Raw genomic sequence first — 57671 nt, 5'->3', positions numbered from 1 at the left:
TGGTTTGACCTATGTAAATGCCTACCAAAATCGGGGAGCAATATTTGACTTGGGTAGTGGTTTTCCACTTGTCGGGACAGCTCAAGCCAATACTCCATTTGAGCGGACGATTACTAACTCCTACGGAGTCGAAGCTTTCTATAAATTTAATCCTCGATTTGCAGTCAATGGGTTCTTTGGCTACACTAACGCCAAAAATCTGGCAGGTAGTGGTAGTGCAGATATTTGGTACTATGCTCTGGGATTGGCATTTCCAGATTTAGGTAAACAAGGCAACCTTGGTGGTGTTCTTGTGGGTGCAGAACCTTATCGGGGTGGTAATCCTGCACCTGCAAACGATTTATCCTTACATATTGAAGGCTTTTACAAGTATCAGCTTACAGATAACATTGCCATCACCCCTGGCGTAATTTGGATTACAGCTCCTGCTCAAAACAATGACAATGAGGATGCGGTAATTGGCACTGTGAGAACAACCTTCACCTTTTAAATAATCAGCAAAGGTGCAAAGAATAATTCATCGAAAGTTGGCGAGTTTTTTATCCTCCTAATCAGCAATGCAGATATAAAAGCTAAAAAACTCTCCCGCTGCTAAGAGGATAGAGGGAGCAGAGATGAATGGCACTAAGTTAAGACATAGCCCTTGCCCTAACATAGTTAAGAGCCGCTGGGAACTCATCCTGGGAGGCGGAGCGTCCTCTTTCTTGACCAGAGGCAGAGCCTCTTAGAATACATTCCCAGTCCAGAGACTGGGAACGAGGTGACACAAGACTTTGGGCTTATCTTAGTGCCATTAGGAGCAGAGACAACATCACAACTATTAACTAATTACTAATTCGTAATTCGTAATTGAATTCTTAACTACGAATTACGTTATACCAATTCTTTGTGAAACTGCACAAAATCAGGCTTGGTAAGACTTGGGGTAAAATCTCCTTGTTCTATGCAACCTCATAGATAATTGGTATTAGGGACTTCCAGTTAAAAAAACATCCCATCGTAGGGGCGCAAGGCCTTGCGCCCCTACAAATGTACAAATAATTTTGGATAATTTATTTTTGTCATTGTCAGTCCCTTAACGAGTCCGCGTACTCCTGCAAAGAAGCAAGCTAGCAAGAGTGTCTCGTAGAGAGCGTCATTATCAATTAGGAATTATTCTAACGCCCTTCACTATTCAAGCTCAGGGGTTGCTGTTCTTCAACTAGTGGCGGTACATCCTGCCAAAGGCTAATTCCATCGTATAATCCTGGAGCCATTAAGAATACTTGAACCCAAAGGATATTGAACCACCAGTAAAGCCCTTGGATAATATTTTCCTGACCTACTAGAGATACTGTCACCAGGTACAAGAAGACCGAAATTATTAAACTAGCAATAGATGCAACTATACCTTTTGTGGGCTGTGATAGCTCTGTGAAAGGCCACATATTGAATTGCCAAACAAATCCTAAACCAACAGTTGTCCAAATAGCTGCAAACGTTGGCCCTGCCGTTGTTGTAAACAAATCCATTCCTAGCTGTTTGAGGAATAATTCTGTAATCAGAGTGAGTAACAAAATAATACCTGTATGCAGTAACCCCAAACGTGGCATTTCTAGTTCCAATTTGTTCAAAGGCCAACGTTCAAAGAAACTGCCGAACACAGTTGAACAAGGATACCAGTACCAAGGGATGTAAAAAGGTTGAAGTCCCCACATTTGTGGCAAAAAGGTAAGGGCAGGGGCAATAAAGAAGATGGCAAAAAAGATATTGAGAAAGCCGCTCACTGGATGCCAGTTGCGTAGTTCCTCAGTGGTAACAATCGTGTTGTCAAAGAAGAATAAACTGGCGGCGGCTGTAATAATTGCTGTTTGTCCCCACAAGCCAACAGGTGTATCAGTGAGAATTGCTTTTGCAGAGATGAACTTCCAAGCTTCTCCAGTAATGTAAACTAGCGCCAACAGCACTACTAAATTCACTGTTCCTCGTCTAAATCGGGTAGAAGAAAAGCGAGAACCTGGATAGCCGTTGAGGGAAAAACCTAGATGCCACCACCAGACGAAGCATATAGTAATGTAGGTCAACTTTGTTCCTACATTCAGCTGAATAATTTGACCAAAGATGAGTTCAAAAATATAGCTAATAACAGCAATTACAGCAATAAAAAGCAGTCCCTTAAATGGCTGACTTTTCCAAATGCTCCGCCTCTGGGTTGGGTTTGCAACACTCATAGGATCAACTTCAATAATGTTAGATTTATCAGGGGCAAAGCATTCTGCTAAATATTCCCTCCAAATGCCTCAGCGAATTTTAGATTTTAGATTTGCAATTTTGGATTGAAAAAATTTCCTAATCCAAAATCTGTCTTGAAAAGTTTGCTCAAGTCGGGGAACCCGCCCACGCAACTTTTGTCTCCGACACGCTAGGCGATCGCAAAATCCAAAATCCAAAATTGAGTCACTCCAATAGAGAATGGGACAATTACAGCCAAGGATGGCGTGGGGGGTAGACACCATTGAGGAAGTAGTTGCCAACAGCGTAGTACTTCCAGCGCACGGGATCGTGGAGTGTGTGAGCACGGGCATTTCGCCAGTGACGATTGTAGTTGAATTGCTCCAATGTGGACTTAGTGCCTGCTAGTTCAAACAACTTGTTGGTAGCTAGTAGTGATGCTTCGGTGGCTAAGGCTTTGGCTTCAGCAACTGCTATCGATGCTTCAACTACCTTGGGTTCTTCTAAACCTGACTCGTTGGCGATGTCGATAAACTCACCCGCACGTCGCAGCAATGCTTCAGCAGCGTGAACCTGAATTTGTACATTGCCTAAGTTATAAAGCGTCAGCGGGTCTTCATATCCTTTTTCTAAATTGCTGTCAACCCAAGGGCGGGTATGGTTGCGGACAAAGTAGATGGTGTCACGGACTGCGGCTTTGGCAATCCCCACGTCTACAGCAGCTTGGATGATTTGCGCGATCGCACCCATTGGTGTTGCCCTCTCAAAGGCTAAGTAGTGCGGAATCACGTGTTCTGCTTTAACTTTCACATTTTCAATAATGGTAGTGCCGCTAGCAGTGGTACGCTGTCCGAAGCTCGTCCAGTCATCAAGTAAGGTCAATCCTGGAGCATCCCGTTCAACAAATGCCACCACTGTTTTCCCATCTGGATTGCTGGCAATGACGGGAACCCAATGTGCTAGTAGTGCCCCAGCAGAGTAGTATTTGCGTCCGTTAAGTACGAAGTCAGAACCATCTGGTTCTAATTTTGTCTGGACATCAGTAACAGACTTAGTGCCAATTTCTGAGAAAGCGTTACCGAACCGCTTGCCTTGTAGAGCCAAATCAAAGAAGAACTTCTTCTGCTCATCTGTGCCATCTAGGCGAACTGCTTCCACCATATAGAGGTGGTTTTGGGGAATTTGACCGAGGCTAGAGTCGGCTTCGGCGATGATTTTAATTACTTCTGCCAGGGTGGCACTTGATACAAAAGCACCGCCATACTCTTTAGGGACTGTAATCCCCCACAATCCACTCTGGGAGAACTTTTCTACTTCCTCAGCAGGGAGACGCCGATTTTGGTCGCGCTCTGAGTCTCCCTTGGCAAACTCAGCTGCTAGTTCGTGAGCGATCGCGATCGCTTCTTGGTCATTCTGAATAATATGTGCCTTCTGTTCTGTATTAATTATTGATGTCATGGTAAAACTCCTTGATGTGATTGAGTGACTCATAATCGCCACTACTATGAGACAATCCGAAATATTTGTATTTGATCAGCACATCCCATTTGAGGGATGGACATCTTGCCCATCTAATGTTATTAATGAACAAGATAGGCGCTGGTATTTACGATCGCTAATTACTGTTGCTGTAGGAGTGGGTTTAGCCGTTATCTAGAACAGCTTCAATCCAGAAAACCCGCCTCTACAAAGTATGTTCCTATTAATCTACACCACAACCAACTGATCAGATGTTCGACGATTAGCTTGTAGTTCGCGCACAATCGGAATTACTGTCTTACCAAATGCAGGCAAATCATCCGAGTAGTGTAAGAAGCCACCGAGAATTAGATCAACTCCCACTTCATACAACTGGCGAATCTTTTCAGCAACTTGATCAGCCGTGCCAATCAAGCCCGACTTGAAGCCATCGTTATACTGCACCAAGTCTTCAAAATTGGAATTTGCCCACATCCCCTGATGCTCACGAGTCGATGCCCCCGCCTGTTTCACGGCTTCGCCAAATCCCTTAACCGCCTCGACATCCGCTTGGGCAATAATTTCGCGCAATACTTCATGGGCTTCTGCTTCCGTATCACGCACAATGATAAAGGAATTCAAACCAAACTTGATTTTGCGTCCTTCTTGACGAGCTAATGCAGACACTTCTTCAATCTGCTCTCGCACCCCTTCTATGGTGTTGCCATTCATGAAATACCAATCAGAGACGCGGCCAGCCATGCGCCGAGCCGCTTTCGAGTTACCACCTTGGAATATCTCCGGGTGTGGATTCTGATTAATTGGTTTAGGCTTCACCCAACCGCCGTTAATGCGGTAAAAGTCGCCTTTAAAGTGAAACTCATCCTCAGTCCACAAACCTTTGAGAACGCGGATAAATTCCTCTGAACGACGATAGCGTTCGTCATGGTCTAACCAATGTTCACCATATATAGTGAATTCATCTTTGAACCAGCCGCTAACTACATTTAGTGCAAACCGTCCGTTAGAGAGAAAATCAATGCTAGAACCCATTTTGGCAACTACTCCCGGATGCCACAATCCAGGGTGAACTGCTGCAATTAGCTTCAATTTCTTGGTGACTGGGGCTAGAGCTGAGACGATTGTTAATGCCTCTAACTGGTACTCAGCGCCATAGCTGGCGATAAATCTAGCTTGTGCTAGAGCATATTCAAATCCAACTTCTTCAGCCGTCTGAGCTAGTTGAGCATTATATTCATAAGTCCAATCTGTCCGTTGGGGGATTTTACTTACCACTAACCCCCCGCTGACGTTGGGAATCCAGTATGCGAACTTAATATCTACCATAATTGTGCGTTTGTAATTGAAACTGCTTGGTTATTTGTCTAAGTTTGCTTATGATCCAACAAAGCCTAATTTGTCATCACGAACAAATCAGCTAAAATTTGAGCCGACAAAATTTTAGTCAAAATTTAAAGCTTGAGAGCGTCTGGAAACTACTCTGAGTTTACAAGTAGACAATCTCAGGTTCTTATGGTCGTAATATACCATAACTCGACTGAAGTACCGTAGTTTTTAATGGATCAGACTATATCACGACAATTTCTCCGATGTCGTAACTCGATATACTTAAATTCCATTTCCCTATTCCATTTTGGAATACTGCCCAATTTTGCTGAGTATTTAATTATTATTTGATATTTGCTGGTTATTAGCCTGATTTAGACAGAGTAACCAGATATCAGGACTCAACAAAGTATCGATACTATTCCATATCGTGATAAGTAAATGCTTTTCATGTGTCATCTGCAACTATACACAGCAGAAATAAATGTGGTAGTGTGAACTCTTAAACTACGGCAATAAAATGTAATTACCGTATTTTAGTTGATGTCTCGTAGAAGAAGGCACAGGAAAAAATTTATGCCACTTCAGTTTGGAATTTGGTCGCCGGTCTGTGGTGGATGGTTGCGAGTTGTCAACCATGAGGCTAATTTATCCACGCAAGATTTGGTAAAGCTGGCAGTTCAGGCAGACGAGTTAGGTTATCACTTCTATTACATTCCTGAACATTACTTGAATGCTGTTCATGGTCCTAATTATAATGTGACTGACGCCTGGATTACAGCAGCTTTAACAAGTTTGAATACCAAGAATATCAAGATTGTTGCGGCTGTACAACCTGGTTTTAAACTACCTGCGGTCGTTGCCAAGCTGAGTGCAGACATTCAAAATCAACTCAGTAATGGTAGATTTGCTCTGAGTGGTATTGCAGGTTGGTGGAAATTAGAAGTAGAAAGCTATGGAGATATCTGGTTACCGCACAGCGATCGCTACGCGCGATTAGAAGAGTATATTGATGTAATCAAGGGGCTGTGGACAGTTGAAGCTTTTAATTACGTTGGTAAATACTACACGATCGCAGGCGGTATTCTTTCAGATAAGCCTACACCAACACCACCGATTTTCATTGCTGGTGAATCAGACCGGGCGATTGACCTAGCGGCTCGTCAGGGAGATTATTTATTTATCAATGCTGATGATCCTGAAAAAACAGCAGCATTGGTGCAGAAAGTGAAAAGATTGGCTAGCGATCGCTACCAGCGCCAGATTAAAGTAGCAATGAGTGCGTTTGCGATCGTTCGTGAACATACCGCCCAAGCCGAAGCCAGATTATCAGCAATTTATCGTTCTGCGGATCAGCAGCAGATCAAATACTTTCAAGAGCAAATCGATCCTAACGTAGTTGCCCACAACAAACTCGATATCAGTCAAACCATTGAAGCCAATCTAGGTTTATCTGCTCAACTCGTTGGCGATCGCTATACTGTTATTCAACGTCTGAAAGAATACGAAGCCGTTGGCGTTGACTTAATAGTACTGAAATTTGAATCTATGTTGGAAGACACTATTCGCTTCCATAAACTAGTGATTTCCGAATATACACAGCAGAACAGCTTAATTGCGTTGTAATTAAAAATCTTGCCTTACCTAGTATGAATAAGATTAAACTCGAAGACATTACCTTAAACCACATCAAAATTTTAAAAGCAGTAGATGACTGTGGTAGCTTCTCTAAAGCAGGACAAAAACTAGGGTATAGCCAGGCATTAATTAGTAAAAAAGTAAAGCAAATAGAGGATTATTTCGGAGTAGTTCTTTTAAATCGCTCTCCTGGCTCTATATGCTTGACTAATAAAGGCAAAAAATTGATTTCCCAGACACTTAATGTAGTAGAAACTGTAGAAAATCTGCAAGAAGAATTTCAAGCAACATTTAGCACTGAGGGCGAAGATTTGATATTGGGGGCTACTAATTTAATTTTAGAAGTCTGGCTAAAACAATATTTACAGCGATTTCAGCTTTGTTTTCCAGGGAGAAATATTAAAGAGATTGCGGTTCAGAATAGCATATTTTTCTCAAATTCTCAACTTATAGAGATGGATCTCTTGCTCAATAGTTGCTCTGGATATAAGGAGGAACACCACTGCACTAGATTAACAACTCATAAAATGCTGCTTGTTTCCTTTGGGGCAAATAAGCATCTCAATGAGCATAGCTTAATTAAAATCAATGATATTGAGCTAGCTGATGTTGTGCTTTTAGATGCGGTTCATCATGAACTATCTAAAAACGAATTTTTGATAAATAAATTAAGTAATACAAAGGTGCTATATAGTTATCAAGATGTCCTCAAATATGCTTCAGAAAATCAAATTTTAACGATTGTACCTGACTTTTGTCAAGCTGATATAATATCTAAATACAAAGCATTAACTTTGACTATTCAAGATGTTAACGAATATGGCATTTATCTTCATGTTCCTCGCTTTAGTGAATTGTTAATATCCGCAGAAAGTTTGGTGAGAAGTTTTAGACTCGATCGGGATAACTTGGAAAGTTTGCCTAATGTGAATCTAATTTTAGGTAGCTGTTCTTCCAAAGAAGAAAATGTTCTGAGGATAGGTATTCAAAGGGATTCTATAGGACAGTTTATTGCTGGGTATGGGACTAAATATATTTCTGATTTACAAAGAGCATCGTCATCACTTGAACAACCTATTTTCAAAAATATTGAAATTAATCGAGATTTCGAGTTACAAATTCTGCCGTTTGCCTCTGGGGAACAAATGAATCGACAGATGAAACGGGGAGAACTGGATATTTGTATTTTAGATGACATCTCTCTCTTGAATAATGGGAGCCAATTTTTTGATGATTTAAGTTTTGGTTCTAAATTAATTGGGATTGCTTCGTATAATCTTTTGGGTGAGGATATTAACATTATTCTCCCTAAAGATTCTTCTATAAACACTATTCAAGAGCTTCAAGGGAAACGAATTTCCACCTTATTTGGTTCAAATGCTCACAGGTTTATCATTACTCTATTTGACCTCTATGATATGGATGTCAGTAAAGATTGCAGATTAGTGAATGAAGATCCTCGGAAAGCAAGTAAGAGTTTAGCAAATAAAACTATAGATGCTTACGTGTGTTGTCACACTTTTGCCTCAATTTTAGAAGGATATGCTTTTGTCAGAAAGCTGCCTTTATCTCAGACGGTTAGTTTAAGAATTCCATCAATCAGAGGAATTGTCTGTCGCTCACAGTTCATTAAAGAAAACCCTAAAATTGTCGTTGCTTATTTACATGATTTAGTAGTTGCTAACTATTGGTTTAATTCATCTCCAATAAATGCAGCAGATTTATTAACTAAAGTGACTGATATTAGAAAAACTCAAGTAAATCAGTTTTTTAATCCTGTCTTTGGTAACCGCATCGATCCGACCCTCAAACCTCAATGGTCTTGGTTGCTGAAAACTTTAAATCGCAGGTTGGAAGGAAAATATGGCATTTCCCTGTTTGATGTAGATTTTTGGATAGATGATTATTTCTTGAGACTTGTCTACAATCTGCTGAATCTAGATTATCATTTTCATCAAGTTTCTTTTGCCAGTGAATTTTCTAGCAGCTATTTTGTCGAGGAACAGTTTAGCCGACACATGAAAGTTCTCTATAATAAATACGATCTGTTGCTCCAAGATTCAATGGCGATCGCTCTCCAGTCAAAGCCAAACCAGTAATTTTGGTTGGTGATGTATGCGATCGCAGTAATTGAACTCACGTTATATTAACAAGGGTAAAAGAAAAACTTTTCCCTTTACCCCTCCAAAACTTTACATACTTTGGTTTAATCGCGCCTATTTACTTCGGCAAAACCACACTTTGACGCACAGTACGCTTGCGATCGCTTTTACGAATACCTCCAGCCATCTGATATTCATGGCTATTGTTACCATACTTATAAGCAATACCACGCAAAATTTTCTCAGAATAGTCTGCCAAATCTTGTTCATTTTCGGTGATCTGGGTTAGTAAGACATCAATAGTCGAGAGGGTGGTATTGTATGCTTCTAGAGATTTTCGGTGTGGAGGGATAATAAAGTTGGAAAACTTTTTGACCTTAAAATATTAATATTACGTTAAGTCCAATCGCAATGACAAAAATAAAGTTGGAAAATTTAGAGTAGCCTAAATGTAATTTGTAAATAAAAAAGTTGGAAAATTTTTCAAAGCCATATACCACAACCTTTTAGCAGCAAGAAGAAACCTGATAATAGGACATTTTGAGTTCCACAAACGCGATCGCAAGTTTTAGCCCCCAATAACTGCAAGATTGTTTCCTTAACAGAACAATAGTGCCTCCTGAAGTGAAAGCCTACATTTATCCACATTTGGAATCAGAGGTACGTGGCGCGTTAGCCCAGGTAAAAAATCTTCTCAGCCAAGGAACGCCAGCAAATGAAATTGTGCTTGTAGCTAGGGATGATACTCTTTATGGGCCAACAGTTTTAGATGTAGCTTACGAGTACAAATTACCAGTACGCGCTCTGTATGGAGTCCCCTTGAACGCCACTAGGTTGGGAGCTTGGGTACAGTTGCTATTGGAGGTTATCCAAGAAAAATTTCCCTTTGAGTCAACTGCCAGATTGCTAAGGCATCCTTTGTGTTCTGCTATATCTGCTCCAGTTTGGCAAGAAGCCCGTAAACAGCATCCATCTGACCTTTTGGCATGGCAAAATTTGGGCGTTAACCTGTCCCTGCTTGATTCGCCGCACGAAGATAGTCGCGCTAATTGGGTAGAGCGGATACAAGATGTATTGAATAAATTTAACTTGCGCCAAGGTGCAGGACGTTGGGCTAGGGAGATTGTTGCTTATTATGAATTTCAAGAAGTGCTGGTGGACTTGTCGAAACCTGAAGAGGAAGTCATCAGTTTAGGAGAATTTGCTGCGGATGTGATAGGCAGTTTAGCACTGATAACTGTGCCTGCCCAACCCGGTAGAGGGGGAGTGGAATTACATACACCCCTGTCATTATTTGGAGCCAAATTTCAGCACGTTTTTGTTTTGGGTACAGTTGAAGGCATTTTACCAGTACCAGTACAAGATGACCCAGTATTGGATTTCTTTGAACGTAAGCTACTGCGCCAACAGGGGTTTGAGTTTGAGGATGCGGCACAAGCAGCGCGAAGAGAGGTAATTTCATTCTACGCTTTACTACAAACTCCTACCCTAAGCTTGACTTTTTCTTACCCGCAGATGGTTGGTAAAGAAGTCACTTTACCCAGTCCTTACCTGTCACGATTAAAACTGGAAGTTGTGCAACCGCTACCTTTACCGATTGCTAGTTTGGAAGAGGCACGACAAATTTATCTCCGACGTGAGACTTTACCAGACGATGATGTTTTACCACAGGCAGTTCATGCTTGGAATGTGGAAAAACGAAGATAAGGAGCAAACCCTTATGATGAGTACGATGGAGTCATTGGTTTGCCATTAGACCCGGATAGACGAGTATTTAGTGCATCTCAGCTAACTGCTTTAGGTCAATGTCCCTTTAAATGGTTTGCTAATAAAGTTTTAAAATTGGCAGAGTTGGAAGAAGCAGAAGAAGAATTAAGTGCAGGATTAAGAGGTTCTCTCTATCACCGTAGCTTGGAACTAGCTTTATTAAATACTTCAGATTTAACCAAAATTACAGAGAATTTACAAAATGCTTTTGTGCAAGCAGAACAAGACTTACAGTTACCTGTATTGTCAGCCTGGGAAGCTCGGAGAGTAGAACATTTAAAAGTTTTAGAACGTGCCTGTGTGCAACCTGATTTTCGTCAACCAGAGGCAGAGTTTTTCCATGTAGAAAAAGAGTTTACTGGAGAATGGTATGGCTTAAATATTAAAGGTATAATTGATAGAATAGACCGCAGCCCTCAAGGTTTAGTTTTATTAGATTACAAAACCAGTTCCCAAGCACCACCAGGTATCAAAGATGAATCTGGTAAAACTAATGTAGATATTCAACTCCCTGTATATATTCACTTTGCTAGTACAACTTTGTTTCCTGGGGAAACAGTACATGAAGCTTATTATTACTCTGTAACCAAGGGCAAAAAGCTTTCTAAGAAACAACCCAGCCAAGAAACACTAGAAGCGATCGCCCAAAAAATCAAAACTTACTTGCAAACAGGATATTACCCTGTTGCACCAGATGTTGATCAAAATGCCTGCCAGTATTGCCCTTACGACTTAGTTTGTCGTAAAGGTTCTCGCCAAAGCCGCAAAGGAATTAACCTATGAGTTTGACTGAACAACAGCAAAAAGCAGCCTATGCCAATGGTAGTGTTGCAGTCATAGCAGGTGCGGGAACTGGTAAAACCTATATGCTTGCCGAACGCTACTTGTATCATCTGCGGGTGCGTGAGTTTTCACCTTTAGAGATAGTTGCAGTCACATATACAGAGAAAGCGGCTGCGGAGTTGCGATCGCGCATTCGTCTTTTGGTTAGTCAGGAATTACCAGAACGTTCTGACTTATTGGCAGAACTTGAGGCGGCTCAAATTAGTACTATCCACGCTTTAGCAATGCGAATCTGTCGGGAACATCCTCAAGCTGCGGATGTGCCACCTGACTTTACAGTTTTAGATAAACTGGAGGGAATTCTTTGGGTTAGCCAGTGGTTAGATGAAGCATTGGATTCTTTACCTGTAGAGCTTTACGAAAAAATTCCTTATTCTTTGATGTCCCAAACTTTGCAGACATTGCTGAAAGACCCAATTGGTGCTGAGAAAGCTCTAGCACAGGGTACTGAAAAATGGCAGCAGTTGGCAGAGGAGTTACAAGAAAAAGCTCTTCGTGAGTTGTTGCAGCATCCAACTTGGAAACAAGCACGCATCACTTTACAAACTTATGTGGGACAAGCAAGTGATCGCTTGGAAGTGGAAAGCCGTCAACCAGCTTTACAAGCAATAGATACTGTAGAGTCGGGAGAAAATATTACAGAATCACTATCAGTAATAGCTGGACTAAAAATTAATGTTGGCAGCAAAAAAAATTGGACAGAGGGAGCCTTAGAAATTGTTAAGAAAACTATCGATGAAGTACGAGAGTTAGTCAAGAAAGCTCTTAAAGATGGTTTAGTAACTCTAGAATTTGGTGTGGCTGATGAGCAGTTAAAGACTATGTTACCAGCACTGCAAGAAGCGTTTAGTTTAGTACAAAAACATATTAATCAAGAGAAACACCGTTCTCGTGTTTTGGACTTTGCAGATTTAGAAGTTGGCGCACTGCGAGCTTTACAAGATGAGCAAGTACAGTTTTATTATGCTCAACGATGGCAGGCTTTCTTAGTCGATGAATTTCAAGATACTAACCCTGTTCAGTCGGAGATATTACAATTACTCACGCAAAATACTTTACTGACTATAGTCGGGGATGCTAAACAATCAATTTATGGCTTTCGCCGTGCTGATGTTGAAGTATTTCATAGTTGGCGCGATCGCATTACAAGTTGTGGTGGAAATGAGGAGACTTTAACTACTAGCTTCCGCACTCATAAACTACTGGTGGATGATATCAACAATATATTTGCCCCATTGTTAGGGAATATACACCAAAATTTAGACGCTCATCGCGCAGACTGCCCTAATTCTCAGCCACCAGTACAAGTTTATACAGTACAAGCCGAGTCAGACATCAATAAACCTCAGCGTTTAAGAGTAGAAGCTTGTCATCTAGCAGAACTCCTCAAACAAATGCTAGATGACAAAATCCCGGTTTACGATAAAAAAACTCAGATGCTGCGTCCAATACTGCCTGGAGATATTGCAATATTGTCTCGCACTTGGCAACCGTTGGAAGTTTACGGCGAAGCTTTGGAAAGTGTGGGAATTCCCGTTGCTTTGGCTGGCGGTGGTAATTTACTAGCGACACGGGAAGCTAAAGATGGTTGGGCGTTGTTGCGTTTTTTGGCTGATCCCAGTGACGATTTAGCTTTAGTGGCAGTCCTGCGTAGTCCGTTTTTTGCAGTTAGCGATCGGGTTCTGTTTACTTTTATTCAAAGCCAAGAAGAAAATGAGACTACAGAATTATATGAACAATCGAAAACTAACTGGTGGCAGAAACTAAAATCATCCGATATTCCTGAATTGCAGCGACCATTACAAGTATTAGGTCAACTGTTGCGCGATCGCAATTTAGAACCCCCAACTCGCCTTCTACAAATAGCAAATTATCTAACTGGTTATACTGCTGTCATTACTAACTTACCTGGTGCAGCACGGCGAGAAGCTGACTGGCGAGGTTTTGTAGAATTATTACAACAGTTAGAATATGGCAGTAGTGATGTGTTTGCCGCAGTACGTCGTCTCAAGCGGTTAGCAGCAGCAGAAATAGAAATACCCCGTTTACCTTTATCAGCTAATGATGCAGTAGCTTTAATGACTATCCATGCTGCTAAAGGCTTGGAGTGGTCAATAGTCGTTATTCCTGATTTAGCTCGTTCCCAACATCATCCCAGCGAAACAGTTTACTTTGACCCTGGATACGGTGTTGCTTTGAAGCTAGAGGATGAGCAAGGTGAAACTCAAAAGCCTGTGCTTTACGTTTGTTTGGAGCATTTGCGGAAACAGAGGGAAGAAGCAGAGGCTTTGCGGGTACTGTATGTAGCTTTAACCCGTGCGCGAGATCAACTAATTCTGACTGCAACCCATGAATCTAAAGGTAGTTTAAATAAGCTAGAACTTGGTTTAGCTGCTGCGGGAATTTCGATAAATACTATTCCTTTTGATTCAGAATTAGCACAACCCCCAGTTCCACCAGAACCACCTTTACCAGCAGAACCTCATAGTTTACTAATTAATTCTGTAGGATCAGGTTTATTTGAATTGCCTGTCACTGCTTTAAGTGAGTATGCCCTATGTCCCAAACGGTTTGCATATCGGTTTATACAAGGCCATCCAGGGATTGGCTCAGGTATTGGAAGGGCAAGGCGAGTGGGAACTTTGGCACACTTGGCTTTGGAACGGGATATCCGCGACTTAGAAACATTAGCAGGATTTGACATTAGTCTGGCAAAAGAATATGTTGATGAGGCTTTGCAGCTAGCACAACGATTTGATCGGGTGGCAAATTTTGCCCAATTTCAACAAGGGCGGTGGGAGTTGCCTGTAAATTTGAATGTTGGACGCTTGACTTTTAACGGTATTGTTGATTTGTTGGGAGATGATTGGGTTCTAGATTTCAAAACTGACCAAGAGATAGACCCACAACATCACCGCTTTCAGCTTTGGGCTTATGCACAAGCAACAGGAAGTACTAATGCCCATATAGCTTACCTGCGGCATGATTATTTGCACACGTTTAGCACTGAAGAATTACAAACCACTGGTCAAGAGGCAGAAATTTTAGTTCAACAGATTTTGGATGGAAATTTCCTGGCTAATTCTTCCCACACTAATTGCGGCTTTTGTGCTTATGGAGAAATTTGTGACCAACGTTTTCAAGAAACAGGAGAGGCAGCAGAGTTAACAACCTTTGAATTGGCAAATACAGAAACCCAGGATAAGCAAGACAGTGAAAATGAAAATTCCTCTTCATCAACAAAGTTATCGTTTGAGGTGAAGAAGCAGCCTGAACAACCAAATATTTCTGAATATGAATTAATAGCCACTAAAATTAGCAGCTACTTTCCCCAAGTAGCAGAACTGTACTATCGGCTGATTATAGTTCCATGCGATCGCACTCAAAAAATCAACTTTCAACAAATTGCTAATGTTAGTAACAATAGATACATCAATGTCAACTTAGAATTGAGTCGAGAGTTACTAGAGTTAACACAACAGCAGCGTTCTTTAAAAGCAGAAGAGTTATTAAGAAAAATAATTGGGAATCCTGATAATAGGGTTATTTTTTTAGAACACTGGGAGATTCTGTTTGATACTTCTCTCAAACTTGATCCATTACGCTGTCTCCAGAAATTAGCCCGCGATCGCATCATTGTTGCCGTATGGAGCGGTATAATTGAAAACAGTCAACTAATATATGCCGAACCAGATCATCCTGAGTACCGCCGTTATCCTACAGCGGATTTTTTAGTGGTTAACCTAGAATAGGCAGAAGCTGACCTCAGCTAGTAACTAGATAGAAGATGGTGCTATGAAATACGGTGAGTTAATTCAATTTGAGCCTATTGAAACTGTAATTCAGTTACAGAATGCTAGCGAATTGGCTGAGGCACAGCGACTAGTTACTACTTATGTAATTTCTGAGGAAATGGGGGAACGGCTTGCAACTGTGGTTTTTCCTAATTTGCAGTTTGAGCAGCCTGCGGACAATAAAGGTATTCTTATTGTAGGAAACTACGGTACTGGCAAGTCGCACTTAATGTCAGTATTGAGTGCGATCGCAGAACATACAGAACTTTCTAGCTATCTCCAAAATCCTCAAGTTGCTGAAAGTGCGCGTCCCATTGCTGGTAAGTTCAAGGTGATTCGCATAGAACTGGGTTCCACAACAATGGATTTGCGAGAGGTTGTCTGTTCCCAGTTAGAAGCAGCACTCTTAGATTGGGGGATTGAATTTCAGTTTCCCTCAAGGGATACAATCCCTAACCACAAGGGTGTATTTGAAGATATAATGGTGCTTTTTCACACACAGTTTTCTGACCAAGGTTTGCTGTTTGTAGTGGATGAACTGCTGGACTATTTACGCAGTCGCAAAGACCAAGCGTTAATTCTCGACCTCGGTTTTTTGCGGGAATTGGGCGAAGTTTGCAAAGATTTGAGGTTCCGCATTATTGCAGGTTTGCAAGAAACTTTATTTGATAATCCTCGTTTTGCATTTGTAGCTGATGCAATTCGTCGAGTCAAAGACCGTTTTGAGCAAATTCTAATTGCTCGTAGAGATATTAAATATGTAGTTGCAGAACGTCTGTTAAAAAAAACCGCAGACCAACTCACAAAAATTCGAGAACATTTAACTCCTTTCGCAAAGTTCTACGGCAATATGAACGAGCGGATGGATGAATTTGTCAGGCTGTTTCCCATTCACCCGGATTATATTGATACATTTGAGCTAATTACTGTTGCTGAAAAACGGGAAGTGCTGAAAACTCTGTCTCTGACGATGCGGAAATTGGTCAGCCAAAATATGCCGGAAGATGCACCGGGTTTAATTGCTTACGATAGCTACTGGGATACCCTCAAAGAAAACCCTTCCTTCCGCGCAGTTCCTGATATTCGCGCAGTAATTGATTGTTCCCAGGTGCTAGAAGGACGCATTCGCCAAGCTTTGACTCGTCCTATTTATAAGCCAATAGCATTGCGAATTATCGCCGCGCTATCAGTACATCGTTTAACTGTAGGAGATATTTACTCACCTTTGGGTGCAACACCAGATGAGTTAAGAGATAGTTTATGTCTCTATGACCCGGTAGTAGCAGAGTTAGGGGGTGAGCCTGCGGATGATTTGCTCTCCCAAATTGAAACGGTATTGCGGGAAATTTATAAAACGATTAGTGGGCAGTTTATTTCCTCTAACACTAATAATCGTCAATATTATATTGATTTAAAGAAAACAGATGATTACGATGCTTTAATTGAGAAGCGAGCCGAGAGTCTCGATAGTTCACAGTTAGATAAATATTATTTTTTAGCGCTCCAGCAGGTGCTAGAATGCACAGACCAAACTTATGTCACTGGTTATCGCATTTGGTTACATGAGTTAGAGTGGACGACCAAAAAAGTTACTCGCCAAGGCTATTTGTTTTTTGGTGCGCCAAATGAACGTTCTACCGCAGCTCCATCAAGAGATTTTTATCTGTACTTTATTCCACCTTTTGACCCGCCACCTTATAAAAAAGAAAAAAATCCTGATGAGGTTTTCTTTGAATTAGCAAAGCTTGATGATATCTTTCGGCAGAATTTGAATAAGTACGCTGCTGCATTAGACTTAGGTTCAACTTCATCAGGACAAGCTAAGAGAAGTTATGACGATAAAGCAAAAGGCTTTCTACGTAATTTGGTTAATTGGCTGCAAGAACACATGACAACAGCCTTTGAAGTAACTCATCAAGGGAAAACTAAACCCTTTTTGGAATGGATGAAGGGCGTGAAAGCAGCGAGTGGTGTGCGTGCGAATGTGCGCGATATTCTCAACACAATTAGTTCTGGCTGTTTGGCTAGCCATTTTACCGATCAAGCACCAGAATATCCTACTTTTAATGTGCTGATTACCAGTGCGAACAGAAGCCAAGCTGCACAGGACGCATTGCGTTTTATTAAGGGTAGCAGCAAAACCCAGCAAGCGATCGCAGTTCTTGATGCTCTAGAATTACTTGATGGCGATAAGCTTGATGTTCATCACTCTAGATACGCTAACTATATTTTGTCTCTTTTACAGCAAAAGGGTTCTGGTCAAGTTCTCAACCGTACAGAAATTATTCAGGATGTCTTGGGTGTGGAGTATATGGCTCCCGGTCAATATCGCCTAGAACGGGAGTGGGTTGTAGTTTTGTCGGCAACATTAGTTTATAACGGGGATATAGTATTAGCTGTTCCAGGTAACAAGTTTGATGCTAATAATTTGGATGCTTTGGTAACTACTTCTGTTGAGGAATTAATTAACTTTAAGCACCTTGAACAACCGAAAGATTGGAATTTACCTGCACTGAGGGCATTATTTGAACTATTAGGACTGACACCAGGAATGGCTCAGTTAATAACTCAGGGTCAAGCTGAACCAGTTCAGGAATTGCAGAAAACTGTTAGTCAAACAGTTAATGAACTTGTATTGGCACGTCAGAAATTACAAACTGGTTTAATTTTCTGGGGACGAAATCTTTTAACTGATGTATTACAGGATGAATATCGCTCTAATTTAGACCGAACTAAAACTTTTCTTGAGTCACTACAATCTTTTACTACCCCCGGTAAACTGAAAAACTTCCGCTATCAGGAGCAAGAAATCACTACACACCGTGGTGGTTTGCAAACCTTGGCAGAAATTACTGCACTGCAAGATTTACTCACCAACCTGGGATCAATTGCATCTTACCTGACTACAGCCGAGGCAGTGTTACCGAGTGAACATCCTTGGTTAGCTAAAATGCGACAGGAGCAGGGAGAAATTCTTTCCAATATTTTAAATTACCAGAAGCGTTCTACAGCTAATTTTCGTCAGCAAACCTTACAAAAACTAGCAAACCTGAAGCAGAATTACATTCAAGATTACATGGCATTGCATACCAGTGCGCGATTGGGTGTAAATGAAGACAAGCTCAAAAACCAGTTGGTGCAAGATTTGCGATCGCAAAGTTTACAGAAATTGACGACAATAGATTTAATGCCAGCTAGTCAGTTCCGGGAGTGGCAAGATAATTTGGCAAGTTTGAAAACTTGTGCAGTATTGACTGAGCAGGAATTGCAAGCCACAGCTATTTGTCCTCACTGTCAGTTTAAACCAGCAACTGAGGCAATAGAAATACCTGCTAGCAGCGAGTTAGCAGAGATTGAAACTGAGTTAGATCAAATTTTGGCGAATTGGACGCAGACACTACTGGCGAATTTGGAAGACCCGACAACGCGAGAAAATTTAAATTTGCTCAAATCGGAGCAAAGACAGTTAGTAGATAAGTTTTTGTCCTCAAGGATTCTACCTAATCCATTGACGAACGAGTTTATTTATGCGGTCAAGGAAGTCCTTTCCGGTTTGGCGAAAGTGGTAGTGAAGACGCAAGACTTACAAAAAGTTTTACTTGCAGGTGGTTTTCCTTGTACTGTGCAAGAAATGAAGAAGCGTTTCGATGACTATCTTAACGACCTTGCCAGGGGTAAAGATTTAAGTAAGGTGAGAATTGTCGTTGAGTGAGAGAATCTTAAAAGTTCATCGCCTATGTAACGCGATATACGACTTATTCTTAGAACCCCTCTCCAAACCTCTCCCCCAAAGGGAGAGGCTTTGATTCTTGCTCCCCTTCCCTTGTAGGGAAGGGGTTGGGGGTTAGGTCTGACGTTATATACTAACTTTTTCCTCACTTGTAGAGGGTTAAGGGTAGAGTTTTGCACAATTGCGGGTACTAGAGTAAACATCAGATGAGTTTTGACAATGTATGTAAATATTTAGCCGAACAATACCCAGGCGAATTTGTTCGTTGGTTGCTGGGGGTGGAAGGACAGACAGTTAAGGTGTTAAAAACAGAACTGAGTTTAGAACCAATTCGCGCAGACTCAGTTACTTTCCTGCAAACAGCGAATCGAATTTTACATCTGGAGTTTCAAACCGAAGCTATATCAAAACCTCCGCTTCCTTTTCGGATGGTGGATTATTCGATTCGTTTAAAGCGACAATATAAGTGTCCTGTGACCCAAGCGATTGTATTTTTGCAGGAAACTACAAATGAACTTGCTTTTACCCAGGAATATCAAGACGAAACCACCATCCACCGCTATCAGGTTATCCGCTTGTGGGAGCAATATTCGGAATTGTTCCTCAATAACCTGGGACTTTTACCTCTAGCACCATTGACGCGAACTGATTCTCCTCAAAGGTTGCTAGCACAAGTTGCAGAAACAGTGGCTAGAATTCCAGATAGAGAACAGCAACAAAATATTGCAGGGTGTTTAGGGATTTTAGCTGGTTTGCGGTTTGAGAAAGAGTTAATTAGTCAATTTTTGCGGGAGGAGATTATGCAAGGATCTGTGATTTATCAAGATATTTGGGAACGTTCAAGAAAAGAAGAAGCGGTTTCATTCTGTATATCTTTACTTGATGAACGCTTTGGCGAGATTAATTCATCAATAATTGAGCGAGTTAGGTCTTTGTCTGTAGAAAAATTAGAGGCTTTAGGTAGAGCGTTATTCAGAATTGCAGCAGTTGATGGTTTAGTTGCTTGGTTGGAAGAAAACGTATAAATTTCCACCTTCTATCCCCTCATTTATTCACGCAGTACACAGCAGGAAAGTGATGATGAAGGTAAATTTATGAGAGAACATATAAAAAATTAAGTACAAAATGGATTCAGAGCAATTATCATTAGACATTCAATTAAAAGCCAATTCATTACCACAAAACACTGTAGAGTGTCTTGGTATATCTTTTGAAAGTGAGCAGGCGAGGCGAGATTATTTTTTGGAAAAGCTGCGACAAAAGTTAAAAGACCCTAACTTTCGCAATATTGAGGGATTTGCTCGTGGTGAAGATGAAGATATTCTGGCAATGTCAGATCCACCTTACTACACTGCTTGCCCAAATCCTTGGATAGCTGAGTTAATTGAGCAATTCGGCAAACAGTACAACTCAGACACAGATGATTATCACAGGGAGCCTTTTACAGCAGATGTGAGTGAAGGTAAAACTGATGGTCTTTATACAGCCCATAGCTACCACACTAAGGTTCCGCATAAAGCAATTGCTCGCTACATTCTCCACTATACCGAACCAGGAGATGTTGTTCTTGACGGCTTTGCAGGTTCGGGAATGACAGGTGTAGCTGCTCAAATGTGTGCTAAACCAGATCCAGATTTTAGATATACTGTCGAGTCAGAACGTAAAACTGCTGATTTACCTCAGCCAGAATGGGGTACGCGAAAAGTTGTATTGAACGATTTAGGTGTAGCAGCTACATTTATAGCTGCTAATTATAATTTGCCTTTTAATGTCAATGCTTTTAAAGGTGAAGCTCAACGTATTTTAGATGAGCTAAAGCAGGAAATCGGTTGGATGTACGAAACTTTGCACACAGATGGCAGAACAAAAGGTCAAATTAATTACACAGTGTGGAGTGAAATTTTTGCTTGTCCTGAATGTGGTGAAGAAATTATTTTCTTAGAAGAAGCATTAGACAAAGAAACCAAGCGAGTCAGAGATACATTCCCTTGTCCTAATTGTTCTGCACAATTAACAAAAGATAATTTGCAAAGGTTGATGGAAACTTTTTTAGATCCAGCAACCAATCAACCTCATCAAAGAATTAAGTTTACACCAGTATTTATTAACTACAGTATTAAAAAAGCTAAATATGAAAAAGAACTTGATCAACAAGATTGGGAAATTTTAAAGTTAATAGAACAACTTCCGCTACCAAAAACAATACCTACCGACAATTTTCCAATTAAGCAAATGTATCATGGTTCGCGTTTAGCTCCTAAAGGTTTTACACGCGTTCACCATTTGTTTCTTGCCCGTGCTGCTCAAGCTTTAGGAACTTTATGGTCAAAAGCTACTATTAGAAATGATAGACGAATACGCAACATCTTACTGTTTTTTATAGAACAGGGTGTTCGTGGTATGTCTTTGCTAAATCGCTATAAGCCAATTCAGTACGGAAGAATAGGCGGTTCACAAGTCGGTTTAGATTTGAACGGAGTTTACTATATTCCGTCTATTTCTACAGAAGTTAGTCCTTGGTATCAGTTTGATGGAAAACTTCAACGATTAACAAAAGCATTTGAATCTTTTCGTACAAATCTTGACCAAGCTGTAATTACAACTGGTACGGCTGCTCAACAAGGTATTGCTAATAACTCAATAGACTATATTTTCACTGACCCTCCTTTTGGTGAAAATATTTATTATGCTGACCTTAATTTCTTAGTAGAATCATGGCATCGTGTACATACCAACGCTGAACCGGAAGCTATTGTTGATAAAGCTAAGGGGAAAGAATTAATAGATTATCAAAAATTAATGGAGTCTTGTTTTACTGAATATCATCGTGTTCTCAAACCAGGACGCTGGATGACAGTGGTTTTTCATAACTCACGTAATGCCGTTTGGAATGCTATTCAAGAAGCAATGCTAGCATCTGGTTTTGTCGTGGCTGATGTACGAACATTAGATAAACAGCAGGGTTCTTATCGGCAAGTTACCAGCACCGCAGTTAAGCAAGACCTTATAATTACTGCTTACAAACCTAGTAAACAATTAGAACAAAATTTTCAATTAAAAATTGGTACGCAAGAAACTGCTTGGGAGTTTATACGCAGTCATCTCCGTCAACTTCCTGTTTTTATTGCTAAAAATGGACATTCAGAAATTATTGTAGAAAGGCTAAATTATCTCTTGTTTGACCGTATGGTTGCCTTTCATATTGAAAGACAGGAAAGTGTACCATTATCAGCCTCTGAGTTTTATTTAGGATTGGAACAAAGGTTTGCCAAACATGATGAAATGTACTTTTTGCCTGAACAAGCTGCTGAGTACGAGAGAAAACGTTTAACAGTAAAAGAAGTTCTTCAGTTAGAACTTTTTGTTACAGATGAATCGAGTGCTATTCTTTGGCTTAAGCAACAACTTACTAAAAAACCTCAAACGCTCCAAGAACTTACTCCTCAATTCATGAAGGAAACTCAAGGAGGCTGGACTAAGTATGAAAAATCTCCAGAACTACGTGATTTATTAAATCAGAATTTTTTAAGCTATGAAGGTGAGGAGTATATACCTCTACAAATTGTTTCATGGTTAAAACAATCTTCTATTTATCATGCAAAAATCCAGCAAATAGAACAAACTTCGCTATCAGAATCAGGATTAAAAACAACAGAACCTATACTGATAGAAGCAGCAAGAGATAGATGGTATATTCCCGACACTAATAAAGCTGGAGATTTAGAAAAGCTAAGAGAGAAAAGCCTTCTTAAAGAATTTGAAGAATACCGAGACTCTAAGCAGAAACAAATAAAACGTGTTCGTTTAGAAGCGGTTCGTGCTGGTTTTAGAAAAGCATGGCAAGAGCGTAACTATCCAATCATTATTGAGGTAGCACAAAAAATTTCTGAAAATATTCTTCAAGAAGACCCTAAACTATTGATGTGGTACGATCAATCTTTGACTAGGGCTGGTGAAGAGAATGTTTGAATATTTACTTGTAGAAGAATTAGGACTTTTTTCAAGGCTAGAATGGCAAAACCATAAAAAAATTAACATTATCATAGGTGAAAATGATACAGGTAAAACTTATATTTTAAAAGTTCTTTATTGTATAGCTAAAAGTGTTGAAGAATATACTAAAAGCTCAGAAACTGATAATAAAAGCTGGAAGGAAATCTTATCTGAAAAAATGTTTTGGGTTTATCAACCGGCTAAACGTAAGCTAGGTGAAATTGTCAAGAAAAGTAGTAATCGTCTCAATATTGAAACAATCTTAAGAAGTGATGACTATAGTTTTTCTTTTGGTAAAGATACAAAAGATACTATTACAAAATGTACTGATCCAGTTTATAAAAAATTAGATTTGAATGCTTTATATCTACCAACTAAAGAAATTCTTACTGCTTTTGATGCCATAGCAGCAGTTAATGAACAGTTAAAAATATTTGGCTTTGACCAGACTTATCAAGATTTGATACAAGCTTTGAGATTACCTACCTCTGCTAAGAAGTTAGATAAACCTTTAGAAGATGTTCTTGAGTCATTAGAAACTTTATTCCGAGGAAACCTTGCTTTAGAAAGAAAAAGATTTATTTTTAAGCGAGGACGCGAAAAATATGATATGTCTCAGGTAGCAGAGGGTATTAAAAAAATTAGTATATTAACTACATTAATACGTAATAGAACTATTAAAAAAGGTACGATTTTATTTATCGATGAACCAGAAACTAATTTACATCCTCGTGCCATTATTGCTTTGTGTGATATGCTTTTCTCTTTGAGTCAAGTAGGAGTACAGATTTATTTAGCTACTCACAGTTATTTTGTGATTAAACAGTTTGAAATATTAGCACGTAGACACCAAGAAAGTATTGAGCTATGTTGCTTAGAAAGAACAGAAAATATTAGTGTTAAATTTAATGATTTGAAAGAAGGAATGCCTGATAATCCCATCATAGACGCATCCATAGGTTTATATGAAGCAGATGTAAGACTAGATTTAGAAGCATAGTATGCCAATTTATGAAGAGAGTGGTTTGAGGATTACATTACCTGATGAACATAGTTTTCGATTACAAGACTGTTCTAGTTATGTAAATTTAAAGGGGAACAACTTATCTGAGATGGATTTTGGATGGTGGGATTCTACAAACGATACATTATCGTTATTAGAAATAAAAGACTATTCTCATCTTACGCCTCTTGAAAGGCTACCGGATCATCTTTTAGAGAAATTGATCAATAAAGTAACAGATAGTGTCATGATACTAGCATCTGTTTGGTCAGGGACGCTTCAAGGTCAAAATTTCTATAGAGAATTACCTGTTTCCTGCCAGGTTTTTCCAACACATCCTAAAAAAATAAAAGTTTTTTTTATTTTTAAAATAAGTGATGAAATAAAAATAAAACAAGAATTAACAGATATAAGAGATAAGTTAAAAAATAAAATGTTAGGTAGACTAATGCTTTTTGACATAACAAATCTTGTTTTAGTTGATCACGAAACTGCTATAAAATTTATGGGAATGATTGCTACTGTATAGTCTTTATACTTTTTAAACATAAGATGAGTCTTAGTGAATGGTTGTGGAGTGAAGAACATCGCCAACTATGCAAAGTCATTGAAACCCAGACTCTTTGGGGTAATACCTTCTATCGCATCTGGCTACCCAACCAAGAAACTGTAGTTCGCGTTCGCGCAGACACACTAAAACCACTATTTGATGCAACGGTTAGTAACATCCTCTACCCATGCCATCCGCACCACTTTAGAAAGGCGGTTAGAAGTCCTGCGCGAACCAGAAGAACAACTAACCCTCTTCCCCATGTTTGCCGCAGAGGAATGGTCAGAAATGGACGGACAGGAACAAGTAGATTCACTACTGACAACCCGACTCAAAGCATTTAAAAACGAAAAAGCTGAGGTGGAATTATTACTAGAAGCTGCCAAACTCACAGAAGCCGCAGGTGCAGACCCGAAGGCGGAAGAGTTACTAGACTGGATTTATCGCTTGCAGCAGGAAGAAAGCGACCCTGACATCAAAGTTCTGATTTTTACTGAATTTGTCCCTACCCAAAAAATGCTGCGAGAATTTTTAACTCAGCGCGGTATTTCTGTAGTTTGTCTCAACGGTTCAATGGGTATGGAGGAACGCAAACAAGTTCAAGAAGCCTTTGCTAAAGATGTTCGCATTTTAATTTCCACTGATGCCGGTGGAGAAGGATTAAACTTACAGTTCTGCCACGTAGTCGTTAATTACGATATTCCCTGGAACCCCATGCGATTAGAACAGCGCATTGGTAGGGTAGACCGGATTGGACAAACTTTCTCCGTCCGCGCTTTGAACTTTGTGTTTGAAGACACAGTAGAATACCGCGTCCGTGAGGTACTCGAAGAAAAGCTGGCAGTCATTCTTAATGAATTTGGTGTAGACAAAACTGGCGATGTCCTGGATTCAGCACAAGCCGGACAGATATTTGACGACTTGTACATCGAAACCCTGATCAACCCAGAAATTTTAGATACCAAAGTTCAAGAAGTGGTGAGTCGAGTACAACAGCAACTTGTAATAGCCAAAGAAAGTACAGCAATCTACCAAACAAACGAGGAACTAGATCCTACCGCCGCACAACAACTCATAGATCATCCCATTCCCCATTGGGTGGAACGGATGACGATCAATTATTTGCGATCGCATGGTGGCATAGCTGAAAAACAAGGTGACACTTGGAATTTAACTTTACCCACAGGTGAACAGTTAAAAAACGCTGTGTTTAATGTAACAGAAGCAACAGCCGCAGCCAATGCCCAACACTTAACCTTAGAAGATTCTCGAATTCGAGGCATGGTTATGGCGAAACAAGTTTTCGCCGAAGGGCAACCCATCCCTTATCTTTCCATCCCAAGTTTACCAGCAGATGTCCAAGGATTTTGGTCACTGTGGCGAATAGCTATTTATACCGAAGATTGGAATCAGCAAAGGATGATGCCCCTATTTCTGAATGATGATGGACGAGTTTTCTTACCTACAGCCCGTTATATTTGGGAACAATTATTAACAGAGGAAGTAGAGATTCAAAAACACCTCTGTGGAGAAGAAGCAACAAAAGCATTTGGCATAGTTTGGGAAACAGCATTAGTTCAAGGTAAAGGCATTTATGAGGAACTGCTAAGGAAACATCACCAACAGCTTGAGAAAGAACGTGAAAAAAATATGTACGCTTTTGCAGCAAGACGACGTGCGATCGAACGTATTGGGCTACCTCAAGTGAGAGATTATCGTTTGACGCAGCTGACGCAAGAAGAACAAACTTGGCGTGAAGCCATGCAGCAAAAATCTGAGGTAACACCAGAATTAATACCTTTATTGCTAATGCGGGTGGAGAATTATTTGTGAACTGGCGTGACCAAATCTTAAAAGAATTTACACCACAGGTGGCAACTCTGACCTTAGTTGCAGATCCAGACGGCTTGCTGACAGAAGCAGAGATGTTGCAAAGAATACAAGCAAGAGGTTTTGAGATAGTCCACTTTGAGGATGCGATCGCCTTCCGCTACATCTACGAGTCCCAATATCGTCCCCAGCAAGAACAAGGTACAGCCTTAGATTTAGTAATTGTCGTCAACAAGGATACACAAGAGTTACGCTTGCTCCCCTATGATTTAATACAATCAAGACGGCAGCTTGCTTTCAGTATAGGCAGTTTATTTCCCAATTTTAGCTACAGCGTAGTTAATTCTCTAGACCGCAGCAATTTTGATGCACTATATCAAGCACAGGCACAACATAAGCCAGAACAATTAGGTGAAAATGCCACTAAGGATTTTGTTCTGCGGTATGTTTACAACATTGATCCCGACTTAATACAGCAAACATCGGATTTACTGCTAATTCTTTTACGCTGGCACTATCGGGGACAAAGATTACGAGAGATTTTATGCGATCGCTTCATTCAAACTCTGAGTGATCGGCAATTATTTTCCACTTTACCCCTAGAAACAATCATTTGCGATCGTCAAGCCTTCTTTGCCTTTTTGCAGCAAGCTTGGCCACAATTCGTTCGTCAGCACCTAGTAAAGTCAAGCCAAGTTTCTGAAGCAACTGGTACTTATGCCACTTCGACTAAATTGCCCTTTGAGAATCAAGATATTCGCGTTTACATCAACCATCTTTTTTTAGAAGGTTATCTTCAACCGATTAACGCTGATGAATTAAAAATAACTACCACAAATTTGGAGTCAAACCCTTGGATAAAAGTAGGTTTGCGTTTCAACCCAAAAGCTGACCAACACAGACGCTTACAAGGTTTATTAGAATCTTTAGATTCATCCATTCCTCCCAGTGATGCTAAACACCAAGATTGGCTGAAGTTTAGTGAAGCTTGGGCAAAATTGATAGTTTTGTGGCACCAAGACAAGATATCAGACTTTCATGGACAGTTTCTCACCCTGCAAGGAAAGGTAGATACTGGCTTTTTTAGCTGGGTAAGTTCGCGCTATGGGACACTTTACAGTCAACCACCAAGTCCTCCCGTGATGTTACACCAAATTCCGCGTTTTCTATCACGGTATTTAGAAGCATCGAAAACCAATAAAGTAGCCTTAATAGTATTAGATGGTCTAGCTTTAGACCAGTGGTTAGTGCTGAAAGAGGTGCTGCTTGCACAACGTCCTCAGTTAAACTTCCGCGACGAAACAGTATTTGCATGGCTACCAACCATCACTTCCGTTTCTAGGCAAGCAATATTTGCAGGGAAACCTCCAATTCTTTTTCCCAGTAGCCTTGAAACCACAGCTAAGGAAGAATCTCTCTGGAAACAATTCTGGACTGATGAAGGCTTAAATCTGGCTGAAGTTGCCTATGTTAAAGGGCTGGGTGAAGCAGATAGTGTTTCGTTGGTAGAACAGAAACTATCTCCCAGATTACGGGTGATAGGTTTGGTAGTGGATAAAGTCGATAAAATCATGCACGGAATGCAACTTGGTACTGCGGGGATGCACAACCAAGTACGGCAATGGGCAGAACTTGGTTGGATGGCAAATTTCTTAGACCTTCTGGTGGCACAAAAATTTCAAATTTTTCTGACATCTGACCACGGTAATATTGAGGCAACTGGTATTGGACAGCCCAGAGAAGGTGCGATCGCTGATTTACGTGGAGAAAGAGTGAGAATATACTCAGATTCTATTTTGAGAGCAAAAGTTAAAAGTGAATTCCCCAATGCAATTGAGTGGCAACCTTTAGGATTACCAGAAAAATACTTACCGCTTCTAGCACCCGGTCGCCAAGCATTTATTCAAGAAGGGAAACAAATTGTTGCTCATGGTGGTATTTCTGTTGAAGAGTTAGTAGTACCATTTATTAGCGTTTCAGTTTGATCCAAATGAGCAGGCGGGTAGAAGTTGGTTTTAGTCAGCGCATTCAATTAAATTGGTTGGAACTTACAGCCAATCTTCTTTTAGCTGGTTCTACACGCTCAGAAATTCAAACAGCACTGAATGAATTTTTGCAAGATAAGGTTTCAGTTGGTAGTGAAAGTAAATCTAGTGGCCGCAGAAAAACCATTTCGATACTGCTGAAAATCTGGGTCGGAGTGCCAACAAACCTAGAACCTCTGCGAAATGAAGCTTTGGAACTTTTAAGAATCAGCCCATCTAATCAACACATAGTTATCCATTGGGGTATGGCTATGGCTGTTTACCCATTTTTCGGGACTGTAGCAGAAAATGTTGGGCGTTTACTGAGATTACAAGGTTTATTTGCAGCAGCTTCGGTGCAAAGACGCATCAAAGAACAGTTAGGTGAAAGAGAAACAGTATCACGCGCAACTCAACGTCTACTGCGCTGTTTTGTCGATTGGGGAGTCTTACTAGATACTAGTGAAAAGGGTGTATATCAACCAGCATCAGTGCAATTAGTCGATAACAGGAGGCTGGTAGCATGGCTCATAGAAGCAGTTTTAATAGCAAGTAATTCTAATTCCCAAGCTTTAGGTGTAATTAGCCAAACACCTGGATTATTTCCATTTATAGTTAGTCCCATCAACCTTAGAGATGTAGAGAAAAATCAAAGACTAGAATTTTTCTGTCAAGGTCTTGATGAAAATATGGTAATGCTGCGGTATTAGTTAATTATTTTTCTCTAATTTTATAACCCGTCCAAAAAACGAGCATTCTTTAATTTGACTAGATTGTGGTGCATTAGGCGATCGCTTTCATCTTATCTCCTCATAGTTTGTAAACTGTAGTAGCCCAAAATTCTGCCATTTGTTTACTACTGTAGCTATTATATGAGTGATAAGGGTAAAAAAGAAACGAAAATGTATATTTATGTTGCAGATGTTGTCTTTGTTGCTTGGAATAACGACAGAGGTGAGCTTCTGAAACGATTGCGCGGGAAAAAATCACGGCAGAAACTAGCTGATGAAATTGCAGCTAGAGGAGGGGAATGCTCCCATCAGAACATCAAAAAACTAGAGTATGGTGAGTCTGAAAGTGTATCTATTAAAGTATTAGAGGCTATTTGTGCTGCATTAAATATTTCTCTGAGCGACTTCCTTTGCACTGTAGAAGTGACTAATTAAAGTTTTCAATATTACCTTAATTTTTAAATACTAGAGTAGCTAATATATTTTATGAAATAAAAAAGGCGATCGCCCTCCGTCCAAAGATTGCGATCGCCTTTTGTAAAACCCTATCAATGAGGTTACTCAGATGATTGTACAAGATGAGTTTGACAACCAAGCCTCGGCTCAAGAAGAGTTTGAGGAATATGTTGACCATTTAGCTGACGCATTAGCACCAGAAATAGAAATTGACTCAGTGCCAGATGATTTGGGAGAACTGTATCGAGTTTGGAACGGTTCCCAACTTCTAGGAACTTTTTACCAGAATCTTGAAGGCAAATGGGTAGCACAACCCTGTAATAGCGATAAAAGACACTGCTGTGACACTTCTGATTCAGCGCTGCTTTTGATTATTGCTGTCAACGGCTTACTGGTCGCAGATGTAGCTTAGGACTCAATATTGTTCCCATCACCTAGAGACGTGTTAAATTCACGTCTCTTTCTTCTTTGGAACTTTTGATCAACAGAACTATCATCAAGAAAGCATTATTGACTTAATCCGGTTATTTATAAAGCTCACTTTCGAGAGCTGCTTTTACTCTCTGTGAGCAATTTTCTCGTAGCGCAGCAAGTCTAATCACCTTCCAAGGCTGAATTTCTTCTCCGCAATCATCAAGCCGCTGAATTGCCCACTTAATACGCCTAATCTGAAAATCCTCTACAGTTTCTGTCACTGATTCTAGATAAAGCTTAGTCACTGGCATTTCTGACAAATGTTTTTCGAGTAGTGCTAGTAAGCCAATAGCTTTGCCTATCTTGCCAATAGTTATTCTCGCGGGTTTTTCTGCACTCAGAAGCGATCGGACAGCATTTTTTACATTTTCGAGAACTTGCTTGTCTCCTTCTGCCCAGTCAACTTTACCGATGCAAGGGAGAGGCATTTTTAAAGAAGGCGAATTTTTGTTGAGCCATTCTTTATCATTTCTGTATAGCCAAATATAGGTTGCCTTAGCTAATGCCCTGAGAGTAGTTTTCGATGCCTCTGGATACTGCTGTAGTAAAGCTTTCCAAGCTTCCCTGTATTCTATTTTGTGAGCGCTGGCTAAATTTAGATTTGAGTCTAAAACTTCATGTGAGTCTACTAGCCGATTTTCCTGTGAAGATTTCCAAAAAGTTTTGAGCTTAAGTATCGCAGTATAGCGGTTTACTGTTCTAGGATCGACATTGAGCCGTCTTGCTGTCGCCCGTAAACCTAATCTTTGAATTTCTATAAGTTGTTTTAGCTTCTGCTCCCAAAATTGACCGTAAGTCAAGACTTTGCCAATTCGTAGCTTGTCTTCATCAGTTTTATCAGGGCCAGTTCTACAATAAACCATGCCACAGGAACAAGAAAAAGTACCTAATGGCTTTTTATTATCCAAACAGTGAGTGACAATAAGATTAGTTATTACTGGCTTGAGGTAATGATCTACCGCAGCATTTAGACACAGCCAAGGGCCTTCAGCAAAAGGTTTATACTCGTAATCCGTGTTGAAAAATTCCTCGATAGAATTCGTCAGAAATCTAATTAGGAGTAGGTGTCTGATGGGATGGAATGACTTTCTATGCTTCCTGACAATACTGAATAGCCAGTTTTGCTCATTTTCATTATTCACCATTGAGTTAACAGCCTTAAGCACTTCAGCACCATAAAAGAACAAGAAATTATCTAGTAATCTCTTCTGGTCTACTCGCCTGGTTGCAGTTGCAAAATCCTTTTCAATCAATAAAGTTATATATTTTCTTTGAAACCACTCTAGTTCTCTAGAGAAAAGATTACTAGTTATCAACCATGAAATATCTTGAGCCAGCAGTAGCAACTTCTTTAAAGTCTCTTGACTGTAAGTCTTTTGTATCGGTACAACAGGACAGTTTTCTTGGCTTGCAGCATAGTATTCATGCCTATTAAAACCTTGCATGGGAATTGTGCTATCTTGCAAAGTCACACCATGAACTGGGCAAACCAGAACCCCTGGTATTTGGTGTAGCCTATGCCAGTAGGACTCCCCATAGTTTTGCAAATCTTCTTGCAAACATTTTGGGCAAAATTGCAGATACCTCTGCACCTTCAGCGAACTCGCCATAATTCCGGTTCTGGTATGAATGTCTCCTCCGAAATCTGCCTTCATAGACTCCATCACCTGACTAGCTCTTTTCGGTGGTAGAAAAACACTGTAGAAAGGATAGAGGGTATATTTATATATCAAATCTTCTACTTGATAATTCGAGATAAATTGGAGATTTTCAATCAACGAATTAAGGTTAGAAGGTAAATCAACAGTAGCTATTACACCTTGAGAATTAAATAGCTCCTTTAAAGTTATTTTTGGACTGGTGTTACCACTCCTAATGTGGTAACGAGCCAAGATGCTGTATAAAATTTCATCTGGATAAGGGGCTGGAAAAAAGCCAAGCATAGATTCTTTCTCATGTTGAAACCGGAAAAGAATATTTTTGTAAATTCCAAGAGTGTTTCAAGTTTCTGGCGATTGCGTTTCACACCTTTCTCTTTACAGCAAACAAAATTATCAGGATTTTTGTCCTCTATAATCAATATTTCAGGTATTACACAACGCCTATTTTATCGTAAATTCAGGTATTACACAATAACTAAATATTTTTGAGCAATTTATAGAATCTACCCGTAGTTCTTGCTGTTGACTATGATTTAGGAGGTGTGTAATAGCTGGATAGTAATGGGAAAGAAAGGGCAGAAAGGACAAAAAGACGTACCAGAGATGTACGACGAGGTGAAAAAAAGGGTCAACCTAGCCCTAACTCCCACTGGTATTGAAGGATTAGATGCGATCGCCTCCAATTTTGATCTAAGCAGGTCGGAGCTTGTGGAGAGAATTGGCAGACGACTGATTTGCCTAGATACAAATTGCTTCACACAGGAGGAGATGGAAACTGTAAAAAAGCACTGACCGAATTGATTGCTAGTTACCGCGATCAGTTGAACGGTCAGGGTTTGTTTACTGGTGTTGGTGCAGTTGAGGGCGATCGCAAATTACAACTACAAAAGCAGATTGAGCAATGGGAACAAATCAATGCAAAAATTTCCAGTTAAGAGGGTAGTTGAAGTATAATCTATGACAAAGAGTAGCATAATCATGCTCAACGTCTTACGACATCTAATGGTAAAGAACTCGTAGTCAGAGTTGACAAATAATTCCCATCCAGTTCCTGCTCAACGTCTTACGACATCTAATGGTAAAGAACGAACTGAAAGTTAAACGTATACCTACACTTGAAGCAACTGCTCAACGTCTTACGACATCTAATGGTAAAGAACAGGAAGGTATCACGCTCAGGGGCAACGATTAATAAACTGCTCAACGTCTTACGACATCTAATGGTAAAGAACAGCGATGGCTAAACGTATTAATCCATCAGGTCTTCTAGATAATCTTACAAGCACCTGTCATTAGGAGGTACTAAATTTGCAAAATTTAATAGGCTAGATTAGTTTAGCAACGCTCAGAAGGCTTATTGTTAGAACTTTCTGAGGAATTGCAAGCATCCTTAATCATAATGAAAACGCTGAATTGCTGATTCAGTAAAGAATACCGACCTTTTATCTCTTTGTGTCGGCGCAACAAGCAGATATCCTTGTCAAAATCTAAATATCCTCCTTTTATTAACTAGTTTGAATTGTAGTCCACGATAAATCTGGTGGTTGCCATACCTGGGATTCTTGAAGCTCATAACACTGCCAGCGCGTTCTCTTAGACCCAACATGGTCAACCCAGTACGATAGAGTTAGCGAACCATCTTCATCTGTAACTAACCACCACAGCGACTTACCATTATAGTTCTCAGGTAAAAGGGTAACAGTATTGACTAGATCCCGACTTTCACCTAAACACAGTCCACCAAATCGATTAATAGAAGCTGGGTTCGCAAAAGCCTGCTGCAAAAGTTCTGGTAAAGTAAGCTTTGCTTTGTCTGTTTTCACCCAAACTACAAACTCAACGTTCGTTAGCAACTCTTGGTAATCAGGTTTAGCATTCTTAGGGTTGTGGATATCTTTCGTTTTAAACCTGCGAAAAGTCCGAATTAGAATAGATTTTTCTGGTTTAGACAAGAGTGCGATCGCTAATTGAGTTCCACAATGCTTATAACGATCTGTCTCACCAATCAGAGAAAGCAACATCCCGTACACCGTAGAAGGTGGAGGTACTGGATACGTTTCAGCGTATTCTCTAGCACGGGATTGACGAAAACAAGCAATAGGCACTTCAACTTTTAAAGCAATTGTCGTCACTTAGTCCCTCCCTGATGACAACTGCAAATCTTCAGCAATCACCTGTTTTAGTGCATTGACTGCGGATTTCACTCCAGGAAACACATTTGCTCCCAAATCTTTTAAACCCTGAGAAATTAAGCCTCCAATCCATAATTCTTTGGGATCAATATCTCCTATTTCTACCTGTCGCACTAAGTTTGATACTGACATATTTCCCAGTTCGTCTTGCTCAAAGCAATATAGAAAACGAGGCGAAAAATCATGCGTCCACCGCAGCACAATACTTTCAGGGGAGAAATCATACAAAAAACGGGATTTCCCGCCACTTCACCAATCGAAACTAAACCATCGAGCACAGCATGGATGCGAGATTTCTCTTTGAGACTATCGGGTGTCAATGCAAAACCGTATTGATAACGAGTAGCATGAATCTCTGTGGCATAAAGAGAATTTCGTCCTTTGACTCCACTAACAGCATTAAAGGTAATGTCTCCCGTAAAGGGTATCATTGATACTGCACGAGTAACTTCTAATACACCTCGTCTAGCAGTTATTTTCCCTTTAGGCTTTTGCTTGCCTTTACGTGGAGAAGTTTGCTTGTCCTTACCTTTAGAACTTTTTTTATTCTCATCTTGAGATGTTTCCTCTACCTCACCTTCAGCCTCATCTGACGCTTCCACTTTTGCAGCTTCTGCCTGCATAAATCCTAAAATATCATCATCAATAAAGCGAATATCATCAAAGTTGGGGTCTTGCCAAACATGATCTGCTACTGGTTGAGCATTCTCATCCCAACGTCGATTCACCGGATAGCCAACATTTTGCCAGTAGTACCGTAATGCCCAACGAATCGCCTCAGATGAAATGGTAGTATGAACTTCACCTTTCCAAATTAATTTTTGTAAGGTAGTTATGTTCCCTTCATTTTTCCCACGATTATTAGCTGCGGTTCCGTAATTTGTCAAAATATTGCCGAATAAATGAAACATTTTAAAGTTAGCTAAAAAATTAATGTAATCAATTCAAACAATACATATTTATTCATTGTTTAACTCAGCTTCTTTTGATATTTTTGTATTTATATTCTTGCTTTTTGGATAGCTAGCAATAGCAATAAAAGTTAAATCTCTGGCAACCTTCCAATCCATTATTCCCGATGTCAAGGGCAGTAATTCTTCCCAATGTTCTTCTAAAATTGAAAGCTGTCCCGCTCTTCCCCAGAACTCTGCAATAAATTTGCGGAAGTTTTCAACATTCGTGCATCGTCCTAATTGCGATAAAATACGTATATTTTCTCGTTCAATTTGAGCATATTGACCTTCTTTGGTTCGGTCATAAATCTTAGCATATATCTTTTTCAAGGCTTCATGACAAGCTTGAATAAATAGCTTTTGAGCTTCTATATCCCATTGAGAGTGTTGAATCATTTTGTATATTCCTCTATCTTCGTAAAGAATTACTTTTAATAAATTTAAATTTATGATTTTTATGTATAAATCATTCCACCAGAGAAAACCTTTTAGTAAATTATCAGCAATTATTCCTTTAATCACATTGCTAATAATAAAATTTTTATTTTGATAATTAATAACTCTGTACTCTGGAAAAGAGATGCAACTAAGCTGATAGATAATCTCAATTATTTCAGTCGCTTCTACCACTGCTATTTCCGTGCGAGTTTTTTGCTGCTTTGACCAAACTACCGTTCCAAATAATATTACTTCGCATCGTTTTACCTGATTGGGTATAGCAGTTGTTTTATAAGTCAGGAATCTTAATGCAGCATCTCCTAAGCTAGATATATGGAAATATTTGTAATCCAAGTTTCCCAAACTCCAGTATTGCTGGGCATAAATTTCTAAGTTAGTCACTTCAGGTATAACTACGGCATACTGTGGGTGTTGCGGTTGAGTATGCGATCGCAATACAAAGTAGTGGCAAGCAACAGGAGCATATAAAAGACCAAAAGCCAGTTGTGGTTTCTCTGAAAACTTAGTTTTTTTTGTAAAAGCGACATGACGAACTACAGATCCCGGATACAGCCAACCTACTACGCCAATTGACTGCTGTAAGAATTTACCTTGTTCATCGCAGAGTTGTTTAGCAAAATGCTGATGAGCATAGGAAACTGCTTTTTTATATTCGACATCTATTTCTATGCCATCAACACCGTCAACTTTTAATGACTTAGATTTTTTCCCCTTAAATTTAACAACCTGATTATGTTGGAGGAATGTTGCCGTGATTCCCAAGTGAATATTAATTTGGGTTTCAATATTGATGGAATGCGTATTTAAGCCTATCAACGAAATTAGACCCTCTTCATTAATCTGAAAAGATTGCTTTAGCAGCCAGTCTAAAACTATGAAATCCTGCCCTTGCCATTCAAGGCTGATACTACGAGGAGCCAGCAACCAAGTTAAATTACCAGGTCGTTCCGCAGCTATCGGGTATAGTTTTTCTAATTGCTTGAGCGTCATCCAAAGTCCTGCTATGCCAGCACGATGTATGCAAGTTATGCTTGGGTCGCCCAAATTTAACTGAATTTTGGGGTTGACAACACTAGCTACTACAGACATCTTATTTATTTCTGGAAAAGATTCAAAGACTTATTTAGATCCATTGAAGGTAAACTCTCTCATACTTACATTGAGTAGTAGCCAAAACCAGCTTTAACTTGCGTTTCCCTTTCTCTTCACTGGTAGAAAAACGCCACAACCCATCTTGCGCTTTCCCCCAATGCCATATCTCAGCAATGTTAGCGAATCTTCATTGCTGAGATTAATGATTTCTAACCCAAAACCCACAACTGTAAAGCGCTTGATTTTGATACTTCTACGTTTTGGGCTACCATCATGATTTTTGATAATAAAGGCTTTTGCCTGGATGCCTAGTTGTTCTAACTGACGCTGTGCAGCTGCTAAAAATGATTCCGCTTCTTGATAACCCTGGATAATCACTATACGCGATCGCAGTTTCTCAGCAGGCTCAAGCAAATAAATTTCAGGAATCTCCAAACGAATTGTATGCTTGCCAATTCTCAGGGGCTTACCTGCTAACGGATAAACCAAACGCACTTGATCCATCGGTAGCCGAATCCGAAGCCTAGAATTTTTAGTTAACTGAATTACGCCTGACTTGGGAATACCTGCAATGGTATGAATTCCAACTGTATCTAATTTATGAAGTTCGGGTTCAAAATGAGCGTATCCTCCTCTGTGACATTCACTCCAGTGCCAATTTCTTGGTCATGTGCATATTTTCTTGGTCTTCCTCTCTTCTTGTCTCCTAATGCTTTAGGTTTTCCTCTACCACCAGAATTCACATAATCAGGTAAAAGTGCATTTTTTATTTTACCTCTTTGCCAAAATTTTCTGAGGTAGTAATAAATTCTTTTTTCTCTTAATTTGTCTTTATTTTTGTCTTTATTATATTGGTCTATTACATCTTGGATTAGTTGACCACGAAGATGACGATAGTATATTGAAGGCTCTTGCGCTACAAGAAATGAAATGATTTCCCACGCTTGTTCTCTGATTTCCTTATCTTTTTCAGAGATGTTTTCTTCTCGGATTATTGTTGACCAGGGGTCAGATTTCAATTTTAATGCATGACCATCAGTAATAGCCTCTTTAATACTACTGACTGTTCTAATTTTGGGAAACCCTTTTGAAGAATTAATATCAACGACAAATGCTTGAGTATAATCTTCGTCTATCCAGATAATTCTCTCAATTAAATTACTATCTGATTCATGATGCCATTCGATTAGGTCATTCACAAATAAGTCTTGAGTCATAATTAGTACCTAAATCAATTACCTTCTAAAAAATAATCTTTTCAATGTCTCTAGTGGAAGATAATCCAAATATTTTGGTTCCCATCATATCCATAATGATTTGTTTGTGGGCGACTAAATGTTTAAAAAGATAAAGTGATGTACCAGGCTCGATATTCATATCATTATCAAATGCAGCTGCCACTTGACTGATGGTTGTTAAATCGCTCTCGTGAAGTCTATACTTCAGTGCGTTAGCTAGGGATTGTATTTGTGCCACATCAATCCCATTTGTGCCTTCTAATCGGTATGCAGAATGAATCCACTCAATATTGTCTGCTAAAATCCTTGGAATTTCTTTTTCTGTTATAATCGCCCAGTCAATATCTTTTACTGCGTAGTAACGACGCTCCAACTCGAACTTTTCAGCTACTGATGTTTTTTCTAAATCTTTACTCATTTTTACTGTTCGAGCAATCTGAACAGACTTTCCATTTTGATTTACAGAGAGCATGAAATCAGTGGTTAAAACATCGGGAGTATCGTTCTCTGCAACCGTAGGATATTTCATTCCCATATCTGTAGCGATACTCATTGCCAAGTCAAGGTCGAGTATGGGAAATTGTTCTCTTATATCTACAACAACATCTGACCACTCGAATAAATAAAACAGTCGCCTTTCATGGTCAGAAAAGAAATGATGCACCCTGCCAGTTTTCCAACTAGGGGTTCTTGATGAACGACCTTTCGAGGAAAAGTCTTGAATAGTAATCCAGGGTTTATAGTCCCTTCCTGTACCCTAACCTCTACCTTCCTTCTGGTAACGCTCAAACTTAGCGGCAGTCCAGTCTCGTTTATTTGTAGGCATAAAAAATCTCCTAGTGGTAGTTGTATATTTACCCCCAAGAGATATTTTCCAACATTTTTACCTTTTTTCCAACTTTATTATTTATTTTCCAACTTTATTATTCCTGCACATCCTCCACAATATTGTTATACGATTATTCAACTGTTACCGATTTTGCCAAATTTCTGGGCTGATCGACATCCAAACCGCGAAGGGCGGCAATATGATAAGCCAACAATTGCAAAGGAACCACTGTCAGAATCGGAGAAAGTAATTCTTCTACATGAGAGACGGGAAGCAAATCGTTAAAGATTTCCCCAGCTTCGCCATCTTTAACTGGAGTCACGCCAATTAAGCGAGAATCTCTGGCTTTTGCTTCCTGAGCATTAGAAATAACTTTTTCATACACACTACCAGGTATTGCGATCGCAACTACTGGTACTTTCGCATCTAATAGAGCGATCGGGCCATGTTTCATCTCTCCAGCCGGATACCCTTCGGCGTGAATGTAGCTGATTTCTTTTAATTTCAACGCCCCTTCTAAAGCAATAGGAAAGTTAATTCCTCTTCCCACAAAAATGAAATCTTGGGTTTCGGCGAATTCGTGGGCTAGCTGTTCAGTTAAACGTTCTTGACTTTCCAAAGTTGCCTCAATTTCTTTGGGAATCTCCCGCAACCCGTTAATAATTTTCTCTAATGCATCTTTTGAAACTGTCTGGCGACGAGCTGCTAAATCCAATGCCAAAGCATAAAATGCCATCAGTTGGGCGGTAAAAGTTTTTGTCGCCGCTACCCCAATTTCAATTCCCGCTAAAGTACTAATAATATGCGGCACCATATGACCAAGGCTGCTTTCAGGGCGATTGGTAATACCCAGTAGTCGCACTTGATATTTGGGTTCTTTCCCCTGGCGACGTTCTTTTTCCATCGCCAAAGCTGCTAGGGTATCAGCAGTTTCACCTGATTGGGTAACGCCAATGATCAACGTGTTAGCCGTCACGGGTGATGGTGCATAGCGATACTCAGAAGCGTAATGTACCTGAGTTGAAATTCCTGCTAATTGTTCGATTAAATATTTTCCGATTAATGCTGCGTGCCAACTAGTACCACAGGCGACGATCTGAATTTGTTCTAAATCTTTGTATAAATCCGCAGGTAAACCAAGATTAATTGGCGATTCTGTAGATTCGGCTGGATTAAAGTATGCTTCTAAACTAGCTCTTACTACCCCTGGTTGCTCATGGATTTCCTTGAGCATGAAGTGTTTGAATCCCTGCTTTTCTACCATTGCCGGATTGAAGTTGAGCAGCCGGGGTTGTTTTTTCAACCTGTCGCCAGCAAAATTGTAAATCTCAACGCCCAAAGGTGTGAGACGGGCTATTTCGCCATTTTCCAGAGGTAGCACTGCACGGGTATAGGAAGCGATCGCTGGCGTGTCAGATGCACAAAAGAACTCCCCTTGGCCAAAACCAATTACCAAAGGTGCTTGTTGACGGACAACAATCAATTCATCGGGGTAGTCAGCAGAAATAACTGCGATCGCAAATGCCCCCTGCAAGTGGTTAACGGCTTGGCGAATTGCCTCTAGGAAACGAGATGAGGGAGATGAAGGGGGGAGATTCTTTAAAAATTCGGCTATGAGATGGGGAATTACTTCTGTATCGGTTTCAGAAAGAAACTGGTGTCCTTTTCCTTTGAGTTCCTCGCGTAACTCGCGGTAATTTTCGATAATCCCATTTTGCACCACTGCCACTCGCTTTCCCGTATCCATGTGGGGATGGGCGTTGTACTCTTCTGGTTTACCATGAGTTGCCCAGCGTGTGTGACCAATACCAATCTGGGCGGGCGTTTCTATTTGTTCAAGTTTAGAACGCAGGTTATGCAGTTTGCCCTTTGCCCGTACACAATTTACCTCACCTTCCCAAATAGTGGCGATTCCAGCAGAATCGTAGCCTCTGTACTCTAGTTTTTCCAGCCCAGCCAGTAAAATCTCTGTCGCCGCTTGAGTGCCTATATATCCAACGATTCCGCACATTGTTCACACCGCTTTTTTTCAGGATGATTAAATCTAGTATGTATAGTTGGTAGCACAAACTTGACGTTTTGCAAATAAAAAAGGGAGTAAATTACTCCCTCTACCACTAAGTATTGCTAAAGATGCTTGCTATTAAGAAACTTTAAAATTCTTGAGCACTGAGTTCTGAGTTCCGAGGGCTGAGTGAAGAATCAAGAAATTGTTTTTTTGATTTGCTTCTTTTGCCTCAAAACTCAGCACTCAGCGAGAACTCTGAGCGGAGGCTTTCTTTGATGGTCTGTATCACTGCCGAGAGGCGTAAAGGCTTGCACCTCTCCCTTATGTCCTTTGGACACAAGGCAACCATTCTGGAAAAAACGGTTGGACAGTAGACCAGCATCGCGATCAGAAGTTCGGTGACTCAGCACTGAGCTTTTTAGTAAGCTAGACCCATACTGCGAGTTGTTTCAGCGCCCAGGTAAACCCGGATGCTCAAAAAGTCGGTGGGACAAGCGGTTTCGCAGCGCTTACAGCCCACGCAGTCTTCTGTACGGGGTGAAGAGGCAATTTGAGCAGCTTTGCAGCCATCCCAAGGAACCATCTCCAGTACATCAGTAGGGCAAGCGCGGACGCATTGGGTGCAGCCAATGCAGGTATCGTAGATTTTTACTGTATGAGACATTGAAAAAACCGCTCCTTTCGAGTGTTCTTCTCTGCGAAAGAATCATAATCAACGCATAGTTTACCGCAGTGGTTGATAGGCCGTAATCAAAAGGCTACATAACTTCAAACAATGTAATGAGCACCCTTGAAAAGTTGTTTTTGCGAGATCGTCCCTATTGCCCGATTAATTAGCAACATCATCGGAGCGTATTTATCCCACCCACATACCATAATGTGGTTGAGTCGTAAAGATAAATGAAATAAAAGTCAATCTACAAGACTTAGATGCAGAAGTTATCTATGGTACTTATTGATTGGCAACTATATATAGCAGTCCTAAATCAAACGCGCAGAATTTGAAATTATTGCGACTCCCCTGTAGTCCCACGCCAGATGCAACAAGAGTGGCTCGCCGGACGCCAATTGCTCATGGGGAGCCACTGCGATGAACGGGTTAAGAGGCATAAAGGAGCCAGCGCTGTGGTGAGGCAGTCCGGTCTTCTCCCAAGGGGAGACGCCAAGGGCGATAGCGCAGCGGTAGCGAGCCTGCGAGCGTCTGGGGGTTTCCCCAGGAGGAACTGCCGAAAGGGTTTCCCGACTTGAGGCGACTGGCGTCAAGTGGCGTGGAAACCCCCTGTCCCCCCACTGGCTCCTTAAGGCATCGGGGGGACGGCGTTAACAGGGGGGTGAATTCTTCTTATAACTCATTTAGGATTGCTATAGCAGTCCTAAATCATTCGTGAAAAGTCAGATCACCGACAACTTTTAGGAAGTCGGGGATCTGGACACCGCAAATTTGAACAAATCAGATAGGATTGCTCTAGCTGAAACCTAAGGTTTAGAAGTGGGAGCGAACCAAACAGTTATTTCTCTCTATTTAGTTAACAACATCAACTGTTGGTCTTGGTTTTTAGCATCACTGCTAGTGAGTCTATCAAATCTCGCCTCAAGCAATTCTAAGCGATCGCTCACGGATAACTTATATATTTGACTTTTTAAATCTGGCAAACTCATAATTTTTATTTTTACATATCAGAGGATTTCAGAAATCGCAAACTCATCAATTATCGCAGCAATTTCTATTGGAATCCTTGGTTCACTAATCATCACTTCTAGTTTTTCTTTGTGATTTTCGGCATCAGCCAATTTATCTTTTGTATACTCATTTTCTCGGATTTGTCTAGCAATACTTTCTAGCAGCCAAAGTTGTTCTTCCACAGACAAGGCACGGATGGAGCGCTCAATCTCTAGTAAATTCGGTGATATCATTTTGCTTCTGATTCCAAGCGGGGCGTATTTTTCAAAGATATTATATTTAGTTTATACTGGTTAACCTAGAGCATCGCAAATCCCCCATTATTTTCTCTACGCCTATCTTTTCACAAATCAAATGAGATTGCTATAAATAATCAAAAGCCAGTTTTATGATTTTTTAATTAGGTATTCCTGCTGAAGCAACATGTACGCTAAACTGACTACATGAATTATGAAACAGCTCGGAAACTCCTCATAGATCAGACAATCACAACCGAGGAAAACCCAGATGCCCTGTTAACGCGTATGAAACAGGGTAAACCGCCGGTACCCGGTCAGATCACCTTAATTTTATTGGCATTGAAAGTGGTCTTTGAAGCCCTCAAAGATGCAAAGAGCCTAGATCGCCAACTGGCTTTGACCCTTTATCAGTTAAGCATTAAGGCACAACAGCTATTTGCGGCAGGGCATAAAGCCGGGATAGATTGGCCACCACTACTGAAGGAAGATTTGCTCCGAATTTCTTTAGCATCTGAAAGTATCTTTTCGGGTATATGGCAAACCCTTGCTCCTGTAGGGTTGGGGAACTTGTAGAACACCAATTCAGTAATCTTTAAACGAGAAGAGATCAGGGAGCAAGGGGAGAAGAGGCAGGGGAGCAGGGAACAGAGGGGAAAGAGGTAATTTTAATTCTCCCACTAGCCCCCAGCAAGAACTGCCCCTCTGCCTCTTGTAATCAATACTTCGACGCCGCCCAACTCTTGGAGAGGCTGCGCCAACGGCTACGCTCAGGACAAGCTCAGTACAAATGCCCAATGCCCATTAACGAATTTGCAGTTCACTTTCTAACTTGTCTAGGTCAGTTTTGAGCAAAATCGTCATTTGACCGGTAAAAGCCCTGCCAGTCTTGGGTTGGGCAATTTCCACCCAATATACATAGCGATCGCCTACTCGTAATTCTCCCTTTAAAGCTTCCCGAACCGGAGTTTTGGCAAAACGCGCCGAGTTAATTACGCTCTGGTTGGGATATTCATACACTACCTGAGCGCGATCGTAGTCTTGATAAATCTCCAAACCATAAATCACCCGCAAGGATTCCTGGAGACGCGCAAATGTCATGCCGTTAATGGCATCATACATGGCAATGCGCTCACTGCGAATTCTGCTACGGTCTTTAGAAAATTCTACCCTACCGGGGGGCAAAACCGACGCTTGAAAAGTGAATCGTTGAGCAGCTGTATCAGTCTTTTGGACAAACAATTGCTCTCCACTCCTGGGGCGGAGTGTGGGATGTGCTTTAATCCAGGTGCCTACTTCCTCTGTACTTTGTCCTGGTAAAGCATTAACTTTGGAATCAAAAAGCGTTCCCACGCACAACCAGGGTGCTAGAGAAAAAGGCAAAATTAAACAGTTAAACAGAGATTTATTGAGCATTTTTTTATTCAGGACTTTCATGGAAATTTCCCCATTAGGGAGTAACCATAGTTTTCCCGTCTTTCAGCAAGATTATTTCAAGCGTCAACCCAACTTAAGACATTAAGGATCTTACTTATCAACGCTCTATCATAGAAAAAGCCAAGAATGGAATCGTTATGAGCATTACGTTCAGCCCAGAGCAAGAACAACTAATTCAAGTTTTGCTAGCAATCGGTAGATTTAACAGTGTTGATGAAGTAATTCAAACTGCATTACGCCTTTTAGCAGAAGAGACTCTTGCTTACCAAGGATGGCTTGAAGAAACTCGCACCAAAATTGATGAAGGGATAGCATCACTTGAAAAGAGAGAAGGAATTGATGGTGAAACTTTTGTGAATCAGCTTTTAACACAGTTGAAGCAAGTAAAAGAAGCTTAAGAATGAATCGGTACATGGCAAAAATGGAAGCAAAGAAATTTTCTGGTTAATGCTGGGCAACACTTCAGTTTACCAAAATTACTCTCCTATAACTAGTTGTTAGATATTTTATTCTGACTGGGAACACTATGAATGAGCTTACTAACTCGCAATGATTGGTTGAACGAGAAAAGTTTGCTCCGTTAAGTCCAGAAAAGATAGGAGTACATTTATGGTGTCATGGCTTACAGCAGCACAGTGGAGATGCGTTCAAACTTTCACGGGACATCAAGGATTCCAGTCTGGTGTGAACTCTGTTGCTTTTAGCTCTGATGGGGATTTGTTAGCTAGTGGCAGCGACGATAACACAGTTAAGTTGTGGGATTTGCAAGCAATGCGTGAGATCCAGACACTCACGGGTCATAGAGGTCCTGTTCGCCAAGTCACATTTCACAACAACGGTAACATTATTGCCAGTGCTTCTTTCGACAGAACTATTAATCTGTGGGAAGTGATAAGTGGCAGAAAAATTAAAACGCTTTTTGGCCACTACGATCAAGTGTGCTCAATCTCTATTAATTCGTGTACTAATTTGATGGCTAGTGGCAGCAATGATGGAGATGTGAAACTGTGGGATTTAACGACTAAAGAGGAGATTAAAACTCTATCTAACTCAAATCCTCAAATTATCGAGGCAGTCGCATTCAGCCCTGATGGGAAAGTACTTACTAGCGGCGGATGGGACAACACTGTAACACTGTGGGATGTGGAAACTAGACAGTTAGCGCGTAAATTTTCTGCCCATTCACAGAAGATCCGTTCAATCACTTTCAGCCCCAACAGTCAACTTTTAGCCAGTGCAAGCAACGACAAAACTATTCGATTATTTGATGCCTCAAGTGGGTGCGAAGAGACTCTGCAAGGTCACTCTAAGGCAGTAGTATGTGTGGCTATTGACCCAAGCAGCAAGATGTTAGCAAGTGGGGGTGATGATAAGGAAATTAAGATTTGGGACTTAAAAACCAAGAGAGAAATGTGTACTCTCTCTGGTCATGAGTCCTACATTATGTCTGTCGCCTTCAGTCCAGATGGAAAATTTTTAGCTAGCAGCAGTCATGATAGAAGCATCAAGATTTGGCAGCGTGGATAAGTTGTCAGATATAGATAGGACTTACGCAAAAAGGCAGTGAAAGCCTTGATTTTCCGTAGGGGCAATTCATGAATTGCCCCTAAATTTCGTACTTGATGCGTAAGTCCTAATAGAGTAAATTTTACTCCTGACCGGAGGCGGAGCGTCTCCAACTCCGCTCCTGAATTCTGCTGTAGTTTTACGATTCACTAGGTAGAAGCTTAAAGTAGTACAATTAAACTATAAGAAGCAGGGAAATTCTTCATAGCTCTTGCTGTGATAACTCTGTAAGCTGATGTATGAAAGCGAATAAAGGCTAGCTATTATCTAGCAGGCTGAAGGGGGTGGTTGTAGTGTTGTCATGTTTTAACGTAGCAGATTACTTTATCTGGTTAGCAAATGAAACAGGCTCTTTTATCAGTAATTTAAAGCTGCAAAAGCTTGTGTACTATGCTCAAGCTTGGCATCTTGCACTCTATGACACTCCTTTATTCAAAGAGGATTTTCAAGCCTGGATACATGGGCCTGTAATACCTGCGTTGTACCAGAACTATAAACTTTTTGGATGGCAACCAATTTTAGAGGATGCTAACCCAGACTTACCTCAAGAGGTTCAAGAGTTTCTAGATGAGGTTGCACAAGAGTACTTTGCCTGCGATGCTTATGAACTAGAGCAGATGACTCATGTCGAGGCACCCTGGAATTTAGCTAGAGGAAATCTACCACATGACGAACCTTCCAACGAAGTTATTCAGAAACAGTGGATGAAGGAGTACTACGGATCTCGTGCCGAAGAAAAGGATTAATAAGACTGAGGTTGCCAAAGACGGCATATCAGGTATTAAACCAACAAAGCTGAAGCCACCTCAAGGCATCAGCTTTTCGTTTAAATATTATCAAGACAGTAACAGCAAGTTTTCTTGTAGCAAAAAAGAAGTAATTTACTGGCTGACCTTGCTTGATCGATTAAAAGCTCTATCTAGCCTGACGGCTCAAGAGTTGTTAATGAATCGTAGCAGTACGCTCAGATGTCATCCCATCAAGTGGGAAGATACTAGCGAGAGCGGATTTGATTTGCCGAACGAAGAACAATTAGTTAATATACCATATCAGTTTTCCATCTCCTCAAATGAACATGGTAGGGTTCATGGATTCTTTATTAACGAGATTTTCTATATTGTTTGGCTAGACCCAGATCATCTGCTGTACCTCGCAAAAAATTAAGGAATCATCACCACCTTAATCACTTGTCGCGCTTTCATCTCATCAAACACCTGTTTTAAATCTTTTAATGGCCGCTGTTCACTAATAAGTAACTCAAAGAGAATTTTGCGACTAGCTAACAGTGATAACGCCGATCGCACTTACTCAGGTGTATTCTGAAATACGTACTTGGTAGTAAGTTCACTGTAGTCTAGCCGTTCTGTGTTGAAGGTAATACTTGTATCCCGTGGACATCCACCAAATAAGGTGAATTCTAGTAATAAAATTACCATAGCCGTTGGTTTCGACTTCGCTCAACCAACTGAGTAATCGAGAGTTGAGCGTTCGCGTAGCGTCTCGCAGAGAAGTCGAAACTCGTCAACATAGGTATTTTTTTCATCAGAAATCACCTAAGTTGACTGTTGCACCAGGACGGATCTTTAAGCGGACATAATGTAAAACCGTGTCCTATTTGGGGCAATAAGACACGGTTTTACAGAAGTATTTAGTTATAATATTACAAAAATCAAAGTAAGATTTGATTTATACTAAAGTAATCCATTTACTGAGAGTCCTTTCCTAGTTCATTAACTTTCTCTGTTGTGGGAAAAATTTGGCGCTCGTAATTTGTCCTTTCCTGAGTCAAGGCGATCGCACTAAAGAAAATGGCACTTCCTACAGCCAAGGCTACCATAGGACGCTTCAGCAGGACAAAATCTCTGATAATCCTAGCTAAAGGTCGGCTTTGACGACGTAGCGCCGAAGAAATCATTAATTGTCTCCAAGTAAACGGATCACGGACATAATGACCGCTTTGGCAAACTACTAGCCGTTCCTGGCAATAGGGACAGCAAAACAAGCCCATGCGCGTTTTAACTAGTTTTGGTGTAGCATTTCTTTGGCAAATTGGGCAAGTAACATAATGATTATCAAAGGTGTGTATATTCATTTACCTCGTCCGCCTAGTCCATTTACTCGCTCTATAACAATAGTTATATTGAATGCCGATCAATACTTAGCAGACTTCCAAGTATGGTCTGACATCAGGCATAAATCATACATACATTGTATTACTACAAAGGATGGCTCAATGGTCGTAACACGAGTATAGCTAGATTTAGGCAAGGATGACTTCTAGTTAATGTTTGCGAGTGCGTCCACCCAGCCCACAAAAGCTCTGTTGTCTTTAGAAAGCAATAGCGTTGGCGCTGACTCGCACCCCACTAGCGACGCCGAATAGCCCAACTTAGGCATCGTTGACCCTTAAATAAAAATTGTCTCCCATTTAACCATTCTGCCCACAAAAGTTTTGCACAATAACATTTTTTGCTAAAGCTTTGTAAATCAAACAAATAAAGTCTACTTGTCTGGTTGCTAAATAATGGCTCACAATGAGAAGTAACAGATAAAAATTTAAATTTTTTCTTACATTTACCACGCCTCTGAATGACTCTCTTGCCTCCCACTCAGCTGAGGAAGGTAACGGAACAACCTGCCTTTCCTACACCTTCCGCTCGTTTAGCTCACCTAATTAATCGTTTTCAACCATCCCCAGAAACCGTTGTGCTGTTTTTAGCCATGCTGATTGGCGGTGGTACTGGTATGGGTGTAGTCACTTTTCACTATTCAATCCAGCTGATTCACCAGCTGATGCTGGAAAATTTAATGGGTCAAATCGGCGTCTGGGGTGCTTGGACTTTAGCCTGCGTTCCCACCCTTGGCGGCTTAATCGTTGGCTTCATGCGCTGGCGCACTCAAGACTTTGGCCCTGAACTTTCATCTCTAATCGCTGCCTCTCAAGGAACAGAGATTAAGCGACCACTACGACCAGTTACGAAGATGTTAGCCGCATCTGTTTCTTTGGGAAGCGGTGCTTCTTTAGGGCCAGAGGGACCGAGTGTAGAAATTGGCGCAAATTTTGGGATGTTGTTGTCTGTGATCCTGAATGTATCTCAAGAACAACAACGTTTGCTGTTAGGTGCTGGCGCGGCAGCTGGACTCGCTGCTGGATTTAATGCTCCCATCGCTGGAGTATTTTTTGCCCTTGAGGTGGTAATGGGAGCTACATCTTTCGCTACTTCTGCTGTGAGTGTGGTGCTGCTAGCGGCGGTGGTAGCAGCATTAATTGCCCAAATTGGTTTGGGGACACAACCTGCTTTTGATTTACCTGTTTACCAAGTCCGTAGTCCTTTGGAATTACCCCTTTATCTTGGCTTGGGTTTAGGGGCCAGCTTAGTATCTTTGGCTTATACTCAATCAATTCGGGGAGCAAAAGCCTGCTTTGCTGGAAAGGTTCCAGGTTTTGACTTTTTAGGACGAATTCCTGAGCCGATTCATCCAATTATTGGCGGTGTGATAATTGGCGCAGTTGCTTTGCACTTCCCGCAAATTCTGGGCGTCGGTTATGAAACTGTAGAAGCAATGCTTCAGGATGTAGAGTTTCCACTCTACCTGTTGGTGGTGCTGTTGGTAGTGAAGCTACTGATGACTGCAATTAGTACGGGTAGTGGTTTCATTGGCGGTTTGTTTGCACCAGCAATGTTTTTAGGTGCTTCTTTTGGATCAGCTTACGCCAAGATTTTGGCTGTGGCATTCCCGGCTATTTGCGATCAGATGGCAGCTCCCCCAGCTTATGCAATGGTAGGAATGGCAGCAGTGCTAGCTGCTAGTGTCAGAGCGCCGTTAACGGCTATTTTAATGCTGTTTGAATTAACCCGCGACTATCGGATTGTTTTACCGTTGATGGCAGCTGTGGGTTTGAGTGTTTGGCTAGTGGAAAGGATTAAACCAACTTTTAATTCTAACTCTAACCTACAACAAATTGGTCTTTCTGAATTGAAAGATGAAAAAGCGGAAATTGTGGAGCAAATTTTGGTAGAAGATGCTATGTACCCCTGTCCAAAAAAGCTACCTGCAACCCTTGGAGTGTTAGATGCAGCTGTAGAAATGATCCGCGATCGCGCCCGAAGTGCTTTAGTAATTGATGAAGCAGAGCAATTAGTTGGTATACTTTCTCTGGAAGATATTAACCGCGCCCTTGCTCTTTGGCAAACTTACCCAAATTCGCTAACTGAAATTCCAGATAATTTATCCAGTCAAACCCTCATAGACATTTGTACTACTGAAATCCTTTACGCATGGCAGGATGAACTATTATCTGAAGCTTTAGACCGGATGACTCTTCGAGGTTTGCATCAATTGCCAGTGGTAGCACGAGACAAACCCGATCGCATTTTGGGTTTACTAGAAAGAGAGCAAATTGCATTAACTTGCAATTTAGCAGTTACGCGCAAGGCACTTCGCCACTATTTACCAGTCTTACCCACCACAGATATAGTTATTAATAATTAGTCAAGGGTGAATCAATTTTGGATTTTGGATTTTGGATTTTGGATTTGCGATAGCCTTAGCGAGTTTTGTCTGTGACACGCTGTTCGCGTTTTAGCGTCGGTACTAGTACAGCACGGCGGAAATAAGCAGACCATTAAAAAACCCTAAAAAGCTTATTCCATAATACTTTTGACTTTTGACTTTTGACTTTTGACTTTTGACTTCCGCCTTGCGGTACTAGCATCTTTTAGATTTGTTCGACCCACAAGGGGGAGCCAGTGCGGTGGACGGGTTGCCCGGTATAAAGCAAGTGTCGTTGGGGCATGAACCAAAAAACAATTCCATTATCCAATATCCAAAATTGGCAAGGTCAAGGGTCAAAAATCTTGGACTTTTGATTAATGACTCTTGAGTGCCAATTTTAGATTGAAGAAAACCCGATAGCGCAGCCTAAAGCCTTCTCTTTGAGAGGCTTGTCTGCGACACGCTGTTCGTGTTCGCCAACAGCATGGCAACTCTTAGAGACGCTCTTGCGTTCGCTTAGAGCGAGTCAGACACTCGCGGACTCGCTAACGCTGTGCTACCCTTGCGTCTTTTAGGTTCATGCTAGACTAATGTCTCGCTACGCGTTTTCACCCTTTGTGGGTGACACAAATCCAAAATTCAAAATCTTCAAGCCCCATCTGTTTATTGGTGGGGTCAATCCAAAATCTAAAATCGTTCGACTGAGCGTAGCCGAAGTCTAAAATCTGTTGACTTTGGACTCTTGACTATATTATTAAGCTGTGGCTTCTATGGCTTCATCATCTTCCCGATCTTCTGGATCTACCTGTCTCAGACGAATGTGCTTTTTGCCTAAAGTGATCAGAAACTCATCTCCTGGTTTAAGATTCATCTGTTTTGTATAAGCTGAACCTATAAGTAAGTTACCATTCGATTGCACACTAATTCTATAGCTGGCACTACGTCCACCACGCCCATTAGCACTGGGTGTACTGTCCAACTGAATGCCTTCGGCATCAATTAGGGCATTTAAGAACTTCATCATATTGACGCGCTCTATACCGTTTTTGGTAATGGTATAGTAGCCGCACTTCTTGGCTTTGTCTTCCTTGCTCTCGCTTTCTAGCTCTTTGACTTTTTTGAGCAGTTCTTCACCGAGTAGGGGTTCAATTTTTTTCAGTTTAGGCATCAACTTAGGTCGAAAATGAATGTTTGAAGTGTTTGAATCGATTTTATTTTAGCTGACATTGAGCTAATAGGAACATAATCCTTTAGTTTTTATCTCAACCTAGCCAAGTATATTACACTCATAGGCACAATTGTTATGTGATTAACAATATTGCCAAGACAATCTATTTTACAGAATGCTGGCAATGCTGATAACTATATATATATAGTTAGTGAATCACTGCTAGACTATACAAGTTTTAAGTTTTCTAAACTAACCCTCAAAAGGTTGTTTCCAAGCTTTAGATGATAACTGAGTCAGAGAATGATAAGTAAAACTGATCCTTAGTCAAAGGTCAAGAGGAGGCAGTGCGGTCTTAGGGTCTCCCCAAATAGAGCAATAAGCGTGTTTCCCCAAAAAGAGCAACTACCGTTCAAGGGTCAATATTTGGACTCTGTAAAATTGACTATTGACTAAACAATAAACCTTGCCAAAATGAAACTAACTACCAGAGGACACTATAGTGTGAAGGCGTTGCTAGATTTGAGTTTACAGCCAAGATATGGCCCTGTATCTGTGAGAGCGATCGCCAAACGCCAAGATATCCCAGCTCCTTACCTCGAAAAACTACTAATAGAAATGCGTCGTGCGTCTTTAGTGAAATCAATTCGTGGTAGCATCGGTGGATACCAATTGGCAAGAGAGCCTGCACAAATATCTATAGGACAAATTTTAGAAGCAGTTGGCGAGACTAGCCATTTACCCCATCACACCCCAGCACCTGCACAAGCTGAAGATTGGGTAACATTTAGTCTCTGGCAGAGACTCAACCAAAAGCTTAAAGAAGCTTTGTACAGTATTACTCTGGCAGACCTTTATTACGATGCTCGTAGCTGGCAGGCTTCCCTTGGAGAAGAGGCTAGTTTTGTGGTTTAGTAAAGAGTCAATAGTCAATAGTCAATAATCCAAATATTGACCCTTGCGAGCCAGTTCACTTGACAGAGGAAACTCCCGCACATGACTGGCTCCTGTTGACCACGAATTTTAGATTTTAGGTTTTTTGGTTCTTGCCCCGGATTTCTTACCGCTGTTCGCTTTCGTGGTCAGGGTCAATTCCATTATCCAAAATCCATTATCCAAAATTGGTTGACCCTTGACCAGTAACTTATGACTAATAGCATCTATATCTTAATAATTGCTGCACTTTTAGATTACTTAATTGGCGATCCTTGGGATTGGCCTCATCCAGTGCAAGTTATGGGGTGGGTAATTTCTCGCCTGACTAAATTTTCTCTGCAATTGTATCAAAATTCTCTAACACAACGCCTAGCTGGAATTGTACTAGGCATTATCCTAATAATTGGTAGCGGCCTTGTTGGCTTTTTGATTATTCAAAGTGCTAGATGGGTTCATCCGTTGTTGGGAATTGCAATAGATAGTATTCTTTTGGCTAGTTGTTTTGCTGGCAGAAGTTTGCGAGCAGCAGCAGTGGCTGTTTTACAACCTTTAACAGCGGGAGATTTGGGGCAGGCTCGGAAGATTTTAAGTAATTACGTTGGTCGAGATACACAAAACCTCTCACAAGCAGAAATTTCACGAGCCGTTTTAGAAACGGTTGCAGAAAATGCCACTGATGGGGTAATGGCTCCACTTTTTTATGCAATTGTTGGTGTCTTTGTGCCACTTGTGGGGCCAACTCCCTTGGCTTTAGCATACAAAGCCAGTAGTACCCTTGATTCAATGGTGGGCTATCGGGAAGCACCCTATACTTATTTGGGATGGTTCTGTGCGCGGTTGGAAGATTGTTTGACTTGGCTACCTTGTCGGTTAACAGTTGTGACTCTGGCGCTGTTATCAGGTAAACCGATGCATGTTTACCGAATTTGTCGTCGGGATGCAATTAATGATCCTAGTCCCAATTCTGGCTGGAGTGAGTGCGCCTATGCTGCTTTTTTGGGTGTGCAGATGGGTGGAACAAATTGGTATCGTGGGGTAGCTAAGTACAAACCACTGCTAGGAGATGCTATTTATCCGATTACTGCAACTTCTATTCAGAATGCTTTGCAGCTGACTCGATATTGTTTTTTGCTATGGTTAGGGATAGCGATCGCTATATTCTTAATATTCCCAAATAAGTAATGATAAATATAAAGTTAGGAGTTAGGAGTTAGGAGTTAAGAATAAAAATTCCTAACTCTTAACTGATCACTCCTAACTTATCACTCGCTATGTCTGCCAAAGTAGTTGAAATTCTCTCATCAGAAGAAATCCGTCGGACCTTGACTCGCCTCGCCTCTCAAATTGTGGAAAGGACACGTGATTTGTCTCAACTGGTGCTTCTTGGTATTTATACCAGGGGTGCGTTATTAGCCGAATTGTTGGCGCGTCAGATTGAGACACTCGAAGGTGTAGCCGTGTCAGTCGGTGCTTTGGACATTACATTTTATCGAGATGACCTCGATAAAATTGGATTGCGGACTCCAACAAAAAGCGAAATTCCTTTTGACCTGACGGGGAAAACGGTTGTACTCGTGGATGATGTTATTTTCAAAGGACGGACGATTCGCGCTGCTTTGAACGCAGTCAACGAGTACGGTAGACCAGAGGTGATTCGTTTAGCTGTGTTAGTAGACAGAGGTCATCGAGAATTACCAATTCACCCAGATTTTATTGGCAAGCAGTTACCTACTGCGAAAGAAGAAGTTGTCAAAGTTTACTTACAAAATTGCGATGGACGAGATGCAGTGGAGTTGATTGGAGATTAGGAGTTGGGAGTTAGGAGTTTGAAGAATTTGCTCGATTTGTAAAGACTGACGAATTTTCAAGGTGATAGGCGTTCTAATTCTGCTTGTACCCGATTGCGATCGCGCAGCAGGGCAAGCCGTTCGCTAATATCCATGATCGTGCCCATCATCCGCACTAGCTTACCTGTTTTGTGATCAACGACATAACCCCTTTGAATCCTACTCTTTTGTTTATGGATTACGGTTTTTGGCTAACCCACAACCTAATGTCATGAAAATTTGACATTATCACCATTACTCAACATGGAAGTAGCTAATAATGTTATGAAAGCATGACAATTCGATCCCAGAAGAGCCGATAAATTCGTGAAACAGCTAAAAACCCTATTGAAACCCCTTGATCCCTACATATGCTTAGTGGTTAATATTGACTTAACATAACAAATAGAACTCCTCCGATCCCAAAGAAATGCTGATTTTGGCATAACAAGGAATTGATTGGAAGTGATCTCAATTTAAAAACTTAAAAACTGGGCAAAACCAGGAGTCAGGAATAAGAAGTTCATCTGGAGTGGATGACATTTTATATAGCATTCTTTAACCAGGGGAAATCATTTACCGCTTAAACTACTGGAGGCCAAACAAATGGCAAAAGAACGCCCACCACTAGAAGAGATGACCTTACGGCAACTACGCAGAGTTGCCAGCGAATATAGCATCTCTCGCTATAGCCGAATGCGTAAATCACAATTGCTGGCATCAATTCTAGAAGTCCAGCGCAGCAAAACTTTGCTTAGTCCATCTCGTTCGTTGGAGGCACAAGAAACCGTGGAAGCAGCTAAGTTTGAATTAGGTCAGGAAGATCGGACTGGTGGATCTTTGGCTGATGTTGATGAAGGACTCGCCGATCTGCCCTCTGGCTATGGTGAAAGCCGGATTGTCCTCTTACCGCGCGATCCTCAGTGGGCTTATACTTACTGGGATATTCCGAATGAACATAAACAGGAACTGCGCCGACAAGGAGGACAGCAACTCGCACTACGGATTTATGATGTCACCGACATCAATATCGAATACCAAAGTCCTCACAGTATTCAAGAATATCCTGCTGATGAACTAGCTAGAGAATGGTATCTACCAGTTCCAGTTAGCGATCGCGATTATACGATTGATATCGGTTATCGTGCTGCTGATGGTCGCTGGTTAGTACTAGCTCGTTCTGCTAAAGTACACATTCCTCCCGTCTATCCTTCTGACTGGATTGAAGATGTCTTCATCACTGTCAACTTTGAAGAAGATTTACGTGGTGAGACTCAGTACGAACTGGTTCACCCTGCTGAGAAGATTGCAGTTACCACCAATGATGGTGTGAATGTGAATGTCAACGGCAACAGCAACAGCAACGGTAACCCCATCTACGACGAAATATTTGGTTTAGCCGAATCTGCTGAAGCACAACGGGTTGCTGGTTCTATCTTCGGCTCCCAGCAGCAAGTACCAAGTTCAGCGCGTCCTGAACAAGCCATTAGCTCCTATATTTTCCCATCTGGTGTGGGTCTGTGGGCAGTTCCCACCGGATCTGGCTTAACTGCTTCCGGTGCAGGAATGTCAGGTGTTGGCTTCTCGGCTTCCGCTGTACCAGTTCGTCCGCGCCAGTTCTGGTTAATTGCCGATGCTGAGTTGATAGTCTACGGTGCAACTGAACCTGATGCTACCGTAACCATTGGTGACCGGAGAATTCAGTTAAATCCAGATGGGACATTCCGCTTCCAGATGTCCTTCCAGGATGGTTTAATCGACTATCCGATTTTGGCTGTAGCTGCTGATGGTGAGCAAACCCGGTCAATTCAAATGAAATTTAATCGTGACACACCATCTCGGAATACTAACACCAAAGAAGAAGCTGTTTTAGAATGGTTCCCTTAAGTTTTGGCTCTTAGATTAACTCCAAACTGAAATTTTAAATTATTCCCCGCTATAGTAATTCTGTAGCGGTTTTTTTGCATTATATGTCTACAAAAAAATTATTTTTGTTATTTAGCTTGATAATTGGTGCAAGCTTTTTATCAGGTTGTCAAGAGATTGAGGCAAATTCAGTCCCAAAAGCATCTAAAACTTGCCTTGGTAAAGATGCTAAGTTCAGTATTGATTTTTTTAAAACTAATAATCAAGGTAAAAAAAATCAAAGAGGTATTAACAATGTGATTATTTTTAATCCCAAATCAGCAGAATTAGATTTCAAAGTTAATGTTGGTCTATCTCATAAACTCTACGCCAAAGATGCTAGGGGGAAACTGCGTAAAGAATATGTACCAAAACAGTTTCATGAACTCATCGGCGATGAGAATGCCAAATTAAACGACCAGCTACCCATTGCCGCAATTAATGCCGACTATATAGGTACTGATGATAAACCACAAGGCTTAAATGTTTCTCGTGGCGTAGAGTATTCAGGAGCATTTAAAAATAAACGTTCTTCCTTTGGGATATCAGGAGGTACACCCAACCAGCGACAGGCTACTATCCAAACTGGTAGAAGAAAGAGCGATATTCTCAATTACAATTTAGTGGGCGGTAATGGCAGATTCTATCGTCAGGGTAAGTTTAAAGATATTTGTCAAGATTTGGGAGAATTTGCCTGTAAAAATGCAACTAATCGCTCTCTGGCAGCTATCACTAATCAAGGCTATGTAATACTATTAGTTAATGACTTGAAAGCTAATTCAAATATTGAGTTATCTCAAGTTAATCAAGAGCTACTGCCAGATATGTTTGATAATGTCCTAGAAGGTATTGCTAGCAATAACTGTTTAGGTAAGATTCAAGAAGGGATTTTATTTGATGGAGGGATGTCTCCAGGATTATATTATAACCAGAAAACTTATGTAGAAAACCTTGGGCCGATTGGCTCAGTTTTTTTAATTTACAAAAAATAAAATAGTTTAGAAGTTTAGGGCTGTAACGTAACTACGCCCGTTGTAAACATCGACTTTTGTACCATCAACAGGCTATTTTAGACTGGATAGCTTAGGAGCATCCCGTTTTGGAAGAAACATTTTGGTATCTCACCCTAAATCCAAATACTTTGTCCAGTAAAGACTTTTGTCGCTGGCTAGGACTAGATTTACTTCCATCTGGCTCAATTTTAGAGTACTGACCTTTTAACTTTTTGCGAATTCTCAAGCTTGTTTGGATTCACCCAACGATTAACAAATTCGTTGTTATGTTTGTACACCTTGATTTGCACTTGTTTGAAGCTTAACTTGACTACTTCTGCGGGAATTCTTTGGATATCGCTAGAATCTGTGCGAGCCTTGTAAAGCCAAATGACTTTTTGCCCTACTTGAAAGTAGTTAGGATTGCTAGTTAAAGAAGGCGCTCTTTCTGCCCAAGAAGGGAAAGCAATTGCTAAGTTGATCAAAAGTACTAAGACCACTAGAGTGATTTGGAAAAGTTTCATGAGCATTGCGCTTGTCTTGGGTCTGGTGGGGCAATCAATCTGCTGCTCTAGCATTTAGCTATTGTCCTTCTTTGCTTTCTCTAAGTTGAAAAGTAGATACATTAAAACTTCTTTGGGCAATTTAGCATTACTTTGTTCTTTGAACTCTGAGCGAGTAGCTTAGGAATGGGCGCTCCGGTACTGAGTACTGTAGAAGTTATTCTTATTAAGTTCTTGGTTGGAGTCCCAATCCTCCGTAAAGAGTTCAAAGTTCAAATCTCTACTGATTTCAGGATAAAGCAAGTTTGATAATAAAATCAAATAGTCTTATTTGTTGATATAATAAATTTAACTTATGATAGAGATTGTGATGCTCTGACTTGAGATCACAATCTCTATCTCAGCAGTTTGCAACTTAAATCATGCATTCTCCCTAAAACAGGAGATACTTTAGGGACTTCCAAGCAAAAAAATCACCAAATATAAGAATGATAATCATTGTGAGGTGGGGGAAGGAGAAACAGCCGACGGCTGCTTCTCC

The 57671-nt window shown here is 40.7% G+C and carries 51 protein-coding genes and 1 pseudogene (1 of these 52 running past the window's edge); 30 read left to right on the top strand and 22 right to left on the bottom strand.

Translation table 11 applies throughout. From position 1 onward, the window contains the following. Window positions 1–490: the final stretch of an iron uptake porin gene (locus V7K49_RS15005; RefSeq protein ID WP_334867770.1), read on the top strand. 1220 nt of this gene lie to the left of the window's left edge; 490 of the gene's 1710 nt are visible here — the last part of the coding sequence; its start codon lies off the left edge, out of view; its stop codon occupies window positions 488–490. A gap of 667 nt (window positions 491–1157) precedes the next feature. Here V7K49_RS15005 and V7K49_RS15000 read toward each other — a convergent pair. Together V7K49_RS15000 and V7K49_RS14995 are read right to left on the bottom strand one after the other, a co-directional pair. Then, on the bottom strand, window positions 1158–2210 hold the full coding sequence (locus tag V7K49_RS15000) for a hypothetical protein (protein ID WP_334867768.1): 1053 nt from the start codon (window positions 2208–2210) through the stop codon (window positions 1158–1160). Between the two features lie 250 nt (window positions 2211–2460). Beyond that, a complete protein-coding gene (locus V7K49_RS14995) occupies window positions 2461–3669 on the bottom strand; it encodes an SfnB family sulfur acquisition oxidoreductase (protein ID WP_335206224.1) in 1209 nt (402 codons plus the stop codon). Between the two features lie 46 nt (window positions 3670–3715). On the opposite strand from V7K49_RS14995, the gene V7K49_RS14990 reads away from it, so the two are divergent. Then, on the top strand, window positions 3716–3868 hold the full coding sequence (locus V7K49_RS14990) for a hypothetical protein (protein WP_335206222.1): 153 nt from the start codon (window positions 3716–3718) through the stop codon (window positions 3866–3868). 50 nt (window positions 3869–3918) lie between these two features. Here V7K49_RS14990 and sfnG read toward each other — a convergent pair whose 3' ends face one another. After that, a complete protein-coding gene (gene sfnG / locus V7K49_RS14985) occupies window positions 3919–5016 on the bottom strand; it encodes a dimethylsulfone monooxygenase SfnG (protein ID WP_334867760.1) in 1098 nt (365 codons plus the stop codon). Between the two features lie 576 nt (window positions 5017–5592). Between sfnG and V7K49_RS14980 the strand changes: the two genes are divergently transcribed. Both V7K49_RS14980 and V7K49_RS14975 read left to right on the top strand, forming a co-directional pair. Then, window positions 5593–6642: an LLM class flavin-dependent oxidoreductase gene (locus tag V7K49_RS14980; protein WP_334867758.1), complete on the top strand. Its 1050-nt coding sequence runs from the start codon at window positions 5593–5595 to the stop codon at window positions 6640–6642. A 23-nt stretch (window positions 6643–6665) separates the two neighbouring features. Continuing rightward, window positions 6666–8753, top strand: coding sequence for a LysR family transcriptional regulator (locus tag V7K49_RS14975; protein WP_335206220.1), 2088 nt, complete (start codon window positions 6666–6668; stop codon window positions 8751–8753). Window positions 8754–8874: 121 nt separating this feature from the next. On the opposite strand, the gene V7K49_RS14970 is transcribed toward V7K49_RS14975, so the two are convergent. Further along, window positions 8875–9015: a hypothetical protein gene (locus V7K49_RS14970; RefSeq protein ID WP_335206219.1), complete on the bottom strand. Its 141-nt coding sequence runs from the start codon at window positions 9013–9015 to the stop codon at window positions 8875–8877. A 353-nt stretch (window positions 9016–9368) separates the two neighbouring features. Between V7K49_RS14970 and V7K49_RS14965 the strand changes: the two genes are divergently transcribed. The 13 genes from V7K49_RS14965 to V7K49_RS14905 all read left to right on the top strand — a co-directional run bounded on the left by V7K49_RS14965 (window position 9369) and on the right by V7K49_RS14905 (window position 29889). Continuing rightward, entirely contained in the window at window positions 9369–10463 is a 1095-nt protein-coding gene (locus V7K49_RS14965) for a hypothetical protein (protein WP_335206217.1), read from the top strand. A 39-nt stretch (window positions 10464–10502) separates the two neighbouring features. Continuing rightward, window positions 10503–11306: a RecB family exonuclease gene (locus tag V7K49_RS14960; RefSeq protein ID WP_335206215.1), complete on the top strand. Its 804-nt coding sequence runs from the start codon at window positions 10503–10505 to the stop codon at window positions 11304–11306. After that, window positions 11303–15118, top strand: coding sequence for a BREX-3 system P-loop-containing protein BrxF (gene brxF / locus V7K49_RS14955; RefSeq protein ID WP_335206213.1), 3816 nt, complete (start codon window positions 11303–11305; stop codon window positions 15116–15118). The genes V7K49_RS14960 and brxF overlap by 4 nt, the downstream gene beginning before the upstream one ends. 43 nt (window positions 15119–15161) lie before the next feature. After that, entirely contained in the window at window positions 15162–18872 is a 3711-nt protein-coding gene (locus V7K49_RS14950) for a DUF6079 family protein (RefSeq protein ID WP_335206212.1), read from the top strand. Window positions 18873–19096: 224 nt separating this feature from the next. Then, a complete protein-coding gene (locus V7K49_RS14945; protein ID WP_335206210.1) occupies window positions 19097–19915 on the top strand; it encodes a DUF4351 domain-containing protein in 819 nt (272 codons plus the stop codon). Window positions 19916–20342: 427 nt separating this feature from the next. Continuing rightward, entirely contained in the window at window positions 20343–22859 is a 2517-nt protein-coding gene (locus V7K49_RS14940) for a DNA methyltransferase (RefSeq protein ID WP_335206209.1), read from the top strand. Next, window positions 22852–23883 (top strand): ATP-binding protein, encoded by a 1032-nt coding sequence (locus V7K49_RS14935; protein ID WP_335206208.1) that lies wholly within the window; start codon window positions 22852–22854, stop codon window positions 23881–23883. Before V7K49_RS14940 ends, V7K49_RS14935 begins: the two co-directional genes overlap by 8 nt. 1 nt (window position 23884) lies before the next feature. After that, window positions 23885–24415: a hypothetical protein gene (locus V7K49_RS14930; protein WP_335206207.1), complete on the top strand. Its 531-nt coding sequence runs from the start codon at window positions 23885–23887 to the stop codon at window positions 24413–24415. Between the two features lie 180 nt (window positions 24416–24595). Next, window positions 24596–26269 (top strand): C-terminal helicase domain-containing protein, encoded by a 1674-nt coding sequence (locus V7K49_RS14925; protein WP_335206205.1) that lies wholly within the window; start codon window positions 24596–24598, stop codon window positions 26267–26269. Beyond that, the gene (gene pglZ / locus V7K49_RS14920; RefSeq protein ID WP_335206204.1) at window positions 26266–28251 is read left to right on the top strand and encodes a BREX-3 system phosphatase PglZ; all 1986 of its coding nucleotides are present in this window, start codon (window positions 26266–26268) and stop codon (window positions 28249–28251) included. The genes V7K49_RS14925 and pglZ overlap by 4 nt, the downstream gene beginning before the upstream one ends. 5 nt (window positions 28252–28256) lie before the next feature. Next, window positions 28257–29000 carry a hypothetical protein gene (locus tag V7K49_RS14915; protein ID WP_335206203.1) on the top strand — a complete coding sequence of 248 codons (744 nt, stop codon included), beginning with the start codon at window positions 28257–28259 and terminating at the stop codon, window positions 28998–29000. A gap of 162 nt (window positions 29001–29162) precedes the next feature. Further along, on the top strand, window positions 29163–29456 hold the full coding sequence (locus V7K49_RS14910) for a helix-turn-helix domain-containing protein (protein WP_335206202.1): 294 nt from the start codon (window positions 29163–29165) through the stop codon (window positions 29454–29456). A 130-nt stretch (window positions 29457–29586) separates the two neighbouring features. Continuing rightward, complete coding sequence (locus V7K49_RS14905; RefSeq protein ID WP_335206201.1) at window positions 29587–29889, top strand: hypothetical protein; 303 nt, start codon at window positions 29587–29589, stop codon at window positions 29887–29889. 112 nt (window positions 29890–30001) lie between these two features. Here the strand turns inward: V7K49_RS14905 and V7K49_RS14900 are convergent, their stop codons facing one another. After that, window positions 30002–31894, bottom strand: a complete 1893-nt coding sequence (locus V7K49_RS14900; protein WP_335206200.1) for a TnsD family transposase — start codon at window positions 31892–31894, stop codon at window positions 30002–30004. A 279-nt stretch (window positions 31895–32173) separates the two neighbouring features. Here V7K49_RS14900 and V7K49_RS14895 point away from each other — a divergent pair, with 279 nt between their 5' ends. Continuing rightward, entirely contained in the window at window positions 32174–32404 is a 231-nt protein-coding gene (locus V7K49_RS14895; protein WP_335206198.1) for a hypothetical protein, read from the top strand. A 5-nt stretch (window positions 32405–32409) separates the two neighbouring features. Continuing rightward, window positions 32410–32547 carry a hypothetical protein gene (locus V7K49_RS14890; protein ID WP_335206197.1) on the top strand — a complete coding sequence of 46 codons (138 nt, stop codon included), beginning with the start codon at window positions 32410–32412 and terminating at the stop codon, window positions 32545–32547. Between the two features lie 570 nt (window positions 32548–33117). Here the strand turns inward: V7K49_RS14890 and cas5 are convergent. The 12 genes from cas5 to V7K49_RS14830 form a co-directional block, all read right to left on the bottom strand. Beyond that, window positions 33118–33744, bottom strand: a complete 627-nt coding sequence (cas5, locus tag V7K49_RS14885; RefSeq protein ID WP_335206196.1) for a type I-MYXAN CRISPR-associated protein Cas5/Cmx5/DevS — start codon at window positions 33742–33744, stop codon at window positions 33118–33120. Beyond that, the gene (locus V7K49_RS14880) at window positions 33745–33936 is read right to left on the bottom strand and encodes a hypothetical protein (RefSeq protein ID WP_335206195.1); all 192 of its coding nucleotides are present in this window, start codon (window positions 33934–33936) and stop codon (window positions 33745–33747) included. It abuts the gene before it with no gap. After that, entirely contained in the window at window positions 33918–34715 is a 798-nt protein-coding gene (locus tag V7K49_RS14875) for a DevR family CRISPR-associated autoregulator (RefSeq protein WP_335206194.1), read from the bottom strand. Before V7K49_RS14875 ends, V7K49_RS14880 begins: the two co-directional genes overlap by 19 nt. Window positions 34716–34763: 48 nt before the next feature. Further along, the gene (gene cas8a1, locus V7K49_RS14870; protein ID WP_335206193.1) at window positions 34764–36305 is read right to left on the bottom strand and encodes a type I-MYXAN CRISPR-associated Cas8a1/Cmx1; all 1542 of its coding nucleotides are present in this window, start codon (window positions 36303–36305) and stop codon (window positions 34764–34766) included. A 93-nt stretch (window positions 36306–36398) separates the two neighbouring features. Further along, window positions 36399–36872 (bottom strand): type I-MYXAN CRISPR-associated protein Cas6/Cmx6, encoded by a 474-nt coding sequence (gene cas6 / locus V7K49_RS14865; protein ID WP_335206233.1) that lies wholly within the window; start codon window positions 36870–36872, stop codon window positions 36399–36401. Between the two features lie 29 nt (window positions 36873–36901). After that, complete coding sequence (locus V7K49_RS14860) at window positions 36902–37525, bottom strand: hypothetical protein (protein WP_335206192.1); 624 nt, start codon at window positions 37523–37525, stop codon at window positions 36902–36904. Window positions 37526–37550: 25 nt separating this feature from the next. Further along, window positions 37551–38210, bottom strand: coding sequence for a TnsA endonuclease C-terminal domain-containing protein (locus V7K49_RS14855; protein ID WP_335206191.1), 660 nt, complete (start codon window positions 38208–38210; stop codon window positions 37551–37553). A 295-nt stretch (window positions 38211–38505) separates the two neighbouring features. Beyond that, window positions 38506–40386, bottom strand: coding sequence for a glutamine--fructose-6-phosphate transaminase (isomerizing) (glmS, locus tag V7K49_RS14850; RefSeq protein WP_335206190.1), 1881 nt, complete (start codon window positions 40384–40386; stop codon window positions 38506–38508). 415 nt (window positions 40387–40801) lie between these two features. Next, on the bottom strand, window positions 40802–41047 hold the full coding sequence (psaC, locus tag V7K49_RS14845; protein ID WP_012411495.1) for a photosystem I iron-sulfur center protein PsaC: 246 nt from the start codon (window positions 41045–41047) through the stop codon (window positions 40802–40804). Between the two features lie 435 nt (window positions 41048–41482). Next, window positions 41483–41674 (bottom strand): hypothetical protein, encoded by a 192-nt coding sequence (locus tag V7K49_RS14840; protein ID WP_334867693.1) that lies wholly within the window; start codon window positions 41672–41674, stop codon window positions 41483–41485. A 227-nt stretch (window positions 41675–41901) separates the two neighbouring features. Continuing rightward, entirely contained in the window at window positions 41902–42042 is a 141-nt protein-coding gene (locus V7K49_RS14835; protein WP_335206189.1) for a hypothetical protein, read from the bottom strand. An 18-nt stretch (window positions 42043–42060) separates the two neighbouring features. After that, window positions 42061–42297: a hypothetical protein gene (locus tag V7K49_RS14830; protein ID WP_334867691.1), complete on the bottom strand. Its 237-nt coding sequence runs from the start codon at window positions 42295–42297 to the stop codon at window positions 42061–42063. A gap of 210 nt (window positions 42298–42507) precedes the next feature. Between V7K49_RS14830 and V7K49_RS14825 the strand changes: the two genes are divergently transcribed. Next, window positions 42508–42876 (top strand): Dethiobiotin synthetase, encoded by a 369-nt coding sequence (locus V7K49_RS14825; protein ID WP_335206188.1) that lies wholly within the window; start codon window positions 42508–42510, stop codon window positions 42874–42876. A gap of 228 nt (window positions 42877–43104) precedes the next feature. Here the strand turns inward: V7K49_RS14825 and V7K49_RS14820 are convergent, their stop codons facing one another. Beyond that, window positions 43105–43716 (bottom strand): hypothetical protein, encoded by a 612-nt coding sequence (locus V7K49_RS14820; RefSeq protein ID WP_335206232.1) that lies wholly within the window; start codon window positions 43714–43716, stop codon window positions 43105–43107. 158 nt (window positions 43717–43874) lie between these two features. Here V7K49_RS14820 and V7K49_RS14815 point away from each other — a divergent pair, with 158 nt between their 5' ends. The 4 genes from V7K49_RS14815 to V7K49_RS14800 all read left to right on the top strand — a co-directional run bounded on the left by V7K49_RS14815 (window position 43875) and on the right by V7K49_RS14800 (window position 46467). Next, window positions 43875–44135 (top strand): ribbon-helix-helix domain-containing protein, encoded by a 261-nt coding sequence (locus V7K49_RS14815; RefSeq protein ID WP_335206187.1) that lies wholly within the window; start codon window positions 43875–43877, stop codon window positions 44133–44135. Between the two features lie 211 nt (window positions 44136–44346). Further along, a complete protein-coding gene (locus V7K49_RS14810; protein ID WP_335206185.1) occupies window positions 44347–45264 on the top strand; it encodes a WD40 repeat domain-containing protein in 918 nt (305 codons plus the stop codon). A 332-nt stretch (window positions 45265–45596) separates the two neighbouring features. Continuing rightward, window positions 45597–46049: a Panacea domain-containing protein gene (locus V7K49_RS14805; protein ID WP_335206184.1), complete on the top strand. Its 453-nt coding sequence runs from the start codon at window positions 45597–45599 to the stop codon at window positions 46047–46049. Next, window positions 46030–46467, top strand: a complete 438-nt coding sequence (locus V7K49_RS14800) for a hypothetical protein (RefSeq protein WP_335067583.1) — start codon at window positions 46030–46032, stop codon at window positions 46465–46467. The genes V7K49_RS14805 and V7K49_RS14800 overlap by 20 nt, the downstream gene beginning before the upstream one ends. Here the strand turns inward: V7K49_RS14800 and V7K49_RS14795 are convergent. Further along, window positions 46464–46712: pseudogene (locus V7K49_RS14795) on the bottom strand (dehydrogenase); the annotation flags it as partial. The gene V7K49_RS14800 and the pseudogene V7K49_RS14795 sit on opposite strands and share 4 nt — an antisense overlap. A gap of 296 nt (window positions 46713–47008) precedes the next feature. Further along, a complete protein-coding gene (locus V7K49_RS14790; protein WP_335206183.1) occupies window positions 47009–47395 on the bottom strand; it encodes a hypothetical protein in 387 nt (128 codons plus the stop codon). 497 nt (window positions 47396–47892) lie between these two features. Here V7K49_RS14790 and V7K49_RS14785 point away from each other — a divergent pair, with 497 nt between their 5' ends. Beyond that, window positions 47893–49797, top strand: a complete 1905-nt coding sequence (locus V7K49_RS14785) for a chloride channel protein (protein WP_334867678.1) — start codon at window positions 47893–47895, stop codon at window positions 49795–49797. A 757-nt stretch (window positions 49798–50554) separates the two neighbouring features. Here the strand turns inward: V7K49_RS14785 and V7K49_RS14780 are convergent. Next, the gene (locus tag V7K49_RS14780) at window positions 50555–50968 is read right to left on the bottom strand and encodes an AbrB family transcriptional regulator (protein WP_273768913.1); all 414 of its coding nucleotides are present in this window, start codon (window positions 50966–50968) and stop codon (window positions 50555–50557) included. A gap of 474 nt (window positions 50969–51442) precedes the next feature. Between V7K49_RS14780 and V7K49_RS14775 the strand changes: the two genes are divergently transcribed. The 5 genes from V7K49_RS14775 (at window position 51443) to V7K49_RS14755 (ending at window position 56627) form a co-directional block, all read left to right on the top strand. Next, complete coding sequence (locus V7K49_RS14775) at window positions 51443–51883, top strand: Rrf2 family transcriptional regulator (RefSeq protein ID WP_334949528.1); 441 nt, start codon at window positions 51443–51445, stop codon at window positions 51881–51883. A gap of 231 nt (window positions 51884–52114) precedes the next feature. Next, window positions 52115–53086: an adenosylcobinamide-phosphate synthase CbiB gene (gene cbiB / locus V7K49_RS14770; protein ID WP_335206182.1), complete on the top strand. Its 972-nt coding sequence runs from the start codon at window positions 52115–52117 to the stop codon at window positions 53084–53086. 89 nt (window positions 53087–53175) lie between these two features. Further along, window positions 53176–53712 (top strand): bifunctional pyr operon transcriptional regulator/uracil phosphoribosyltransferase PyrR, encoded by a 537-nt coding sequence (gene pyrR, locus V7K49_RS14765; RefSeq protein WP_298920883.1) that lies wholly within the window; start codon window positions 53176–53178, stop codon window positions 53710–53712. Window positions 53713–54336: 624 nt separating this feature from the next. After that, entirely contained in the window at window positions 54337–55617 is a 1281-nt protein-coding gene (locus tag V7K49_RS14760) for a DUF4912 domain-containing protein (protein ID WP_335206181.1), read from the top strand. 83 nt (window positions 55618–55700) lie between these two features. Then, a complete protein-coding gene (locus V7K49_RS14755; protein WP_335206180.1) occupies window positions 55701–56627 on the top strand; it encodes a phosphodiester glycosidase family protein in 927 nt (308 codons plus the stop codon). 209 nt (window positions 56628–56836) lie between these two features. On the opposite strand, the gene V7K49_RS14750 is transcribed toward V7K49_RS14755, so the two are convergent. Further along, window positions 56837–57151 carry a hypothetical protein gene (locus tag V7K49_RS14750; protein ID WP_335206179.1) on the bottom strand — a complete coding sequence of 105 codons (315 nt, stop codon included), beginning with the start codon at window positions 57149–57151 and terminating at the stop codon, window positions 56837–56839. Between the last annotated feature and the right edge of the window lie 520 nt (window positions 57152–57671).

This window comes from Nostoc sp. (genome assembly GCF_036919675.1).
Taxonomy (GTDB): Bacteria; Cyanobacteriota; Cyanobacteriia; order Cyanobacteriales; family Nostocaceae; genus Nostoc.
This window is presented reverse-complemented; position numbering and strand designations above follow the sequence as displayed.

Excerpts from the sequence above, each read along its gene's own strand:
- V7K49_RS14755 (WP_335206180.1), top strand. The coding sequence starts at position 55,701 with ATGTCTACAAAAAAATTATTTTTGTTATTTAGCTTGATAATTGGTGCA.
- V7K49_RS14830 (WP_334867691.1), bottom strand. The coding sequence starts at position 42,297 with ATGATATCACCGAATTTACTAGAGATTGAGCGCTCCATCCGTGCCTTG.
- V7K49_RS14935 (WP_335206208.1), top strand. The coding sequence starts at position 22,852 with ATGTTTGAATATTTACTTGTAGAAGAATTAGGACTTTTTTCAAGGCTA.
- V7K49_RS14835 (WP_335206189.1), bottom strand. The coding sequence starts at position 42,042 with ATGAGTTTGCCAGATTTAAAAAGTCAAATATATAAGTTATCCGTGAGC.
- V7K49_RS14815 (WP_335206187.1), top strand. The coding sequence starts at position 43,875 with ATGAGCATTACGTTCAGCCCAGAGCAAGAACAACTAATTCAAGTTTTG.
- V7K49_RS14930 (WP_335206207.1), top strand. The coding sequence starts at position 23,885 with ATGCCAATTTATGAAGAGAGTGGTTTGAGGATTACATTACCTGATGAA.
- V7K49_RS14860 (WP_335206192.1), bottom strand. The coding sequence starts at position 37,525 with ATGACTCAAGACTTATTTGTGAATGACCTAATCGAATGGCATCATGAA.
- V7K49_RS14950 (WP_335206212.1), top strand. The coding sequence starts at position 15,162 with ATGAAATACGGTGAGTTAATTCAATTTGAGCCTATTGAAACTGTAATT.
- V7K49_RS14810 (WP_335206185.1), top strand. The coding sequence starts at position 44,347 with ATGGTGTCATGGCTTACAGCAGCACAGTGGAGATGCGTTCAAACTTTC.
- V7K49_RS14825 (WP_335206188.1), top strand. The coding sequence starts at position 42,508 with ATGAATTATGAAACAGCTCGGAAACTCCTCATAGATCAGACAATCACA.
- V7K49_RS14900 (WP_335206200.1), bottom strand. The coding sequence starts at position 31,894 with ATGCTTGGCTTTTTTCCAGCCCCTTATCCAGATGAAATTTTATACAGC.
- V7K49_RS14760 (WP_335206181.1), top strand. The coding sequence starts at position 54,337 with ATGGCAAAAGAACGCCCACCACTAGAAGAGATGACCTTACGGCAACTA.
- V7K49_RS14875 (WP_335206194.1), bottom strand. The coding sequence starts at position 34,715 with ATGTTTCATTTATTCGGCAATATTTTGACAAATTACGGAACCGCAGCT.
- V7K49_RS14905 (WP_335206201.1), top strand. The coding sequence starts at position 29,587 with ATGATTGTACAAGATGAGTTTGACAACCAAGCCTCGGCTCAAGAAGAG.
- V7K49_RS15000 (WP_334867768.1), bottom strand. The coding sequence starts at position 2,210 with ATGAGTGTTGCAAACCCAACCCAGAGGCGGAGCATTTGGAAAAGTCAG.
- V7K49_RS14880 (WP_335206195.1), bottom strand. The coding sequence starts at position 33,936 with ATGTCAGTATCAAACTTAGTGCGACAGGTAGAAATAGGAGATATTGAT.
- V7K49_RS14995 (WP_335206224.1), bottom strand. The coding sequence starts at position 3,669 with ATGACATCAATAATTAATACAGAACAGAAGGCACATATTATTCAGAAT.
- cbiB (WP_335206182.1), top strand. The coding sequence starts at position 52,115 with ATGACTAATAGCATCTATATCTTAATAATTGCTGCACTTTTAGATTAC.
- V7K49_RS14925 (WP_335206205.1), top strand. The coding sequence starts at position 24,596 with ATGCAACGGTTAGTAACATCCTCTACCCATGCCATCCGCACCACTTTA.
- V7K49_RS14895 (WP_335206198.1), top strand. The coding sequence starts at position 32,174 with ATGGGAAAGAAAGGGCAGAAAGGACAAAAAGACGTACCAGAGATGTAC.
- V7K49_RS14790 (WP_335206183.1), bottom strand. The coding sequence starts at position 47,395 with ATGAATATACACACCTTTGATAATCATTATGTTACTTGCCCAATTTGC.
- V7K49_RS14980 (WP_334867758.1), top strand. The coding sequence starts at position 5,593 with ATGCCACTTCAGTTTGGAATTTGGTCGCCGGTCTGTGGTGGATGGTTG.
- pyrR (WP_298920883.1), top strand. The coding sequence starts at position 53,176 with ATGTCTGCCAAAGTAGTTGAAATTCTCTCATCAGAAGAAATCCGTCGG.
- sfnG (WP_334867760.1), bottom strand. The coding sequence starts at position 5,016 with ATGGTAGATATTAAGTTCGCATACTGGATTCCCAACGTCAGCGGGGGG.
- V7K49_RS14775 (WP_334949528.1), top strand. The coding sequence starts at position 51,443 with ATGAAACTAACTACCAGAGGACACTATAGTGTGAAGGCGTTGCTAGAT.
- psaC (WP_012411495.1), bottom strand. The coding sequence starts at position 41,047 with ATGTCTCATACAGTAAAAATCTACGATACCTGCATTGGCTGCACCCAA.
- V7K49_RS14975 (WP_335206220.1), top strand. The coding sequence starts at position 6,666 with ATGAATAAGATTAAACTCGAAGACATTACCTTAAACCACATCAAAATT.
- V7K49_RS14780 (WP_273768913.1), bottom strand. The coding sequence starts at position 50,968 with ATGCCTAAACTGAAAAAAATTGAACCCCTACTCGGTGAAGAACTGCTC.
- V7K49_RS14910 (WP_335206202.1), top strand. The coding sequence starts at position 29,163 with ATGAGTGATAAGGGTAAAAAAGAAACGAAAATGTATATTTATGTTGCA.
- V7K49_RS14915 (WP_335206203.1), top strand. The coding sequence starts at position 28,257 with ATGAGCAGGCGGGTAGAAGTTGGTTTTAGTCAGCGCATTCAATTAAAT.
- cas8a1 (WP_335206193.1), bottom strand. The coding sequence starts at position 36,305 with ATGTCTGTAGTAGCTAGTGTTGTCAACCCCAAAATTCAGTTAAATTTG.
- V7K49_RS14785 (WP_334867678.1), top strand. The coding sequence starts at position 47,893 with ATGACTCTCTTGCCTCCCACTCAGCTGAGGAAGGTAACGGAACAACCT.
- V7K49_RS14750 (WP_335206179.1), bottom strand. The coding sequence starts at position 57,151 with ATGAAACTTTTCCAAATCACTCTAGTGGTCTTAGTACTTTTGATCAAC.
- V7K49_RS14990 (WP_335206222.1), top strand. The coding sequence starts at position 3,716 with ATGAGACAATCCGAAATATTTGTATTTGATCAGCACATCCCATTTGAG.
- glmS (WP_335206190.1), bottom strand. The coding sequence starts at position 40,386 with ATGTGCGGAATCGTTGGATATATAGGCACTCAAGCGGCGACAGAGATT.
- V7K49_RS14820 (WP_335206232.1), bottom strand. The coding sequence starts at position 43,716 with ATGCTCAATAAATCTCTGTTTAACTGTTTAATTTTGCCTTTTTCTCTA.
- V7K49_RS14945 (WP_335206210.1), top strand. The coding sequence starts at position 19,097 with ATGAGTTTTGACAATGTATGTAAATATTTAGCCGAACAATACCCAGGC.
- brxF (WP_335206213.1), top strand. The coding sequence starts at position 11,303 with ATGAGTTTGACTGAACAACAGCAAAAAGCAGCCTATGCCAATGGTAGT.